This is a genomic window from Martelella sp. FLE1502 (assembly GCF_053484255.1).
Genome location: NZ_JBAKFQ010000001.1, coordinates 57295 through 114198, shown reverse-complemented (window position 1 = coordinate 114198; position 56904 = coordinate 57295). Strand labels below are relative to the sequence as shown.

Below are 56904 nucleotides of genomic sequence, written 5' to 3'. Positions count from 1 at the left end.
GGGGACCGGGCGTTCGATAGCCTCGAGGATTTCGCGCGGCGGATCGATCCGAAACTCGTCAACCGCAGGGTGCTCGAAAGCCTGATCTGCGCGGGCGCCTTTGATTGCTTCGGCAAGGATCGCGCCGCACTTCTGGCCGGGCTCGATCGCATCATCGGCCTGGCGCAGCGCAGCCAGGATGACAAGACCAGCGGTCAGGCGGACATTTTCGGCAGCGCCGGTGACCTGCCGCAGATCACGCTGCCGGATTATACCCCGATGCCGGATTCGGAGCGGCTGATGCGGGAATTCCAGATGCTGGGTTTTTACCAGACCGCGCATCCGCTTGACGCCTATGCCGATATATTGTCGCGCATGCGGGTCCAGAGCTTCGCCGACTTCTCGCTTTCGGTGAAGAATGGCGCCGGCCGCGGACGCCTGGCCGGCACGGTGGTGGCCAAGCAGGAGCGCAAGACCCGCACGGGCAACCGTATGGGCATCATCACGCTTTCCGATGCGACCGGCCAGTTCGAGGCGGTGCTGTTCTCCGAGATGCTTTATCAATACCGCGACCTTCTGGAACCGGGAACCTCCGTTGTCATCACCGTGGCGGCCGATGTCCGTCCCGAAGGGATCGGCATGCGGATACAGACGGTCCAGTCGCTGGAGGAAGAGGCGGTGCGCCAGCAAAGCGCGATGCGCGTCTATCTGCGTGATGATTCGCCTCTGGCGTCGCTTTCCAGGCATCTGAACACCAGCGGAGACGGAATCGTGTCCTTCGTGGTCATCCAGAACGAGGGGCTGCGCGAGGTGGAGGTCGAGCTTCCGGGCAAGTACAGGCTCTCCCCGGAAGTGGCGTCAGCCATGCGCGCGGTGTCGGGTGTGGTCGACGTCGAGCTCGTTTAGCCTCGTCGGAGCAGAGAGTAGGTCCGATTCGCTTTTGCGGCGGTGGAATGCAGGTCTCCGCTTCGTTCTTTTGCGGATATTGTGCGGGTTTTCACGTTGAGCTGGTGGGATATGCGCCGTCTTTATTGCGTTCGTACCGCCGTGGCTGGATGGAATCGCCCCGTTGGTGCTTGTTTTCTTTACCTTTTGTAAAGATTTGGCCGCCCCACAGCCCCAACTTGTTGCGTATCGGCAACAGCAAGCCGGTAAGGAAGCCTCGGCGGCGGCTATGCGGGCGATTGATGATTGCGATCGGACGGCGGTCTTGTATGTTCACACTCAGAAGCGAGGGTCTAGACAGCCCGATCTTCTTGAAACCCGGAATGGGGCAGGGAACGCTCAGGCGAAAAACCCATTCCGCTTTAAAACCTTTTGGAGGTCATTATGAACGTGAAGAGCCTTCTTCTCGGCTCCGCTGCAGCAGTCGCAGCAGCTTCCGGCGCCCAGGCGGCCGACCCGGTTGTGGTCATCGAGCCTGTAGCTGCCAACTATGTAGAAATCTGCGACGCCTTTGGTGCCGGCTACTTCTACATCCCGGGCACCGACACCTGCCTCGATATCGGCGGTTACGTCCGTTTCCAGATTGACGCTTCGCGTGGCGGCAATGTTGCTGATGCGTGGGACGTATTTACGCGCGGTCACATCGACATTTCCTCGAAGACCGAAACCGAGCTCGGCGTTCTTTCCGGCTTCATCTCGCTGAACGCCGACTACTACTCCGATAACGCCTCCACCGACGTTTATCTCGACGAGACCTACCTCTCGCTCGGTGGTTTCCAGGCTGGTTACTTCAACAGCTACTGGGATCAGGGCCTGCTCGGCGAAATCGACGATCTGAACGGCCAGACCAAGTTCAACTCGGTCCGTTACGTTTACACCGGCGAAGGCTTCGTGGGCGGCATCTCGCTCGACTTCCTCGAGCCCGATATGATCGGCCTGATGAATTCGGGTAACAACGTTCCGCATCTCGGCGTTTCGGGCCGTATCGGCTTCCAGGCCGGCGGCGTCGGCGCAAAGCTCGATGTCGGTTACGACACCTACAACGAAGAAGCCGCTTTCCGCGCCATGACTTCGCTGGCGCTCGGCCCGGGCGCTCTTGACCTCGGCGCTATCTACGCCACCGGTTGGAACGCTTATGCCGTGACCTACGGCGGCAACGACTTCCAGGACTTCTCGCTCGCTACCCCGACGGCCGTCCCTGGCGTTTACGCCGAATGGGCTCTGGCTGCTGGCTACAAGCTGAACGTATCCGACAACTTTGCGATGACGCCTGCTGTTCAGTGGACCTCGGCTAACATTCCGGGCGCTGACAATGAGGACTTCTGGTCCGCTGGTGTACTCTTCGACTACACCATCGTCGAAGGCCTGAGCGCAAAGCTGAACGTTCGTTACACCGACCTGCCTTCGCAGTACTACCAAGACGATCAGTACTGGGCCGGTTGGTTCCGTCTGCAGCGCGACTTCTAAGAAGACGCCTCCACAGATCAGGAAAGGCCCGGCCGTTTGGTCGGGCTTTTTCGTTTTGCGGCGCGGCTCAGTTTGCGATATTTCAAACGATCAGGCGCGTGCGATGCGTGCGATACGCATGGGTGCCTGAGCGGAGCGGGACTGTTGAAGTACGCGAAAGTTGATCCGGCCATGGCGCGCCGGTTTTCAGACTGGCTGTCCGTCTCTCGAAGAGACAACGCAGCGCTTGATTTAGGATCGGTTGGTGCGGACGGCGGGGGTCGAACCCGCATGACCATCCGGTCGAGGGATTTTAAGTCCCTTGCGTCTACCAGTTTCGCCACGCCCGCAGCAGGTTTTCCCGAACAAGGGAATGGCTCGACTTCCGCCTGGTGGCGTCGGAGAGGCGGCATCGACCTTTCCGGAAACGCCTTGGCGACGTTGAGCCGCAACCTGTGTCCGCTTCCCCAAACTCGGCGAAGCGGTGAGCGATGTGTAGTATGGCAAAGAGACTTCCGCAATAGAGCAAGGCGATTGTGCCGATGGTTCCACACGGGTTCGGGTGATGAAAGAACGAGTTCTGTTGAATGCGCGGTCGCGGCGCTTGGTCGAGAGCGGATGCACGACGAGGCGTTTGAGGCGAGAGCGGAGGCTTGACTGTATATCAGCATGTTAACGCTTTCCAATGAATCCGGTGACTGTGGCTGTTGTGTCACAGCAATTGTTTCAGTTCTCTCGTACAAACGATCTCGGCGTTAGCGTCTATTTCCCGCCACAAACACGCGGCATGTGAAAGGGAACAGAGCGCGCAGCAGTCCGCCGGACGTGTGATCGCGGTTTTATCCGACAAGATCTTTGCGCCCTCGACAACGTGGTGAAATCGTTTGATGATGAAGGCAATTCTGAGACAGACAGGCGTGTATGTGGTGGCGGCGGGCTTGTTCGTCATGGCCGGCGCGCCGGTATCGGCCTTTGATATCTCCAACGACATACCCAAGGATTCCGGGCGTTTCGATCTGTTCCGCTTCGGCTTCAAGGCCTACAAGAACGGCGACAAGCAAAAGGCGGTCGAAGCCTATCGCTATGCTGCCGAAAAGGGCCATACCGGCTCGCGCTGGGCGCTGGCGAACATGTATGCGTTCGGCGATGGCGTGCCGGAGAACGACTATGAGGCCTTCAAGGCCTATGCCGAGATCGTCAACCACGATGTCGAGCCCGGCTCGCCCGATACCGGATTTTATGTCAATGCGCTTCTCGCGCTTGCCGGCTATTACAAGTCCGGCATTCCGGATACGCCGGTGGAGAAGGACCTGGCGCAGGCACGCCAGCTTTATTTTCAGGCCGCTTCGGTCTTCGGCAATCCCGAGGCGCAGTTCCAACTCGCCCAGATGATCCTGAATGGCGAGGGCGGCGCGAAGAATGTGCGCCTCGCCAAGAAATGGCTGAACCTTGCCAGAAAGAACGGCAATATCAGTGCGATGGCCGTTTTCGGCGACCTGATTTTCAACGAAGGCCAGCCGGTGCTCGGTCTCGCCTATCTCACCATGGCGGCCGATCGTTGCCAGATCGGCGATTGCAGCTGGATTCGTGATCTGCAGGAAAAGTGCTTTTCCGTGGTGGACGAGAATGACCGCCGCGGCGCTATCGCGCTCGCGCACAATATGAGCACCGGTTCGCCCTGACGCGACCACGTCTGGATGTGCAGCGCAGCCTGCATCCAGGCCTCAAAGTTTCTAGGCCCAGGCGCAATCAAACTGGCAGATCACCGGCACATGGTCGGATGGTTTTTCCCAGCTTCGGACAGACTTGTCTATCGAGGTGGCCACCAGCCTGTCTGCGGCCTCGGCCGAGAGCAGCATATGGTCGATGCGGATGCCGTTGTTCTTCGGCCAGGCTCCGGCCTGATAATCCCAGAACGTATACTGACCGCCGGCCTCGTCGGCGCCGGCGACGGCATCGTAGAGCCCCAGACCGACCAGTTCTGAAAAGGCCTCTCTGGTCTGCGGCAGGAACAGGGCGTCGCCCGCCCACACGGCGGGGTCGTAGCAGTCGCAGGGGCGGGGAATGACATTGTAGTCGCCCGCCAGCACCAGCGGTTCTTCAAGGTCGAGCCGCTTTTGGGCAAGCGTTTTCAAACGCTCCATCCATGCAAGCTTGTAGGGATATTTCGGCGTGTCGACGGGGTTGCCGTTCGGCAGATAGATGGAGGCGACGCGGATCACCCCGCCCTTCACGCTGAAGACCCCCTCGATATAGCGCGACTGATCATCATCATGACCATCGGAAAAGCCGCGCTGGACGTCTTCCGGCGCTTTCTTCGACAGAAGTGCGACGCCGTTGAAGCCTTTCTGGCCGTGAGTCTCCACGTGATAGCCGAGGTCCTGAAAGGGGGCGGTCGGGAAATTTTCATCGACGGACTTGATCTCCTGCAGGCAGACAATGTCGGGCGATGCCATTTCCAGCCACCGGACCAGGTTTTCCTGCCGCGCCTTGATGCCGTTGATGTTCCAGGTGGCTATCTTCATGTCAAAATCCGTGTCCGCGACCGCATTGGGGAAACCGTTTCGCCCGTGCCAGGCTTTTGGAAAAGCCATTGTTCGCGACGCTTGTGTCGCGGCATCCGGGTCGCGCGATCATGCCGGATCAAGCACGGGCAAGGAAGCCCCCGACCGGCGATAATCAACATGTCTTTAGCCGGGCGATAGCCTGTTGGGCCAACGGCAGGTCGGCGGGAGGCGTCGTCGCCGGCCGCGCCTGCCTTGCGATTTGCCACAGAAATGAGCAGTTCGCGTTCCCGTTGCATGAATTCGCGCCTGATGCGCCGGGTCCGCACGCCCTTCCGCTTCAGCTGTCCCTCGCCGTCGCCGGATGCGAAACGTGTAATGGGTCGCATTTTCACTTCTTGCGCGCATGAAACATTGTGTGACACATTTGTGGCACGGATGTTGCTTGGGACATTCGTGTAAGTGCGAGCGATAACAAGCGGCAAGGGCCGCGGGGGATGAATTAATGTCCGATCAACATCACATCATATACAAACTCAACGACGTGCCTTCGCCGGGCGCCTCGTTTCTGGCTGCCATCCAGCACATTCTGGCCAGCATCATCGGCATCGTCACGCCGACGCTCATCATCGGCGGCGCTCTGGGGCTCGGCGTTCACATGCCGTATCTTCTGGCCATGTCGATGTTCGTTTCGGGCGTCGCGACCTTCATTCAGTGCCGGCGCATAGGGCCGGTCGGGTCCGGCCTTCTCAGCGTTCAGGGCACCAGCTTCGCCTTTCTCGGGGTCATTCTGGCAGCCGGTTTCGCGGTCAAGGGCAGGGGCGGCACGCCGGAGGATATTCTGGCGATGATTTTCGGGCTCTGCCTCGTCGGTTGCGTGGTCGAGATCGTGCTCAGTCAGTTCATCTCCCGGATGGGCCGCGTGGTCACGCCGACGGTGACCGGTATCGTCATTACCGTGATCGGTCTCAGCCTTGTGAAATCGGGCTTCACGGATTTCGCCGGCGGCGCTGGCGCCGGTGAAGCGCTTGGCGCGCCGGTCAATATCTTCCTCGGCCTGCTCGTTGTTGCGGTCATCATCTTCTTCTCGTTTTCCAAACAGCCCATGGTCAGGATCGCCGCGATCATGCTGGGCCTTGTGGTCGGCTTCATCGTCTCGATCTTCTTCGGCATGGTGAATTTTTCGCAGCTCGGCACGCAGCCCGTGTTCGCCGTTCCCGTGCCGCTGAAGTTCGGCCTGGATTTCGATCTCGGCCTGTTCATCCCGATCGCTTTCGTCTACCTGATCACCGCGATCGAGACGACCGGCGACCTGACGGCCAATTCGGTTATTTCCGGCGAGCCGGTTCAGGGCGATGTCTATCTGAACCGCATCAAGGGCGGCGTGCTTGCAGACGGCATCAACTCCGGCCTAGCGGCGCTGTTCTGCACCTTCCCGAACACGACCTTCAGCCAGAATAACGGCGTTATCCAGATGACCGGCGTGGCCAGCCGCCATGTCGGCTTCTATATTGCGGGCATCCTCGTGGTGCTCGGCTTCTTCCCGATCATTGGCGGCGCGTTTCTACTGGTGCCGAAGCCCGTTCTTGGCGGGGCCACGGTGGTGCTGTTCGGATCGATCGCCGTCGCCGGCATCCGGATCCTGGCCTCCGAGCCGATCGACCATCGCAAGGTCTATATCATGGCGGTCTCTTTCGGCCTCGGGCTTGGCGTCACCCTGGTGCCCCAGTCGATGCAGCAGATGCCGGATATCATCCAGAAGGTGTTCGCCACGCCGATCACCCTGTCTGGCATTTCGGCGATCCTGCTCTCGCTGGTCATTCCGGAGCGGGCGGGCAAGACGATCGATGCCTGAAGCTGAATGAGCGTCGCCTTTGCGGCTCTCGATTTTTCTGGCGCCCCGGACGTATCGTCCGGGGCGCTCTTGTTTGTTCGTCACGCGGACTTGGGTGGCGGTCGCACCTCGCCTTGAGGCGCGTATCGACCGACAAATGTTACTCGGAGAGAGAGGCCGGAGACTTTGAACCGTAAAACGAAGAACACCCCGGCGCAGGGATTGCCGAGGTGTTCCTGGAGGTCATCGCGAACGCGGCTGCCATGGAGACCAAAGACGGTAGACGGCCGTCTAAACCAATCCACGATGAATATGGTCACGTTCTGCTGAACGCTATAAGACAAATCTAATGAATTACGCCCCTTTAGTCAATCAGATGATTAAAATAAGTTTGCCGCACCAACTTCACAGTTATTGGTCGCGTTCAGCCCGCCTTTTTGAGGGGAAGTCCTCAACGACATCTGCTCGTTAAACGAGTGATCACGGGGCGTTATCGGTGACGGTGTCTGCTAATATGAGTTCCGTTTAATATAAGTGTATAATAAATTTCTAAAGTTTTTACATCTCTTACTATCTGTTGAAAGAGAGTAATTTATATCATTTGCCTTAAAAATACATGTAATATTGAAAAAACAAAAAACCGGGGTATCTTGTCTAAATACTCTCATAGGTAGAGAGTTGGCGAGTAAGCTCTTTTTAGGGGGAACGGCACCATGGCCGACAATCATAAGCCGCTTTTTTACAAAACGCCGCAGGTCCTGCGGTTTGAGGACCACAAGGATCTTGCTCTGGACAAGAAGCAGGATTTTTCCTTCGCGGCCGGAGCCAATGCGATACCGCTTGCGCCGAGCGAGTTTCTGCCGGCGGTGAGGCATTATCCGATTGTGTTCGTGCGGGGCGGCGACAGCCTATCCGCGGTAGCGGTGACGGGTCTGAAGCAGAGCCAGAACCTGTTCGTGGATGAGAGCGGGCAATGGCGCGCCAACACCTATATTCCAGCTTATGTGCGGCGCTATCCGTTCATTCTCATCCAGTCGGAAGACAGGACGCAGACGGTGCTCGGGTTTGATGCCGATAGCAAGCGCATCCAGCCGGCGGGCAAACTGAAGGATGCGCAGCCGTTATTCGCTGAAGACGGCACGGCAGGCGATGGCGCCCGTCCGATGATGGAGTTCTGCAATGCCTATCATCAGCAGAGCCTGCAGGGAGAAGAGTTCGTCAAGGCGCTTGAGGCGGAAAACCTGCTTGAAGACAAGCACGTGGACATGACCTTCCCCGACAAGAGCCGCTATCGCCTGGATGGCCTGTTGACGGTCAATGCCGAGCGGTTCCGGGCTCTCCCGGCCAAGACGATCGAGGAGTGGCACAAGAAGGCATTCCTCGACGCGGTCGTGCTCCACCTCGCGTCCGCCCAAAACTGGCAAAACCTGTTGGAGCTACAGGAAAAAACTTCAAGCCCCAAGGCGGCGTGACCGGGTGAGTAACCACCAACAAAGGAGCAAATGACAATGAAACGACGTCTCAGCAATCGCACTGCACAATTTATGGTTGTATTTCTCGCCTCGACCGGGGCTGCTCTTGCCGCCGATGATGATGTCATGCCGAGTTCCACAACCGTAGCTTATGGGGACTGGACACAGAACTGCATGCTGATTCAGATGCAGAAGGAAGGTGAACCCCAGCCTGGCGCCCCGCAGCGGGTCTGCGAGGTTCGTCAGGTGCTTAATGCCCAGCAGGAGGGCGGGGAAGTGCAGCGTCTGATGACGGTCGCCGTCGGCAAGCTGCCTGAAAGCGACACGGATCGGCTCGTGATTCAGACGCCGGTGAACGTGGCCCTTCGCTCTGGCGTGACGATGCGCCTGGGAGAAGCGGCCGCGCAGCCGACCAAGGGTGGAGCCGTCAGCACCGTTGAAACCGAGGGCAGCGAGCAGATCCTTCTGACATACATGACCTGCAACCAGGTCTGCATCGCCGAGAAGGAACTGTCGGAAGCGCAGATGGAGATGATCAAGACGGCGCAGGCCGCGAGCGTCACATTCGATATGACGAGCGGTCAGGAACTGAGCGTGCCCTTGTCGATGAAGGGGTTCAGATCGGCGATTTCCGCCGCCGCGCCTGTCAACTGAGAGCCGCGCGCTGCTCATCGCAAAGAAAAGACCGCTTCGGACATCCGAAGCGGTCGATCTGTTTATGGCGAACTGAAACGTTCCGTTTCGCGGGCCGCGCGGCGCGGTTACGGAAAATCTTCGCTCAGATCGAGAAACTGGTGCCGCAGCCGCAGCTTGCGACCGCGTTGGGGTTCTGGATCTGGAAGGACTGGCCGAGAAGGTTGTCGACGAAGTCAATTTCGGAGCCGGCCATATAGACCAGCGAAATCTCGTCGATCAGCACTTTTGCATCGCCGCGGGTGATCACCACGTCATCGGCTTCCGCGTCTTCGGCGAGATCGAACTTGTAGGAGAAACCGGAGCAGCCGCCGCCTTCCACGGCAACGCGCAGGGCCTTCTTGCCGTCCTCGGCTGCGATGATCGCGGCGATCCTCTTGGCCGCCGCCTCTGAAAGCGTGACAGTCTTGGTGTCCATTGTCAGTCTCCTGAGCCCGGCGGGCGGGCTGAAATCGGTGTTTTGGCGCAAGGAATGATCCACGCCTTCCAATGGCCTTTGATCTTAGTTAAGAACGGCGATGACAGCCGTCAACGGTCTATCTGCAACCGGGTGGCCGGCAGGACGCAAGCAGGAACACTTCCCGCGACAGGAATAAGCATGACAATCGACAAATCGGCATTGGGTTTCGGCGATGTGGCGCTCGCGCCCTATGCCTGCAATCCGTGGGAAAGCCGCGGCCGGCTCTATCCCGAGCCCGACAGCCTGACGCGCTCGCCGTTTCAGCGCGACCGCGATCGGATCATCCATACCACCGCCTTCCGCCGGCTGAAGCACAAGACCCAGGTCTTCATCGCCAATGACGGCGATCATTACCGAACCCGCCTGACCCACACGATCGAGGTGGCGCAGGTCGCCCGTTCGCTTGCCCGCGCGCTCCGTCTGGACGAGGATCTTGCCGAGGGCGTGGCGCTGGTGCATGATTTCGGCCATACGCCGTTCGGCCATACCGGCGAGGATGCGCTGCACGAGAAGATGGCGGCCTATGGCGGCTTCGACCATAATGCGCAATCGCTCAGGATCGTGACCAAGCTGGAGCGCCGCTATGCCGAATTCGACGGCATCAACCTGACCTGGGAGGCGCTTGAGGGGCTCGTCAAGCACAATGGTCCCCTGCAGGATGCCGAAGGGAAGGGCATTGATGGACCCGTTCCGCAGCCGATCCTCGATTATTGCGCCCGCCATGATCTATGGCTTTCGACCCATGCCAGCATGGAGGCGCAGGTGGCCGCGATCGCCGATGATATCGCCTACAACACGCATGATATCGATGACGGGCTGCGTTCGGGCTATCTGAGCTACGACATGCTGGAGGAGGTGCCGTTTCTGGCCGGCCTTATGTATGAGGTGCGCGATCGCTATCCCGGGCTGGAATCGAGCCGGTTCACCAACGAGATCATGCGCCGCCAGATCACCGCCATGGTCGAAGACGTGATCGGCGTTGCCCAGGAGAACCTGCGCACGGTCGCGCCGCAATCGGCCGATGAGGTGCGCCGCGCCGGCATGACGCTGGCCACCTTCTCGCCGGCGATGGCGGAAATCGACCGGCAGATCAAGAAGCTGCTGTTCCATCATATCTACCGCAATCCGGACATCATGGTGATCCGCAAGGGCGCGGCTCAGATCGTGACCGATCTTTTCGATGCCTATATAGCCGACCCGAAGCTGATGGGCGCGCATTCATGGAGCGAGGGCATCGAGCGGCTGGAGGACGCGCAGCTTGCCCGCCATGTGGCTGACTATCTCGCCGGCATGACCGATACCTATGCCTACAACACGCACCGCCAGTTGTTTGACCATACCCCTGATTTACGGTAGGAGCCCGGCAAACTGCGCCCTTTTGCGCCGGCCGCGCGGCGGCGGATGGAAATAGACATGAACCTTTTTACCGATTTCGAACAGAGACTGAACGAACAGCTGCTGACGATTGCCGAAATCGCCGAAAAGCGCGACACGCTGGATTTCACCCGCATCGTGGTGGAGCCGCCGCGCGACCCGAGCCATGGCGATATTGCCGTCAACGCCGCGCTGGTGCTGTCCAAACCGCTTCAGACCAAGCCGCGCGACCTTGCCGAAAAGATCGTTGCCGCGCTTGAGACCGATGAGGATATCGCCGAGCTTTCGATCGCCGGTCCGGGCTTCATCAATATCCGGTTTTCCGCGCGATACTGGCAGCGCGTGCTGCTCGCGCTGGTCCGCGAGGGCGAGGATTTCGGCCGCAGCGAAATCGGCAAGGGCCGCAAGATCAACGTCGAATATGTCTCCGCCAACCCGACGGGGCCGATGCATGTCGGCCATTGCCGCGGCGCGGTGGTGGGCGATACGCTTGCCAATATCCTGGATTACGCCGGCTTTGCGGTGACCAAGGAATATTACATCAACGATGCCGGCGCGCAGGTCGACGTGCTCGCCCGCTCCGCCTTCCTGCGCTATCGCGAGGCGCTGGGCGAGACGATCGGCGACATTCCCGAGGGGCTCTATCCGGGCGATTATCTCGTGCCGGTCGGCGAAGCGCTGAAGGCGGAATTCGGTCCATCGCTGCACAATCTGCCGGAAGACCAGTGGATGCCGATCGTCAAGGAAAAGGCGATCGACGCCATGATGGAGATGATCCGCGCCGATCTCGCCGCGCTTAACGTCACCCACGAGGTGTTCTTCTCCGAGCGTCAGCTTCATGCCGACGATGCCGCGGCGATCCGGTCCGCGATCAACGATCTCACCTTCAAGGGCCATGTCTACAAGGGCACGCTGCCGCCGCCGAAGGGGCAGATGCCGGAGGACTGGGAGGACCGCGAGCAGACGCTGTTCCGCTCCACCGAGGTGGGCGACGATATCGACCGGCCGCTGATCAAATCGGACGGCAGCTACACCTATTTCGCCGCCGACGTCGCCTATTTCCGCGACAAGTACGAGCGCGGCTTCGACGAGATGGTCTATATTCTGGGCGCTGACCACGGCGGCTATGTGAAGCGTCTGGAGGCGCTCGCCAAGGCGGTGTCCGGCGGCAAGACCAAGCTGACGGTACTGCTCTGCCAGATGGTCAAGCTCATGCGCGATGGCCAGGAGCTCAAGATGTCCAAACGCTCCGGCAATTTCGTGACGCTGCGCGAGGTCGTCGACGAGGTTGGCCGGGATTCCGTGCGGTTCATGATGCTTTACCGCAAGAGCAGCGAGCCGCTCGATTTCGACTTCGTCAAGGTTACCGAGCAATCGAAAGACAATCCGGTATTCTATGTCCAGTATGCGCATGCGCGCTGCATGTCCGTCCTGCGGCAGGCCCAGGAGAACTTGCCCGGACTGGAAATTTCACAAAAAACACTGGAAGATGCGGTAAAGCAGGCGACTTATGAGCCGGAAGAACTTAGAGTTGTGGCCAAGCTTGCGGAATATCCGCGGGTAGTCGAATCGGCGGCGACAATGCGAGAGCCGCATCGGCTGGCGTTTTATCTCTATGATCTGGCGTCGCAATTCCATTCCCACTGGAATAAAGGGAAGGAAAAGCAGGAGTTACGCTTTATTAATGAGAGTGACAGACAATCAACGATTGCGAAGCTCGGACTCGTATCTTCTGTCGCTGCCGTATTGCGTTCCGGACTGGCTCTCACGGGAACCGACGCGCCGCAGGAAATGCGTTAGGTCCACCTGCACTCTCCCGTCGGCCTTTTAGGCCGATGGCAGCCTCGGTGGTTTGAAAATGGCAGACAAGAACAAGCCGGGTAACGGCAATAATGGCGGTTTTGACGAGGACGATCCCTTTGCCGAACTGGCGAGGCTGATTGGCACGTCCGACAATGAGCCGCCGCGCCGACAGGAAGGTCCGTACCCGCCGGAAACGGCGGATGACCTGACGGACGAGCTTCTGCGCGAGTTCGAGAGCTTTTCCGCTCCGCCCGAACGGTCCGACCCGTCGTCGCGCCACGCGGCGGAGCCGTCCTTCGCGCCGGAAGAGGAGGACCGTTACGGCGAGCCCCAGCCCTTCGAGCCCGACGAGCAGCCGGCTTCGATCTGGGACAGCATGCCGGCCGAACCCGCGCCTGCGGAAGAGCAGCCGGATGATTTCGGAAGCTTCGAATTGCGCGGTTCGCTTGGCGGATACCAGCCGGAAGAACCCCGCCAGACCGATGTGACGCCCCCCGCCGAGGAACCGGTCGCGCCCCCGCCGCCATATCAGTCGGGACCGAGCTACGCGCCGACGGCGGAATACGAGCCGGAGCCGCCGCACCAACCGGAACCGGAATACCAGACGGAACCCGCATACGAGCCCGAGCCGCGGCAGCCGGCGGCGCATGAGGATCAGGAGCTCGATCTCGATCTCGACGAAATCGCGCTTGAGCTTTCGGAGCTCGAACTGGCCGATGATGGCCCGGGACCGCTGGACGAGGTGGCGGCTGGCGACGACGATCGCGACGGGGACTTCGATCCGGCCGCGCTGATTTCGACTGAAGAGCCGCCCGCGCCGGTCGATGAGCTCGACCTGCCGCCGATGGGCGACGACGAGGTCGTGCCGGCCCGCGCCTCCGCCGAGCCTTACGAATTCGACCTCGACGAGGAGCTTGCCGATGTGCTGGCGAGCCAGCCGGCTCTGGTCGATCCGCTGCAGGAGCCGCCCGCCCAGCCGGACCTGCCCGAGGAGGTTGACTATTACGCCGCCGCTCACAGCGAAGCCTATGACGAACCCCTCAGGCAGGCCGTTCCGCCGCAGGCCGGCTACAACGATGCTGCCGAGGGCTTTGAAGCTGCGGTCGATGACGACTATTACGACTTTGATGATCGCGAGCGCCGTCCGGGCCTGCTGCCTGCGACCTTCCTCGGAGCAGGGCGCGTCGCCCTGATCGGCATCGCCGCGATTGCGCTGGCCGTGCTGTTCGTGTTCGCGGGCATGCGCTATTTCGCTGGCGATGGCGGCGGCGAGCCGGTGGTCATCACGGCCGACAATTCAAGCGTCAAGGAAGCGCCGGAGGATCCAGGCGGCGAGGTCGTTCCCAATCAGGACAACGCCGTCTTCAACGATGTGTCCGGAACGCTGGCCGAAGCGCCGCGTCAGGGCAGTCTGATCGCCTCCGATCAGGAGCCGACCGATGTTGAAAGCGTCGCGCCCAATCCGCTGGCCGGCAGTGCTGCGAGCGGCACAGCTAATACCGGCGGTCTCGAGCCGCGCAAGGTCAGAACCATGATCGTCAGGCCCGACGGCACGCTGGTCGAGCGCGATGTGGCCGAGGCCAGTTCTTCGCCCTCGACCGGGGTCAGAAAGATCGAGACGCAGACCGCGCTTCCCGATGAGAACGGTCAGCTTGTCACTTCCGTGCCTCAGGACAGCACGAATGCCGGCGACGAGACCGCTTCGTCCTCGCTGACACCCCCGTCATCGCAGGCGACGACCGCCTCGCAAACGGCCGGAGCAACGGACGAAACGGGCGCGGAAACGCCGGCCGCCACCGCGCCGTCCACCGTGGCAGAAGCTGCCGCCGAGGGTGCAGTCGAAGCGACCGAAGAGCCGGTCGCCACGGAAGAGCCCGTGCAGGATTTCGGCATCGCCAATGTGCCGCTGCCGACGCGGCGGCCTCCGGGCGGCGCGCCCGCGCGCGTTGCCGCCGCCAGCCCGGCCCCCGCCGCTTCGACGACCACCACAACGCCTGCCGCCGCCGCGCCGCAGCCAAGCGCGCAAGCAAGTTCGGCCTATGCCATGCAGATCGCGTCGCTGCCGTCTCAGCAGGAAGCGGAGCAGGCTTACCGGCGGCTCAGCGCACAGCATCCGGCGGTGCTCGGGCGTCGACCGGCGGAGATCGTTCCCGCGACGATTGCCGGCAAGGGCACTTATTATCGCGTGCGCATCGGGGCTTCCAGCCTTTCGGAAGCGCTATCGCTGTGCGAGCAGTACAAGGCGGAAGGCGGAAGCTGCTTCGTTCCACGCTGATCTTTGGCCGCGTGGGCGCGGGATTGGTGTTTTTGCAGTGCAGGACCACACAAAATTGTGCATGAATGTCGGGGCTTATTCTTGCTTTGGTCCCGATCCCATATGATTCGCCCATGACAGACGCTGCGAAAGCCATGATTCTCGGTTGCGCCGGCGCCCGCCTCAGCGCCGAGGAGAAAGCATTCTTCCGCGCGGAGCAGCCGTGGGGCTTCATCCTGTTCGGCCGCAATGTCGAGACGATGGAGCAGGTGAGGGCGCTGACGGCGGAGCTGCGCGCGGCTGTCGGCCGAAACGCCCCAGTTCTTATCGATCAGGAAGGCGGAACCGTCCGTCGCCTGCGGCCGCCGCTGGTGCGCGATTATCCCGCCGCGTCGGTGATCGGAAAGCGCTATGCCGGCGCTCCCGATGAAGCGAAGGAGGCGGCCTATGCCTGCGGGCGGCTGATCGCCGCCGATCTGCTGTCGGTTGGCGTCGATGTCGATTGCGCCCCGGTGCTCGACATGCCCCCGGAACCCGATACCGGGTTCATCGCCAATCGCGCCTTCGGCTCGGACCCGGAACAGGTGCGGGTTCTGGCCCAGGCCATGGCCGACGGGCTGAAGGCCGGCGGCGTGCTGCCGGTGATCAAGCACATGCCGGGCCACGGGCGCGGCCTTGCCGATTCCCACATCGGCCTTCCGGTGGTCAAAGAGCCGCTGGCACTGCTTGCCGAACGCGATTTCCGGCCGTTTCGCGAACTCACCGGCATCCTGATGGCGATGACCTGTCACGTGCTGTTCGATGCGGTCGATGCCGAGAACCCGGCCTCCACCTCGGCGAAGGTGGTCGAGCAGGTGATGCGCGGCTCGATCGGTTTCGACGGGCTGATCATCTCCGACGATATTTCCATGAATGCGCTTGCCGGCGATATCGGCGAGCGCGCCCGCGCGGTCGCGGCCGCCGGCATTGACATCATTCTTCACTGCAACGGCAATATGGATGAGATGCGGGCCGTTGCTGACGCCGCCCCGGCGCTTGCCGGCGCAGCCCTGATCCGCGGCGAACGGGCGCTGGCGGGCCGCCCCGCGGCCGATGACGCCGATCTCGATGCGCTCTCCCGCAGGCTCGACGACCTTCTTCAGGCGGGGAGCTGACCATGCAGGAAAGCTTCTTCCCCGAAAGCGAAAACGCCACCGTCGAGGTACGCGCGGCGGGCGAGGCGGTGCTGGTGATCGATGTCGGCGGTTTCGAGGGGCCGCTCGACCTGCTGCTGCATCTGGCGCGCACGCAGAAGGTGGATCTGGCGCGAATCTCGGTTCTGGCGCTTGCCGAGCAATATCTCGCCTTCATCGAAAGCGCGCGCCGCATCCGCATCGAGCTTGCCGCCGATTATCTCGTCATGGCCGCCTGGCTCGCCTATCTGAAATCGCGACTGCTAATCCCCAAAAGGCCGAGCGACGAGGAGCCTTCGGGCGAGGATATGGCCGCCACGCTCGCCTTCCGCCTCAAGCGGCTGGAGGCGATGCGCGATGCCGCGAGCCAGCTCATCAACCGCAACCGCCTCGATCGCGACGTCTTCCGCAGGGGCGCGCCGGAGCACATCCCCGATGAAACCGGCTCCCGCTACATGGCGTCGCTTTACGAGCTTCTGGACGCCTATGCCAATATGCGCCAGCGCGAGGCGATCAGCGAGGTGACGATCGCAAAGCGCCATGTCTGGTCGCTTACTGACGCGCGCGAGCTGTTGCAGGGCCTGATCGGCGAGATCGGCGAATGGACGGCGCTCGATCGCTATCTGCTGCGCTACCTCACCCGGCCGGAGGATCTGCGCACCGCGATCGCCAGCACCTTCGCCGCATCGCTGGAGCTGGCGCGCGAGGGCCGGCTTGATCTGAGACAGGACGAAGCCTTCGCGCCGCTGATGATGCGTCGCGGCAGAGGCAGGAGCGAGCCCTTCACCGGCGAGGCCGCCGAATGAGCGAGCCCGAGGACAACGAAGAATCGTTGAGCCCGGAACGCATGCTGGAGGCAGAGCGCATTGCCGAGGCGCTGGTTTTCGCCTCCGCCGAGCCGGTGAGCGAGGCCTATATCGCCGAGCGCATTCCCGAGGGCGTGGATGTCGCGGAGCTGATGACGGCGCTTGCCGAGCAATATCGCAATCGCGGCGTCAATCTGGTGCGCGTCGAGGACCACTGGGCGTTCCGCACCGCCGCCGACCTTTCCTTCGTTATCCACCGCGGCGAGCGCGAGGCGCGCAAGCTCACCCGCGCGGCACTCGAAGTGCTGTCGATCATTGCCTATCACCAGCCGGTGACCCGCGCCGAGATCGAGGAAATCCGCGGCGTCCAGACCTCCAAGGGCACGTTGGACGTGCTGATGGAGGCGGGCTGGGTGCGGTTTCGCGGGCGCAGGCGCACGCCCGGCCGTCCGGTCACCATGGGCACCACCCGCAGCTTTCTCGATCACTTCGGCCTTGAGGAAATCCGCGATCTGCCGGGCCTTGAGGAACTGCGCGGCGCCGGCCTGCTGTCTGGCCGGATCCCGCCCGGCTTCCAGATCCCGCTGCCGCTCAATGACGACGAAGACCTCACCGATGACGAGGAGCCGCTGGATGCCGCGGACCTTGAGGATCTGGGGCTTTTGACACCGGGCGGTAAACATGATGAATAAGCTCTAGAAAAAGCCCTCGCGCCGATGTATGGCGAGGCAAAACGTTCTGGAGCGGCGATGAATTTTGCCCGGCGTCCTGTAGCCGAGAGCGGTCTGACCGCGCGGCTCGGTTTCGAAGATATCCGCCACGGCTATGGCCAGGGCGACGTCGTCAAGGGCGTGTCGCTGTCGGCCGCGCCCGGCGAGGTCCTGTGCCTGCTGGGGCCTTCGGGATCGGGAAAGAGCACGCTTCTGCGCATTGCCGCTGGCCTTGAGCAGCCGCATCACGGTCGATTGCTGATCGATGGCGTCGAGGTGACAGGGCCCTCGACTTTCCTGCCGCCGGAGCAACGCGGCATCGGATTGATGTTTCAGGATTTCGCGCTGTTTCCGCATATGACGGTCGCCGACAATGTCGCCTTCGGCCTGCAGCGCCTGCCGAAAGCCTCCCGCCAGGCCGCCGTCGGCGAGGCGCTGGCGCGCGTCGGGCTTGCCGGCTACCGCGACAAATATCCGCATATGCTGTCGGGCGGCGAGCAGCAGCGGGTGGCGCTTGCGCGCGCCGTCGCCCCGCGCCCTTCCGTGCTGTTGATGGACGAGCCGTTTTCCGGCCTCGATTCGAGGCTGAAGGATCAGGTGCGGGCCGAAACGCTCGGCGTTTTGCGCGAGACCGGCGCGACCGTCATGATCGTCACCCATGACCCCGGCGAGGCAATGGGCGTGGCCGACAGGATCGCCTTGCTAAAGGACGGATATCTGGTGCAGACGGGCACGCCGCGCGCGCTGTTTTCCCGGCCCGAGAGCCTGTTCGCCGCCTCTTTCTTCTCTGAAATCAATCGCTTCGATGGAAAAGTTGAAGCGGGAAGGGTCGAGACCCCGTTTGGCAATCGTCCGCTGGCCGTCGCCATGGCCAATGGTCCTGTCACGATCGCGATCCGCCCCGGCGATATCCGGCTGAGTGCGGAGGCGACGCTTTCCGGCCAGCCGGCAGAGGTGCTCGAACGCCGCTTTCTCGGGACCGAGGAACTGTTCCGGCTGAGGATCGAGAGCACGCCGTATGTTCTCGATGCCAGCGTTTCCGCCGGCGCGATCGGCGAGGGCGCGGAACGGGTTTTTGTCGAAGTCGACGATCAGACTATTTTGGTATTTGAAAATCGCGAGCAAACGCCTTACACCAGAGACACCTAAGTAACAGGAGATTTGGTTATGGGTAATCTCGGTATCTGGCAGCTGCTCATCATTCTGGCGATTGTCGTGCTGCTTTTCGGCCGCGGCAAGATTCCCGAACTCATGGGCGATGTCGCCAAGGGCATCAAGAGCTTTAAGAAGGGCATTTCGGACGACGACGAAAAGCCGGCGGACAAGGACAAGACCGTCGAGCACACTGTTGAGCACAGGGCAGACGAGACCAAGCAGGGCTGATGCCGGGCAGCCGGCAACGGCTGGCCGCAGGAGAATGTGAATGCTTGACATTGGCTGGACCGAGCTCTTGGTCGTGGCGATCGTGCTGGTCGTTGTCGTCGGGCCCCGCGAACTTCCGCATGTGCTGAGAACCTTCGGCAAGACCATGACGAAGTTCCGGCGCATGGCGTCCGATTTCCGCTCCCAGATGGACGATGCGCTGAAAGAGGCGGATATGGAAGACGTCTCGACGGCGATCCGGGACGTCAGAAAAATCAATCCCGCCAATCAGTTGCGCGACGCGATCAATCCTTTGCGACAGACCGCGCGGGATATCGACAACGATCTCAAAAAATCGACCGCGCTGGACAACAAGCCGAAACCCAAAGCCGATGGGCCGGAGTTGAAGAAGGCGTCCTATCCCACGCCCGGCACAAACCCCGATGTCTCCTCCGTCAACGCGTTCGACAAGGCGGCGGCGAAGAAGGATGAGCCGACGCTGGTCTCGAAGCCCCGGGACGAAAAGCTCATCAGCCACAGGCCCGGCTTCAAGGCTGCACCCAGGCCGGTCAAATCGAAATCGTCCGGTGGACGCAGGAGCGGGCGATGAGCGCGAACAATGATATCGACGACAAGCCGCAGCCGCTTGTCGAGCACCTGATCGAGCTCAGGAAGCGCCTTGTCTGGTCGCTGGTGGCCTTCTTCCTTGGCTTCCTGCTCTGTTTCGCCTTCGCCAAGGATCTCTTCAACATTCTGGTGCTGCCCTATAAATGGGCGGTGATGTGGTCCGGACACGATCCGGAGAAGATGCAGCTCATCTATACCGCGCCGCAGGAATTCTTCTTCACCCAGATCAAGATCTCACTGTTCGGCGGCCTGCTGCTGGCCTTTCCGGTGATCGCCTTCCAGGTCTACAGTTTCGTTGCCCCCGGTCTTTACAGGAACGAACGTTCGGCCTTTCTGCCGTTTCTTGTCGCATCTCCGATCCTGTTCATCATCGGCGGCGCCATCGTCTATTTCTTCCTGATCCCGGTGGTCATGCTGTTCTTCCTCGGCATGCAGCAATCCGCGGGAGAGGGGGAGGTGGCGATTTCGCTGCTGCCGAAGGTGTCGGAATATCTGAGCCTGATCATGTCGCTGGTGCTGGCCTTCGGCCTGGTGTTCCAGTTGCCGGTGGTCACCACGCTGATGGCGCGCGTCGGGCTTGTCTCGTCGGAATGGCTTGGCAAGCAGCGCAAATTCGCGATCGTGATCGCCTTCATCATCGCCGCCGTGCTGACCCCGCCCGATCCGCTTTCGCAGCTCGGTCTCGCGCTTCCGACCGTGCTTCTCTACGAGGTCGCGATCTATGCGGCGCGGATCGTGGAGCGCAAGCGCGTCGAAGCGGCAGAGGAAGAGAGCGCCTCGGAAGAGGACGAGGCTTAGTCCTTGCGCTTTCGATATGAGTTGGGCACAAGAGGGCCGCCGGGAAATCGACCGGCGCCCCTTTTATTTTTCTGGAAGCTTCATCATGCTCGATATCAAATGGATTCGCGAAAACCCGGAGGCGCTCGACAAGGCGCTGGCCGCGCGCGGCGCCAGGCCGCTTGCCGCAGAAATCGTCGATCTGGATGAGAAGCGCCGCTCCGTGGTGCAACGCCTCCAGGAAATGCAGTCCCGCCGCAACGCCGCGTCGAAGGAGATCGGCATCGCGATGGGCAAGAAAGATACGGAGCTTGCCGAAAAGCTGAAGGCCGAGGTCTCGGAAATCAAGACCGCGATGCCGACGCTGGAGGCCGAGGAGCGCGAGGCCACGGCGGCGCTCGACGATCTTCTCGCCGGCATCCCCAATGTGCCGCTCGACGATGTGCCGGTCGGCGACGACGAGGAGGCCAATGTCGAAGTCCGCCGCTGGGGCGAAAAGCCCGGCTGGAACCACGCCGCCAAGGAGCATTTCGAAATTGGCGAGGCGCTCGGCGGCATGGATTTCGAGCGGGCGGCGAAGCTGTCGGGCTCGCGCTTCACGGTGCTCACCGGCGCGTTCGCAAGGCTGGAGCGCGCGCTCGGCCAGTTCATGATCGACATGCACACCAGCGAGCACGGCTACCTCGAGGTCAGCCCGCCGCTTCTGGTGCGCGACGAGGCGCTGTTCGGAACCGGCCAGTTGCCGAAATTTTCCGAGGATCTGTTCAAGGCCTCGGAGGATCGCTGGATGATCCCGACGGCGGAAGTGCCGCTTACCAATCTGGTGGCGGGCGAGATCCTGCCGGCTGAGGAATTGCCGCTGCGCTATTCGGCGCTCACCTACTGCTTCCGTTCCGAGGCGGGCTCGGCCGGCCGCGACACCCGCGGCATGCTGCGCCAGCATCAGTTCCTGAAATGCGAGATGGTCTCGATCACCGATGCCGACAGTTCGCTTGATGAGCTGGAGCGCATGACATCGGCGGCCGAGGACGTGCTGAAGAAGCTCGGCCTGCATTACCGCGTCATGGCGCTTTCGACTGGCGATATGGGCTTTTCCGCGCGCAAGACCTATGACATCGAGGTCTGGCTGCCGGGGCAGGATACCTATCGCGAAATCTCGTCCTGCTCGGTCTGCGGCGATTTCCAGGCGCGGCGCATGAATGCGCGCTATCGCGGCAAGGAGGAGAAGCAGACCCGCTTCGTGCACACGCTGAACGGCTCCGGCGTGGCCGTTGGCCGCGCGCTGATCGCCGTCGTCGAGAATTACCTGAACGAGGACGGTTCCGTCACGGTTCCGGAGGCACTGGTGCCTTATATGGGCGGCATGACCCGCATAGAGAAGGCGAAGTGAGAGCGACATGCGCATTCTGCTGACCAATGACGATGGCATTCACGGCCCCGGCCTTGCCGTGCTGCAATCCCTTGCCGCCCAGCTTTCCGACGACGTCTGGACCGTGGCGCCGGAAACCGACCAGAGCGGCCTTGCCCATTCGCTGACGCTCTCGGAGCCCTTGCGGCTGCGCCAGATGGGCGAGAAGGAATATGCGCTGCGCGGCACGCCGACCGATTGCGTGATCATGGCCGTGCGCGAGGTGCTGCCCGAGCCGCCGGACCTGATCCTCTCCGGCATCAATTCCGGCGCCAATATGGCCGACGACGTCACCTATTCCGGCACGATCGCCGCGGCGATTGAGGGCACGATGCAGGGCGTCCGCTCGATCGCGCTCAGCCAGACCGGCAATTACGATGATGGACGGCGCTATTTCCCCTGGGAGGTGGCCGAACGCCACGCCCCGGAGTTGATCGACAAGCTGCTGACGCTCGACCTGCCCGACGGCACCTTCCTGAACGTCAATTTCCCGTGCTGCGCGCCCGAGGAAGTCAAGGGCGTGCGGGTGACCGCGCAGGGCAAGCTCGAGTCGGGTCTCTCGGTCGACAGGCGCACCGATGGCCGCGGGCTGCCGTATTACTGGCTGACCTTCCGCGAGCGCCTCAGCGCCTTTGCCGATGACAGCGACCTGCAGGCGATCGGCGAGAATTATCTCTCGGTCACGCCGCTGAAGCTCGACTTGACCGACCATGCGGTTCGCGACAGGATCAAGGCTGCGCTCGGTTGATGTGAAGAGGGATGGCGGTGGCGACGAAGCTTCAGGAACGGGAAGGGTTTGCGGCGCTTGTCATGCGCCTTCGCGCCGGAGGCGTCACCAATCTTGACCTGCTGTCGGCGGTCGAGGCCACGCCGCGCTCGCTGTTCACGCCCTCGCATCTTTCGCCCTATGCCTATAGCGGCCGTTCGGTGCCGATCGAATGCGGGGCGTTCATGGAAAGCGCCGATCTCGCTATCCGCCTGATCGATATCCTCAAGGTCAAGCCCGGTCAGCGCGTGCTCGAGGTCGGTACGGGCTCGGGCTATACCGCCGCGATCATGGGCCGCATCGCCGAGCGGGTGCTGACGGTGGAGCGCTACCGCACGCTCGCCGATCTCGCGCGTCGGCGTCTTGCCGAACTTTCGCTGCAACGCGTCGTCGTGCGCCAGGCCGATGGCCGTGAGGGCATGAGCGGCGAGGGCACATTCGACCGTATCCTCTATACTGTCGCGCTGCCTGAAATTCCCCGCGCCCGCGTGGAGCAGCTTGTCTCCAACGGCGTCATCATGGCGCCGCTGATCCGGGAAGGCGCGCGGCCGCTGATGGTGCGCATGACGCGAATCGGCAGCCGGTTCGAACGTGAGGACCTGTTCGAGGTGCCGTATCTTGCCGCCGAGCGCGGCCTCTCAAAGGCCCTTTAGCGCCTCATTCTCAGGCTGACCGGCGTTTTCGTCCCTCAATTTCGCGCTTCGCTGCCGGCTTTAACCGTGCGGTAACTCTGATGTGGTTAAAACCGGTGCAGTAAAGAGTTCAAGCGTACAGGGTCGGTTCATGCGTATTTCTGGGCTGCCGGAAGTCGGCAAAGCAACACAAGGCGTACTGCTCGTTTCGTCGCTGGCCATATTGGCCGCCGGGTGCAGTTCTGAAACCTCGCGCCTCAGCAATGGGCCGGACACGATGACCACCGGCTCGGTCGTTCCGCAATATCAGCAGCTTGTGCCCCCAGCCAATGTCGGTGGCGGCGGCGGGTATCAGAGCCTGCCATCGGCCTCGTCCGGCCAGGCCGTCTACAGCAACCAGCCGATCAATACCGCGACCACCGCCGGTTCGGGCGCGCGCATGGCGACCACGCCGGTGACGGTGCAGAGCAACACGCTGCCGCCGCCGGCAGCGCCAACGCAGACAGCGGCGCTCGCCCAGCCGGCCAATCCCGCGCCGCAGCCGGCCGCCGTAGGCGCGCCGAGCACGCTTCCCTCAAGCACGCAGGATGTGGCGACGCGTCGCGTGATGATGCGCTCGGACGAATCGCTTTCCGCCTTCGCCAGCCGCAATGGCGTCAGCGAGCAGGAAATCCTCCGGCTGAACGGCCTTACCAGCGCCTCTCAGGTGCGCCCCGGCCAGGTTCTCGTTGTCCCAGTGGGTTCCACGCAGCCCTCGGTTGCCAAGTCGGCAAGCCAGACCCAGGGCCTACCACCGGCCGCGCCGACGCAGCTCCCCTCCGATACGCCCGACCAGCGCGTCGCGGTTCTGCCGGGAACGGCGGGCGTGCGCGAGCGCCAGAGCGTGGAGGCGACCAGCACGGCCTCCGCCGCCCGCAATGGCGAGAGCGGCGATGGCAACAGCTACACCGTCAAGAGCGGCGACAGCCTCTACACGATCGCGAAATCCTATGGCGTCACGGTCGATTCGCTGAAGGCGGCAAACGGCCTGTCGTCGGCCAATATCCGCATCGGCCAGAAGCTCGTCATTCCGAGCAAGGGCGCGCCGGCCCAGACGACCGCGCCGGTGCAAACGGCTGCCGCCGCGCCGACCACCCCGGTCAACAAGACCGCTCAGACCGCCGACAGCCCCAAGCCTTATCAGCCGCCGGCTGCCGAGACGACGGCCGTCGTGGAAGAGGTTGCCGTTCGTTCCGATGCGGGCGAGGAGGTGCCGGAAGGCACCGGCATCGCCACCTATCGCTGGCCCGTCAAGGGCGCGGTGGTTGTCGGGTTCGGCCAGCCATATGGCGACGATATTTCCGAGGGCATCGACATTTCGGTTCCCCAGGGCACGCCGATCAAGGCCGCCGAAAACGGCGTCGTGGTCTATGCCGATGACGGGCTCTCCGATTATGGCAACGCCATCCTGATCCGCCACGACGACGGGCGGGTGACGGTCTATGGCTATGCGGAAGAACTGAAGGTCAAGCGCGGCGACAGCGTCCAGCGCGGCCAGACCATCGCCACCTCCGGCATGAGCGGCAAGGCGCAGCGCCCCATGGTTCACTTCGAGGTCCGCGACAACACCACCGCCGTCGACCCGATGCCGTTCCTGAACGGCTGAGAAGCCGACATTGAAATGCGAGGCAGCTGCAGGGCACTGAACGACGCCGTCAAACTGCTGACAAAGCCGAGGCTTTGACCATCGTATGTCGTCGGCCCCTCGTCTTGGGTCATGCTCGGACTTGAACCGAGCATCCAGGTGATTTAAGTCACTGAATTTGCGAAGACTTATGGCAAGCCCCTTCCGGGCGGCCTGGATCCTCGGGTCAAGCCCGAGGATGACCCGGAATATGGGGCAGTGTTTGTCAGAAAACTGGCGGCGCCGAGGGGCGCTGTTTTGCTTGTCCGGGCAATTTGCCGGCCAATCAGGTTCGCTGTTTCGCTGACGCCGCCTCGCGATGGTGGGCAGCGCTGCTGTGCTATTGTACCATGCTTCATCAGCGGGCTTGCGCAAACCGCGCAGGCAATATAAAGACATCTTTATATCTTGATGAAAGTCGGGCGATGGCGAAATTCGATTTGGAGACCATGGTGGAGGTGCTGAAGGCGGTGGGCGAGCCCACGCGGCTGAGGCTGATCGCGCTGCTTTCGGCGGGCGACCTCACGGTTTCCGATCTTACCGATATTCTCGGCCAGTCGCAGCCGCGCATTTCGCGCCACCTGAAGCTGCTTTCCGAAGCCGGCCTGATCGATCGGTATCAGGAGGGGGCGTGGGCCTATTTCCGGCTTCGCGACGAAGGTCCGCCCGCGCGTCTCGTGCGCCAGATTCTCGCCCATGCATCGCTGGAGGATTCGGCGCTGGAGCGCGACATGGCCCGCCTTGCGGCGGTCAAGCAGGCGCGGGCGGAAAAGGCCGAGGCCTATTTCGCCCAGCATGCCGGCGAGTGGGACCAGATGCGCCGCCTTCACATTTCCGAGGCCGAGGTGGAAGAATGCCTCGTGGGCCTGATCGACAATAAGCCCGTTCAGAACATGCTCGATCTCGGCACAGGCACAGGGCGCATGCTGCTATTGCTGAAGGATGTCTATCGCCGCGCCGTCGGCATCGATTCCAGTCGCGACATGCTGGCCGTTGCCCGCGCCAATCTCGATGCCGAGGGCCTGACCCGCGCCGTTGTCCGGCTCGGCGATATCCTGAACCTGCCGCTTGAAAGCGAGGATTTTGATCTGGTGATCATCCACCAGGTGCTGCATTTCCTTGAAAACCCGGACGAAGCGATCGCGGAGGCCGCGCGCGTGATGCGGCCGGGCGGGCGGCTGGCGGTCATCGATTTCGCGCCGCATGACCTGGAATATCTGCGCGCCGACCATGCGCATCTGCGTCTCGGCTTTTCCCACCAGGCGATGGAAGACTGGATGCAGGCAGCCGGGCTGGATGTGGAAAAGGTGATTGATCTTCCCTTCGCGGCTGCAAGCGAGCCTTCCCTGACGGTGACGGTGTGGCTTGCGCGCGATCCCCGTCTGCTGGTGGCCGGCGGCAATGAAAAGACTTTTGCGAGGAGTGTCTGAGGCAATGACCGATGGAACCGGCGCGCTGACGCGGCCGATCGAGTATTCGTTCGAATTTTTTCCGCCCAAAAGCGAGGACGCCGCCGCAGGTTGGTGGCGGGCGGTTCAGGCGCTCTCTGCCTATGATCCCGCCTTCGTCTCCGTCACCTATGGCGCCGGCGCATCCAGCCAGGCCCCGACCTTCGACGCCGTCAAGCGCCTGATCGATGAGACAGATCTGGTCACCGCCTCGCACCTGACGGTGGTCAAGGCCACCAGCGGCGAGGTCGATGATGTGATCCGCCGGTTCCGCGATGCCGGCGTGAAACGCTTCGTCGCCCTGCGCGGCGATGCGCCGGATGGCGTCGGCGCTGCCTACCGCCCGCATCCCGGCGGCTACGCCAATGCTGCCGCGCTGGTGGCCGGGCTGAAGGCGATCGACGATTTCGATATCTCGGTTTCCGCCTATCCGGAAAAACATCCCGAAAGCACCGATCGCGCCGCCGATATCGCCATGCTGAAGGCCAAGGCCGACAACGGGGCCGACCGCGCCCTGACCCAGTTCTTCTTCGACAATGACGTGTTCGAGGACTACCTGAACGACGTCCGCAGGGCCGGCATAACCCTTCCGGTTCTGCCCGGCATCATGCCGGTGCAAAACCTCAACCAGCTCAAGCGCTTCGCCGCGATGTGCGGGGCGAGCATCCCGGATTTCCTCGAAAAGCGGCTGGGAACCCTGGTGGACGATCCCGCGGCCCATTTCGAGGTGGCCGCCGATATCGCCGCCGAGCAGGTGCTCGATCTGCAAAGGCGCGGTATTTCCGAGTTCCATTTCTACACGATGAACCGCTCCAAGCTGCTGATCGCGGTATTCAAACGCCTCGGCATCGAGCCTTCCGAAAAAGCGGGGACAGGTTTTGTTCGGGAGGCGGTGGGACGTGCAGGCTGAATGTTCGCCGGCTCGGCCTATATAATCCTGTCTTCTTCATTAGTAATTTTGAATATTTATGTGTAATAAAAGAGATTTCTAAATAAAAGTGCTGTTTATGCAGGAAGTTTACTATCCTGTTTGTTTCTGTATTCTGGTTTCCGCGAAACATTGTCGTGGTGCAGATAATGAATACAGGCGTTGGCCATCTGGGGAAACCTGTCGATACGAACCTGCTCAGCCAGCTCTGGCCGCGTTACCTCGCGGCCTATAATGCCGGGCAGTATGATGCGGCTCTGGGGATCGCAACGCAGGCGCTGTCGATCCAGCCGGAAAATCCGGCGGTCCTGTCAAACATCGCCGTCTGCCATCTCCGGCTCGATCATCTGGACGAGGCCATCGATTTTGCAAAACGGTCACTTGCGGTTACCCCGGACAATTTCATCGCCTTTGATGCGCTTTCCCATGCCTATGGCGAAAAGGGCGATTACGATGCTGTGCGACAGTGGGGGCTGAAGGCGTTGGAGCTCAGGGACCGGGCCTTCACCCGGGAGCCAGAGGTCGATTGCACCGGCGCGCCCCTGCCGCCGCCGCCTTCCAATGAGACGCGCGCGCGCAACTTGATCGCCTTCAGTCTTTTCGGCAACCGGGCGCGCTATTGCGAGACGGCGGTGCTCAATGCGAAAGCGCAGGCAAAGGTCTACCCGCACTGGACATGCCTGTTTTACGTCAACGAAACCGTGCCGCCGGAGATAGTCGAACGGCTCAAAGGGGAGGGCGCGGAAATCCACGTCGTTGATGGCTCATTGCGCGCGTGGCCGGGAACGATGTGGCGGTTTGCTGCCGCCGATATTCCAGGCATACATCGCGTGTTGTTTCGCGATGCCGACTCGTTGATTTCACAGCGCGAACGGGTTTTCGTCAATGAATGGGTCGCAAGCGGAAAGCAATTTCACCACATTCGCGACTGGCATACCCATACCGAGCTTTTGCATGCCGGTCTGTGGGGCGTGACGGCCGGGGCCTTACCCCCCCTTGCTCCCATGGTCGCGCATTATCTTCAGAAACCTTTGGCCTCGGCCCATTTCGCCGATCAGTATTTTCTACGCGAACATGTCTGGCCCTATGCCCGAAAGAGCCTTTTGAACCATGATTCTCTGTTCGGCTTCATGGGTGGCCAGCCCCATCGTGACGGGCGCGCCGCAGGAGATGCTCATATCGGTGCCAACGTGGCCAATGGTGGCTTCATTCAACCGATACCCGTCGAGGTACCCGACGGCACCAAAATTGTATGGGAATTACAGGAACGCATCAAGGCGCCGCCGGGCGCGCCGGATGCGCGCCGGGTCTGTCGATACGCCAGCGTGGCAAAAGACGGCAAGGTCATCGACTATCTGCCGCAGCCCTATCTGAAGCGCCTCGGCAAGGATATGCGCGTCGTGCTGCTGCCGCCGCCGGGTTGGGCAGGCGGGTAGCGGCTGTCAGTCAGTCCGCCATGCCGGCTTCGTATTTCGCCGACAGCGCGAGCCATTCCTCCTCGACCTTGGAAAGCTCCGCCGCCGCGTTGGCGCGCGCCTGGATCATTACCTTCGCCTTTTCGGGCGACTGGGTATAGAGCTTGGGATTGGCGAGATCGGCGTCGAGCTTGGCGATGATCGCCTCGATCTTCGCCGTCTTCTTCTCGGCCAGATCGATCTGCTTCTTCAGCGGCGCGAGCGAAGCGCGCCGGTCGGCAGCGCTCCGGCGCTGCTCGGCTTTCGAGCGGGTATCCTCCACCGGCGCCTTTGTCGCCTTCGGCTTGCCTCCGGAGATGATCAGCTCGCGGTAGTCCTCAAGGTCGCCTTCATAATTCTTCACCGTGCCGTCATGGACCAGCCACAGCCGGTCGACGGTGGCCTCGATCAGGTGACGGTCATGCGAGATCAGGATCACCGCGCCGGGGTAGTCGTTCAGCGCCTGGATCAGCGCGTTGCGGCTGTCGATGTCGAGGTGGTTGGTCGGCTCGTCGAGGATCAGCAGGTTGGGCGCGTGGAAGGCGGCAAGGCCCATCAGCAACCGCGCCTTCTCGCCGCCGGAAAGATCGAGGGCGGGGGTGTCCATCTTTTCCGTCGCAAGCCCCATCTGGGCCACGCGCGCGCGCACCTTCGGCTCGGGGGCGGTCGGCATCAGCTTGCGCACATGGGCGATCGCGCTTTCTTCCGGCACGAGGTCATCGATCTGGTGCTGGGCGAAGAAGCCGGTCAGGAGACCGGGCGCAAGCTTCAGCGTGCCGCTTTCCGGCTTCAGCCGGCCGGAGATGAATTTCGCGAAGGTCGACTTGCCGTTGCCGTTGGCGCCAAGCAGCGCGATTCGGTCGTCATTGTCGAGGCGCAGGTTGAGCCCGGTGAGGATCGGCTTGCCCGGCGCATAGCCAACCGCGCCGTCCTCGATCGCGACGATCGGGGAGGCGGGTATCTTTTCCGGCGCGGGGAAGGAGAATCCCTGGACGTGATCCTCGATCACGGCGGAAACCGTGCCCATCCGCTCCAGCGCCTTGACCCGGCTTTGCGCCTGGCGGGCCTTGGAGGCCTTGGCCTTGAACCGGTCGATGAAGCTTTGCAGATGCTTGCGCTGGGCCTCGTTCTTGGCATGCGCCTTCATCTGCAACTCGTCCTGCGCGGCCTTCTGGCGGGCGAACTGGTCGTAGGAGCCGCGATAGAAGGTCAGCTTCTTCTGGTCGAGATGGACGATGGCGTTGGCCGCGGTGTTCAGCAGATCGCGGTCATGCGAGATGATGATCACGCTGTAGGGATAGCGGCGGATATAGTCTTCAAGCCAGAGCGTGCCCTCGAGATCGAGATAGTTGGTCGGCTCGTCGAGCAGCAGCAGGTCGGGCTCGGAAAACAGCACCGCCGCCAACGCCACGCGCATGCGCCATCCGCCGGAAAACGACGAGGCGGGGCGCTTCTGGGCGGCCTCGTCGAAGCCGAGGCCGGAGAGAATGCTGGCCGCGCGCGCTTCGGCCGAATGGGCGTCGATATCGGCAAGCCGTGTGTGGATTTCGGCGATACGGTCGGGATCGGCGGCCGTCTCTGCCTCGGCAAGCAGGGCGGCGCGCTCCTTGTCGGCGGCGAGCACGATATCGATCAGCGGATCTTCCGTGCCGGGCGCCTCCTGCGCCACCTGGCCGATGCGCGCGCGCTTGGGCAGCGACACCGTGCCGGTTTCGGGCGCAAGCGCGCCGGTCAACACGCGAAACAGCGTCGACTTGCCGGCGCCATTGCGCCCCACAAGCCCGGCCTTCATCCCGTCGGGGATGGAAACGGAGGCGTTTTCGATGAGCAGGCGTCCGGCGACGCGGACGGTAAGGTCGGATATCGAGATCATGCCAGCGGTTTTGTCTGAAACAAGTCCGCTTGGCAAGCGCTGCTTCAGGCCTCGTCGAGCGCGCGCCCTTCCGGGGTGCGCAGGAAATAGATCATGTCCAGCGCCAGCGACGGCCGGCCCAGCGCGGTCAGCATCATATGCACCTGGCCGCGGTGGTGGGTCTGGTGATTGAAGAAATGCGCGAGCGTGGTGCCGAGCCGGTCGGTATAGGTCTTGGGCGGGTTGCCGCGCTGATAGGAAAATGTTCCTTCCACGCTTTCAAGCCCGTCGATGAAGCCGATGATATTCTCGTCCATCGCCGCGCGCGCCGCCCTTAACGCGCTGAAATCATCGAACAGGATGGTGTCGAGCAGAACCGGGCCGGTGTCCTTGCCCGCAAACCGCGTCATCCACACACCGTCGGCATAGAGCACATGGTTGAGCGTTGCATGCACGGAGGGAAAGAACGCGCCGAGATCGCGTCGGTATTCCTCGTCCGAAAGCCTGGCCACAATGTCATAAATCTGGCGGTTGGCCCAGGCATTGTAAGCGGCGAACCTGCGGTAGTGCTGCAACATCTCTTTCTCCGTTCTTTTGCGCGAGAATAACGCGGCCTTCGTCGCAAACCAGCGCCAAATTTTGATGGGTGACAGAAACAAGTTTCATGAGTCATCATCGATAAACTTGCTAGGCTTGCTCCCAGGACGGAAGGAACTCATCCATGGCTCGTATTCTCTACACTCTTTGCGGCGCGGATCCGGACATCCGCTTTTCCCCCCATTGCTGGAAAATTATCCTGGCCCTCAGACACAAGGGGCTCGACTTTGAGGAAAAGCCCGTCGGCTTCACCGAGATCGCGAAGCTGGAGAACGGGTTTTCGAAAACCGTGCCGATCCTGAGGGACGGCGACAAGCTGATTGCCGACAGTTTCGCGATTGCGCTTTATCTGGAACAGACCTATCCGGACGCGCCGTCGCTGTTCAAGGGCGAGGGCGGGGCCGGCATGGCGCGGTTCGTCGAGGCCTATGCACAAACAACGCTGCATCCCGCCATCACCCGGATCGCGGTCAAGAATATTCATGACATGCTGGGACCAGTCGACCAGGCCTATTTCCGCGAAAGCCGGGAGGTCCGTCTGGGAGCCACGCTGGAAGAGGTCGCAACCGGGCGCGAGGCGGAAATCGCCACTTTCGCCGACAAGCTGAAGCCGCTGAGGGTGATGCTGAAGAACCAACCCTTCATCGGCGGCAGCGAGCCGCTATTTGCCGATTACATCGTCTTCGGCGCGCTGCAATGGGCCTTCCTCACCGGCAATCCGGGGCTTCTCGATCCCAACGACCCGGTGATGAACTGGTTCGAGCGCTGCCAGGGCTTCACCCAAACGTCATAATCGACGCCTGAACAAATTCGTCGTGTCCGCCTGCTTCCATTCTGGCCGAAACCGCTTTATACACCGGCCAAATTTCATGAACGCAAAGGACGACGACATGGCGATTGAACGCACTTTTTCGATGATCAAGCCGGATGCCACCAAGCGCAACCTGACCGGCGCGATCACCAAGGTTTTTGAGGAAAACGGCCTCCGCGTCGTCGCCTCCAAGCGGGTATGGATGGCAAAGCGCGAGGCGGAAGCCTTCTACGCCGAGCACAAGGAGCGTCCGTTCTTCGGTGAGCTCGTCGAGTTCATGTGCTCGGGTCCGACCATCGTTCAGGTTCTGGAAGGCGAAAACGCCGTGCTGAAGAACCGCGAGATCATGGGTGCGACCAACCCGGAAAAGGCCGATGAGGGCACGATCCGCAAGACCTTCGCGCTGTCCATGGGCGAGAATTCGGTTCACGGCTCGGATGCGCCGGAAACCGCCAAGCGCGAAATCGCCTTCTGGTTCTCCGAAACCGAAATCGTCGGCTGATTTACCGGCCGAACCGACTTTCAGAACCCGCGGCTTGCCCGCGGGTTTTTTGTTGACAAACGTATCCCACATTCCGGGTCATCCTCGGGCTTGACCCGAGGATCCAGGCCGCCCGGGAGGCGCGCGTTATAAATCTTTGCAAATTCAGTGTCTTACCGCCTGGATGCTCGGATCAAGTCCGAGCATGACACAAGAACGAAGGGGCGATGACACATGATGGTCAAAGCCTGTTGCTTTGTCAGCAGTCTGACCCGCGGCTCAGCGCGGGCTTTTCTTGTCAGCCCTTGCGTGCGGCCAGGCGTTCGGCGGCGCGTTCGCTGGCGGAACGGCGGCTGGACTGGAACATGTGGAGCCGCGCCCTGACGGCGTCGACGATCTCCGGCGGCGCGGTTTTCGGCGTGCCGCAGCGATAGGGCGGCTCGGGATCGTACTCCATCTGCAGCTGGATCTGCTGGGCGGTGGCCCGGTCGGTCATGTCCTCCACCACGCGCAGGGCGAAATCGATGCCGGAGGTGACGCCGGCGCCGGTGATGCGGTTGCGATCCACCACCACGCGCTCATGCACCGGCTTGGCGCCGAACAGAGCGAGCTGCTCGACCGAGGTCCAGTGCGAGGTGGCGCGGTAGCCCTCCAGCAGGCCCGCCGCGCCCAGCACCAGCGAACCGGTGCAAACCGAGGTCACCAGCCGGCAGCCCGGCGCGATCCGCCGCAGGAAGTTCAGCGTCTCGTCGTCATCCATCAGCGCGATCTGGCCGGGGCCGCCGGGGACGCAGACGATATCGAGGCTCTGGCACTGGCCGAAGGTGGTGTTGGGCAGAACGCGCAGGCCGCGGTCGACAATCACCGGATCTAGGTTCTTCCAGAGGAACTTGATGTTGGTGCCCGGCATGCGATTGAGAACGTCGGCGGGGCCGAACAGATCCAGCTGGGTCAGGCCTGGATACATGATCAAGCCGACATCTATGGAAGCGGCATTGGCGGGCATGGCGGTCCTCGTCGCGCAGTAAATCGATTGAAAGAGTTGTCCCGCAGGATAGAGCGATTTACAATTCGGGCAAGCCCTGCAATCGCGCTTCTACAGCAAGATCGTGACCGTTTTATTGCCAGCGGTCGCGGGCATGGTCGTCCTGTTCGCGGGCGCTGACCCATTCGCCGGAGCCGCCATCCTTGAGATGTTCCTTCTTCCAGAACGGCGCGTCGGTCTTCAGGAAATCCATGACGAAGGATGCGCCGTCGAAGGCGGCCTGGCGGTGGCTGGCGGCGGCAATCACAACCACGATCGGATCGCCGGGCAGCATGCGACCGAACCGGTGGATCACCGTCAGGCCCAGCAGGCCGAAGCGGTCGATCGCCTGAGCGCCGATCCGGGCAATCTCCTCCTCGGCCATGCCGGGATAATGCTCGAGCTCCAGCGCCTCAAGCCTGCCGCCCTCATCGCGGCAGTGGCCGGTGAAGCTCACCGTTGCTCCGATGTCGGCGCGGCCTCTTGCGATATCGTCAATTTCGAAAGCAATATCAAAGGCTTCAGCCTGTATCCTGATCTTCGGTGTGATCTGCATTGCCTTACCCGCCTGTCATCGGGGGAAACAATGCGATCTCGCGCGCGCCGGCAATCGGGGCGTCATGCTCGGCATGGAACTTGTCGAGCGCGACCCGGATCACCTCCGGTTCGGCAAGGGCTGCTGCATAATTGTCGCCGCGCGCCTGCAGGAAGGCGAGAAGGCCGGCGACGTCCGTCACCTCGGCCGGAATATCCACTTCCTCCTCGCCGGTCCCGATCCGCTCGCGCACCCATGCGAAATAGACGAGCCTGGTCATCGCTCCGCCTCCACGACATGTTTCAGCCCGGCGCGGAAATAGTCGTAGCCGGTATACATCGTCAACGCGGCCGCGACCCAGAGCAGCACGATGCCGAGATGGGTGGTGTAGGGGAGCACCTTGTCGCCGGCGGGACCCGCCAGCAGCAGGCCGATCGCCACCATCTGGAAGGTGGTCTTCCACTTGGCGATGCGGGTGACCGGAACCGAGACCTTGAGGCCGGCCAGATATTCGCGCAGGCCCGAGACCAGCACCTCGCGGCACAGGATGATGATCGCCGCCCACAGCGACCAGCCGGCAATGGTGCGCTCGACATCGGCGGCCAGCAGCAGCAGGCAGGTCGAGACCAGCAGCTTGTCGGCGATCGGGTCCAGCATGCGTCCGATATTGGAGGTCTGGTTCCAGGCGCGCGCCAGATAGCCGTCGAAGAAATCGGTGATCGAGGCGATCAGGAAGATCGTGAGCGCCGCCCAGCGGGCGAAATCCGAGCTTGAAAGCTTTCCTTCCAGGAAAAAGCAGAGCACGATCAGCGGAACCGCCAGAATGCGCCCATAGGTCAGGAGGTTGGGTAGGTTGTAAGCTTTCGATGCCATCGCGTCATTCCGTGTGCTCGGGCGGGCCGGTCGCGCCCCGCCGCAAGATGCTTCCAATGCAACCCCGCGGTCAATGCAGCGCGGCATTAAACCTGTGACAGGTTTTCAGAATCTCCGAAAGCCGGCCGTCATTTGCCGCCGCCTTCGTGAAAATGGTCGTAGATCAGCCGCGCCATCGCCTCCGAAATCCCGTCGACGCCGGCAAGGTCCGACAACCCCGCGCGCGAAACCGCCTTGGCCGAGCCGAAATGCTGCAGCAGCGCGCGCTTGCGCGACGGCCCGATTCCCGCGATTTCGTCGAGCGGGTTCCTGACCATCTCCTTCTTCCGCCGCGCCCGGTGGGAGCCGATCGCGAAGCGATGGGCCTCGTCGCGCAGGCGCTGGATGAAGTAAAGCACCGGGTCGCGCGGCGGCAGCGAGAAATCGGGCCGGCCCGTCACGAAGAAGCGCTCGCGGCCGGCCTCGCGGTCGGCGCCCTTGGCGACGCCGATGGCGGTGACCGCCTCGGTGATGCCGAGATCTTCGAGGATCTTGCGCACCGCCGACATCTGCCCCTGTCCGCCGTCGATCAGGATCACGTCCGGCCAGGCGGGGAAGGGGGCTTCTCCGTCGCCCTCCGGCGCAGCACTGCGGTCGGGAATGCCGTGCTCCTTGATCAGCCTTGCGAACCGGCGGGTCATGACCTCGTGCATCATGCCGAAATCGTCGCCGGGGGTGATCTCGGTCGATTTGATGTTGAACTTGCGATACTGCGCCTTCACGAAACCATCGGGACCGGCGACGATCATGCCGCCGACAGCATTGGTGCCCATGATATGGGAGTTGTCGTAGACCTCGATCCGGCGCGGCGGATGGGGCAAGCCGAAGGTTTCGGCGAAGCCTTCCAGCAGGCGGGATTGCGTCGCGGTCTCGGCAAGCTTGCGGCCATGGGCCTCGCGGGCATTGGCAAGGCCGTGCTCGACCGCCTCGCGCTTTTCACCGCGCTTCGGCACGGTGATCTGCACCTTGCGCTCGGCGCGCTCCGAAAGCGCCAGTTCCAGCAGCGCCTGCTCCTCGATCTCCTCCGACAAGAATATGTTCCTCGGGATCGGCTTGTCGTCATAGAACTGCGCCAGGAAGGCGTTCAGGATTTCCGCGCCGGTCAGCGATGGATCGGCCTTCGGGAAATAGGCGCGATTGCCCCAGTTCTGGCCGGTGCGGTAGAAAAACACCTGAATGCAGCAGAGCCCGCCCTCATTGTGGATCGCGAACACATCCGCCTCCTCGATCCCGGCCGGGTTGACGCCCTGGTGGCCGAGCACATGGGAAAGCGCGGACAGCCGGTCGCGATAGATCGCCGCGCGTTCGAAATCGAGGTTTTCGGAGGCCGCATTCATCGCATCGGCGAGTTCGGCGTGAACCTGTTTGCTCTTGCCCGATAGAAAGGCGCGGGCCTCGTCGACAAGCTCGGCATAGCCCTCTTTCGATATCTCGCCGGTGCAGGGCGCGGCGCAGCGCTTGATCTGGTAAAGCAGGCAGGGGCGCGTGCGGCTTTCATAGACGCTGTCGGTGCAGGACCGGATCAGGAAGGCCCGCTGCATGGCATTGATGGTGCGCCCGACGGCGCCGGCCGACGCGAAGGGGCCGTAATAATCGCCCTTGCGGGCGCGCGCGCCGCGATGCTTGAACAAGGCGGGGGCCTCGTGGTCTCCGGTGATCAGGATATAGGGAAATGACTTGTCGTCGCGTAGCAGAACATTAAAGCGCGGCCGCAACCGTTTGATAAGATTGGCTTCCAGCAGTAGCGCTTCGGTTTCCGTCCTTGTGGTGACGAATTCCATATGCGCGGTCTGGGCGATCATGCGGGTGATGCGGTTGGAGTGGCCGCGGCCTTGCGCGTAATTGGTGACGCGTTTTTTGAGCGAGCGCGCCTTGCCGACATAGAGCACGTCGCCATTGGCGTTGAACATGCGGTAGACGCCGGGCGCATTCGGCAGGCGCTTGACGAATTCGGCGATCAGCTCAGCGCCCTTCAGCGCGTGCTCTTCGCTCGCCGCGTCATTCCACTGGATCGCGTCGGGCGAGGGCACCGCGACCTCCGGCAGGCCGTCGTCGTCATCTTTTTCGTCGTAGACAATGCCGCCGTCAGGCGCGTTGCGTGTCATTCATTGATACCCGTTACGTCCGGTGTTTCCCAGGCCAGGTGCTGCCCGCCATCAAGCGCGATCATCTGGCCGGTGATCGAGGGCGTTTCGTAGAGATAGCGAATCGTCGCCGCGAACTCCGACAGCGCCGGTCCTCGCCTTAAGATAAGCGTTCCGATCTGGCTTTCAAAATCCTCGTCGTTCTGGCGAATGTTTTTCAGCGTCGGGCCGGGGCCGATGGCGTTGACCCGGATGTTCGGCGCGAAGGCCTGCGCCATGGTCTGCGTCGCGGTCCAGAGCGTGCTCTTGGACAGCGTGTAGCTGAAGAAGCGCGGCGTGAGCGCCCAGACCCGCTGGTCGATCATGTTGACGATCAGGCCGTCTTCCGTCTGATTTGCGAAATGCTCCGCCAGGATCAGCGGCGCCTTCACATGGATCGCGAAATGGCGATCGAACCGGTCGGTGTCAAAATGCGCGGCCGCGTCGTCGTCGAACAGCGAGGCGTTGTTGACCAGAATATCGACCGGCCCCATCGCATCATTCACGGCCTCGACCAGCCCGCCCGTCTGGTCGCCGTCGAGAAGGTCAGCCTTGAAAACCCGCGCGTCAATTCCGGTCTCACGCAGCGATTGCGCGAGCGATTCCGCCTCTGCGACGCTCCGATTGGCATGGATTGCCACATTGAAGCCGTAATTGGCCATGCCCTCGGCGATGGCGCGGCCAAGTCTTTTCGCGCCGCCGGTGACAAGAACGGTTCTGGAGCGCGGGTTTTGCTGCATATGTCGATCCTTTGGACGGCGTTGCGAAGCTTATATCGTCTTGTCGCAGCAACAACCAAGTGGAAGTTGGCGCGCTTACGGCGCGGGGCGGAAGCGGCGACCACGCAACGATATGGCGGATTTGAATATAAATAATGTATTAACTCTGATTTTCTCAGTTTATTTTTGTATAAATTCATTATTAACGATATATATGAGGTGTTCAGCGGAAGCATTGATAACATAATTAATCGCGCCTATCTCATTTCTTAAGTGCTTTACGCGCAGATACGATAGCGAAGCACAAAAAGGAGAGACAAGATGCGGAATTTCAAAACGACGACCGCCGTCGCGATGGCGGTACTGGTAGGCGCTGGCGCGGCACAGGCCGCAGACGCCATCGTCTCCACGCCTTATGAGCCGAGCCCGGTAAACTACGCGCCGCCGGCCAAGATTTCGAACTGGAGCGGCTTCTATCTCGGCGGCGCCGCCAACTGGGACTGGGGCACGTTCGACGAGGGCGACTTCAAGGCCGATGGCTGGGGCGGCACGCTGTTCGGCGGCTACAACATGCAGAATGGCAACATCGTCTACGGCGTCGAAGCCGACCTCGCCACCTCGAACCAGAGCGAAGTCGTGTTCCCGAGCGTGAAGATGGAACAGGGCGTCAACGGCTCGCTGCGCGGCCGCGTTGGTTACGCCATGGATCCGGTTCTGCTTTACGGCACCGCCGGTCTCGCCGGTTCCAAGCTGGTCGCCAAGCAGGCCGGCGACAAGGACACGCAGATGGGCTGGGGCTGGACGGCCGGTGCCGGTGCGGAAGCCATGCTGACGGACAATATCTCCGCTCGCCTGGAATACCGCTACACCGATTACGGCAACCAGGATTTCAAGCTGAACGGCGCGACCTATGAACGCGGCTTTCAGGAAAACACCGTCAAGGTCGGTCTCGGCGTTCACTTCTGAGAACCCGACTACGCCTGATGCAGGGGGGGCTCGCCGCAAGGCGGGCCTTTTTTCGTTCGGGCGGAAAATGCGGCGGGCTACGCCTGCGGGCGCAGACGGCCGTAATCGGGAAAGCGCTCCTCGAATGCCGCCGGCCAGTTGACGAGGCGCACGCGGTGCTCTTCCCACTGGCCGGGAAAACGCAGCATCAGATAGCCGAGCAGGCTCGCCAGCGCGAAATGGCCGGCATTGAGCCGCTTGCCGAATTTCGGCGGATGGGCATCCAGATGATCCAGCCCGCGGCGCACCTTGTCCCACTGGCGGTCGACCCAGGGCTGGTGCCAGGCCTCCGGCGAGCGAAACCGCGTCTCGTAGATCACCAGAATGGCGGCGTCGCAGATGCCGTCGCAAAGCGCCTCGGTGCGTTCCACCGCCGCGCGCTTTTCCGGGCTGCGCGGATAGATGCGGGCATCCTCGCCGGCAATCGCGTTCAGATAATGCATGATGGTGCGGCTGTCGTAGAAGGTCTCGCCCTCGTCGGTGACCAGCGTCGGGATCTTGCCGAGCGGGTTGGCGACCAGGAGGTCCTCCGGATTGTCCTGCGTTGCCGTCGGCACGAGTTCGAGCGCTATGCCCAGATGGTGGGCCGCCATCACCACCTTGGTGGAGAAGGGCGAGGCGGGGGCGTAAAACAGTTTCATCGGCCGTCTTCTTTCTCGAGGGCGGTTTCGCCCGCGATCCAGAAGCTCTTGGCGCGGGCGAAACGGTCCTGCGCCAGGCAGGTCTTCAGATAGGGTAGCAGAATATCGAGTTCGCCCGCCAGCGTATAGGGCGGATTGACGATAACGAGGCCCGAGCCCGCAAGCCCCTCGGCGTCGCGCTCGCTTTTGACGACAAGCTCCGCGCAGAGGATTTTCGGGATCGCCAGTTGCTTCAGTTTCTGATGGAAGGCGGCGACCGGGGCGCCGTTCTTGATCGGATACCAGAGCAGATAGGTGCCGGTGGCGAATCGGCGGTGGGCCTTCGCCAGACCGTCGGCGAGACGATCGAACTCGCCCGGTTCCTCGAAGGGCGGATCGACCAGCACGATGCCGCGCCGCTCCTTGGGCGGCAGATGGCCGGCTAGCGAAAGCCAGCCGTCGAGATGGGTCGCGCGCACCTGATAATCGCCGTCGAAGGCCGCATGCAGCGTCTCGAAATCGACCGGGTGCAGCTCCATCAGCGACAGTCGGTCCTGCTTGCGAAGCAGCATGCGGGCAAGCCGCGGCGACCCAGGATAGGATTTTATTCCGCCGTTCGGCCCCACAGTCGGGTTGAGCGCGCGCACGCAATCGAGATAGGGGGCGAGCAGGGGCGCGACACTGTCGGGCAGGTCGGCGTCAATCAGCCGGCCGATGCCCTCCCGCCACTCGCCGGTCCTTTCCGCTTCCCCGCTCGAAAGATCGTACTGGCCGATGCCCGCATGGGTGTCGAGAACCCGGAAGGCGGCCTCCTTGCGCTCGAAATAGCCGATGACATTGGCGAGCACGGCGTGCTTCAGGACGTCGGCGAAATTTCCGGCGTGGTAGATATGGCGGTAATTCATCGCGTCCTCGCATTGCCTTTGGCCGGGATGGTATTAAGAGTCTCGCCATCGCTTTACAAGCGGCTCTCCGCCCGCCTGCTTTCAACAAGGATTTCCCCATGACCACGGATCGCGCCCGAATCCTCCAGAAAAACGTGCTGTTCGAAGGCTGGAGCCGGATCGTCGAGTATGTTTTCCATTACCGCGACAGCCAGGGGCGCGAGAGCGACCGGTCCTGGGAGGTCTGCGAGCGGCCGGAGGCAGCCTCCGTTCTGGTCTATGACCGCGATCTCGGCAGGTTCGTGCTGGTGCGCCAGTTCCGCGTTCCGGTCTTCGCGCTGGGCAACCGCGACGGCTTTCTGCTCGAGGCCGCCGCCGGTCTGGTCGATGACGGCGAGACGCCGCGCGCGGCCGCGATCCGCGAGGCCCGGGAAGAGACCGGCTACGCGGTGGACGAGCTTATCCCCATCAGCGCCATGATCTCCGCGCCGGGGATACTGACCGAGGTGGTCCATTGTTTCGCGGCAATCGCCGACAGCGGCATGCGGGTTGAAGATGGCGGCGGTCTCGCCGATGAACACGAAGACATCGAGATCGTCAGGCTCACGCTCGATGAAGCAATGGCAATGGTCACCTCCGGCGAGATCAGCGACGCCAAGACGATCATCATGCTGCAATGGGCGGCGATGAACCGTCAGGTTTTCGGGCTGTGAGAGAAGGGCGGGTGCGCTAATCCTTCTCATAGACCATCAGCGCGCGCGGCACCTGCAGCGCGTCGAAGCCGATGGCGACAAGCATGCCGTGCTCTTGAAGAAGCCCGTCGACCACGTCGATATCGCCGGCCCCGAGCACGAGGGCCGTCGGGCTGATCGGCGTCGCCGCGAGCCGTTCCACGATCGCATCGCGCCTGCCCCAGTTCCCCATGACTTGTGGGGTTGCGTCAAGCCATTCGCGCATTCTGCGGACCAGGTCGACGGTATCGCGCACCACGGGCGGGCGAGGATAGAGAATCGCCAGAGGCGTGGCGGTGAAATTGCCGGACGGTTCCTCGGCATAAAATCGTACGGAAACAATATCGGCGGAAGCCGCTATCGGCGCCAGCGCCTCATTATCGAAGGCTTCGACAACCATCGGCTCGAGGCGGCGGATGGTCTTGGTGGGGCTGCCCCATAACGCCGCCTGGCGCTCCGCCGACAATTCGCCGGCATAGTCGAGCATGCCGGCGGCTTCGCTCGTGCCGTCAAGGTCGGCATGGTCGGCATCGGGATAGAGGGAGAAAGCGCCTTCTTGCGGCAGGTAATACCGGGCGAAGCGCGTCGTCGCGAAATGCCCGAGCAGTTCGCCTACCGTCTCCTTTTCCGTTTCCGTCGCATCGCTCCAGACATATCGCGTCAGAAACCGGAAGCCGCGATCCTGGTCGATGATCCAGCGGTGCTGGCCGTCGGGTGTGTCGGGCATCGGCCGGGAGAGACCGGCAATGGCCGAGGCGAAGATGCGGTCGGTATAGCGCAACGGCATGTCGGGGTGGATATTGTTGCCATCGGAATCGACGAACATCTTGATAATCTTGCCGCTGTCACCGATATCGCCGCCGCCGATCATTTCGCCGGTGCTTCTGTCGCGCGGCCCCCAAAGGCCGGTCTTAGGGTTCTGATTGTCATAGAACCACTGATAGAATGCGTGTTTCCACTCATCGGAGAAACCATAGATGCCGAGCCGTTCATCCTGTTCGATGAGATCCTGAAGCTCGATCGCGCTGACGAAGGCCGGCTTGATCTTTCGTCCGATCCAGCCGACGCGGGACACGTCATCGAGCATGGCCGTCAGCCGGTCGGGCGTGCCGATCTCGTCGAGAAACGCCAAAGGGTATTCTAGCGAAAACGGCTCGCCGGCCTCCAGGGACAGCGTCTCGATCAGGTTGATCATATTCGCCGTGACGCCGATATAGGCAACCACCGGATCGCTGCCGTTCGGATAGAAGGCGCCGGTCTCGGGATTTTGAAGGTTGCGGTAGAAATCCAGCTTCTCATCCGGACTGGTGAAGGCAGGTATTTTGACAAGTCCTTCTCTGGACGTCATCACATGATGAATCTCGTTCAGGCGTGAAATACCCGCAAGATACTGCCCGGTATCGAGATAGTAGGAAACGCTCAGCAATTCGAACTCGAAGGGCGAAAGGTAATATCCTTCTTCCTTCAGTTCCTCATTAGCCGCGAAGATCGCCTTGACCTGGTTGATCTCAAGGCCGACCAGCGCGGCAACCGATACGATTGCCAGCGCAACAAGCGACAGGACCGCCACAAGCATTCTCTTGCTGCCAGACATATGTCACTCCATGAACGCGTTGCCGGAGGACGGCTATCTTCCGACCGCACATTGTTCATGGTTGAAGGACGATGTCTTTGATGTCGCGCAAATGGCCTCAGTCGGAAAACTGCTCCGCCAGAATCCGTTCCGACCATGAGCGGTTCGGGTCGGAGAGCACCTTGGCGCGGGCGTCGGGGTCCTGTTCGATGCGGACATGGAGCACGTGCTTGACCTCGGTGTGGTCGGCGAAGGCGTTGACCAGGCGCTTTTCAGGTTCCAGTGCCACGATATCGACGACGGCGGTGTTGGGCAGCAATGCGCCGCGCCAGCGCCGGGGGCGGAAGGCGCTGACCGGGGTGATCGCCAGAAGCGGGGCTTCCAGCGGGATGATCGGGCCGTGGACGGAGAGGTTGTAAGCGGTCGATCCGGCGGGTGTGGCGACCAGAATGCCGTCGCAGGCGAGCTCCGGCAGGCGCACCCTGCCATCAACGCTGACCTGCAGCTTGGCGGCCTGGTGTGACTGGCGCAGCATCGAGACCTCGTTGATCGCCAGCGCGATCGACGAGGTTCCGTCGGCGTTGCGCGTCGTCATGCGCAGCGGCCGCAGCTCGTTGATGTCGGCGATCGCCAGACGGCCCAGCAGATCGACGGTCGAGTATTCATTCATCAGGAAGCCGACGGAGCCGCGGTTCATGCCGTAGACCGGGGTTTCGGAGTTCATGTATTCGTGCAGCGTCTGCAGCATGAAGCCATCGCCGCCGAGCGCCACGATGTAATCCGCTTCTTCCGGCGCAACATTGCCATAAAGCTGTGTCAGTTCGGCTAAAGCCACCTCGGCATCTTCGGTTCCGGAAGACAGAAAGCACAGGGCGGGTGTGGTCTTGGGCATATCGCTTTTCCGTTCGGGTTTGGCGCGGGGGCCAGATCACCCGAGCGGGCCGCGATTTGCAAGCCCCTCGCGCCGCCGATCTTTCCGGCTGCGCCAAAATAGCGGCGAAATAGATGATTTTTTCGTTTTACAGCAGGACCAAATCTGATAGTTGGCATGCCCAATGCCCTTGTAGCTCAGTTGGTAGAGCATCTGATTTGTAATCAGAGGGTCGCGGGTTCGAATCCTGCCGGGGGCACCAAGCCGCTTTCAGGGTGACCGCCAGGGCGTCGAAATCGACACGTCCGGCAGGGAGACGCCCTGGCGCCATTTTGCCCAAGCCCGGAAAAGCTTGTCAAAATGCCGAGGATATTGCAAGAAGTCGCGCCCGGCCATGACGCCGCGTTTGCGCATGTAACCCAACGGCTTTCAAGCCGATATGAAATGAAGGTATGGATATGCAGGTAACCGAAACGCTCGCCGAAGGGCTGAAGCGCGAAATCAAGATCACAGTTCCTGCGGATGATCTGAAGGCGCGCATGAACGAACGCCTGGCGGACGCCAAGGACAAGGTCCGCATCAACGGCTTCCGTCCGGGCAAGGTGCCGATGTCGCACCTCAAGAAGCTCTACGGCAAGTCGGTCATGGCGGAAATCGTCAACGAGACGCTGCAGGAAAAGCCGCAGGCTGTCATCGCCGAGCGCGGCGAGCGCGCCGCCGGCCAGCCGAAGATCGACATGACCGAGGATGAGGGCGAGGCCAACAAGGTTCTGAACGGCGAAATCGATTTCGAATTCACCGTATCCTACGAAATCCTGCCGAAGTTCGAACTGCAGCCGACCGACGGTCTGAAGGTCGAGCGTCCGGTCGTCGACATCTCCGATGAGGAAGTCGAGGAGCAGGTCAAGGCCGTTGCCGAAAACGCCCGCGAATACGAGACCAAGAAGGGCAAGGCCGCCAATGGCGACCGCGTCACCATCGACTATGTCGGCAAGATCGACGGCGAAGCCTTCGAAGGCGGCGCCGACACCGATTCGCAGCTCGTGCTCGGTTCCAACCGCTTCATCCCCGGCTTCGAAGAGCAGCTCGTCGGCGTCAAGGCCGAGGATGAAAAGCAGGTCAAGGTCACTTTCCCGGAAGACTATCCGGCCGAACATCTCGCTGGCAAGGAAGCCGTGTTCGATGTGACGGTCAAGGAAGTCGCTTCCGCCGGCGAACTCGAAATCAACGACGCGCTGGCCGAAAAGCTGGGTCTGGAATCGGCCGATCGCCTGCGCGAACTCGTGCGCGAGCAGATCGTTGGCCAGTACAACCAGTTCACCCGCCAAAAGGTCAAGCGTCAGATCCTCGACCAGCTCGACGAACAGTATTCCTTCGAGGCCCCGCAGTCGCTCGTCGATGCCGAGTTCGAAAACATCTGGCGTCAGGTCCAGGCCGATCTGGAGCGTTCGGGCAAGACCTTCGAGGATGAGGACACCACGGAAGAGGAAGCGCGCGGCGAATACCGCAAGCTCGCAGAACGTCGCGTTCGTCTCGGTCTCGTGCTTTCCGAAATCGGCGAGAAGGCCGGCGTTCAGGTTTCCGATGAGGAAATGCAGCGCGCGCTTTACGACCAGATGCGCCAGTATCCCGGCCAGGAGCAGGAAATCCTGAAGTTCTTCCGCGAAACGCCCGGCGCCCAGGCGTCGCTGCGCGCGCCGATCTTCGAGGAAAAGGTGGTCGACCACCTGCTCGAAGGCATCGACGTCAAGGATGTCACGGTCTCCAAGGAAGAGCTGCTGGCGGACGATGACGACGAGGTAGCAGCGGCGACCAAGAAGGCTGAAAAGAAGCCCGCCGCCAAGAAGAAGGCTGCGCCGAAGAAGGCCGCTGCCAAGGCCGAAGATGATGCGGCTTCCGAAGAAGCTGAAAAGCCAGCCGCCAAGAAGGCGCCGGCCAAGAAGGCCGCTCCGAAGAAGGCTGCTGCTGCCAAGGCCGATGCCGACGGCGACGAGAAGCCCGCGCCGAAGAAAAAGGCTCCGGCCAAGAAGGCTGTACCGAAGAAGGCCGACGACAGCGCCGAATAAGCCTGCGGCTTTGTGGATTTCAAGCCCGCCCGGTTCGCCCGGGCGGGCTTTTTTGTTGGCAATGCCCGCCCATTCTCCCTCGTCATCCTCGGGCTTGACCCGAGGATCTAAGCGCGTATCAGCACGACCAGCGTTTCGGGCGAAAATCTATTTAAATACACGCTATTCCCAAACGCCAACTCCGCTCGTGTGGAAAGGTGGTTAGATCCTCGGCACAGGGCCGAGGATGACGTCCGTAAAGGGGATAGGCTTGTCAGTAGCCTGCTTCGTCGGTTCACCCGTGCGTATTTGCGGCTGCCGATTTCCAAATTTCTCGACTTTCAGCCTTCCGCAAGCCGGTCGAGCGCGAACCGTCCGACGGTCAGCGGGATGTCGGCCCGGGCGTCTCCATCCCGCAGGAACCAGATGGCGGAGAGGCCGCACCAGGCGATGATCCAGCGCAGCAGGCGTGTCCGGTCGAGATCGGCGGTGGCAGCAATCATGGCCAGACGGCTCTCGAAGCGGTTCTGATCGCGCGCGATGAAGGCGTCCGGTACGTCGATATCCGGATTGCAGAAGATATTGGCGAAGTCGAAGGCGCGCTCGCCGTAAAGGCCCTTGGGATCGATGGCGAGAAAGCCGCGTTCGCCGAAATCCAGAATATTGCCGTGGTGCAGGTCACCGTGAAGCGGGCGGAGATCTAGCGGGTCGTCCAGCAGGCGGCGCGCCTCGGCCGCCGCCCGGTCGAGGAACGGGTGTTCGCCGGGCGACGCCTCAAGCAGCGCCCGGAAATAGCGGTCGAGCGGCGTCAGCGCCGGCAATGGGGCAGGGCGGTCGGCATGCAGCCGCGTGGCGGTGGCGCATATCTGGCGGCAGGCGCGATCATCCTCGCCGCCAAGCGACAGCGGGGTCAGCGCGACCGCTCCCGTCGCCCGTTCCATCAATATCGCATCGTCGGCTTCGGCGAGGACGCGGACGGCGCCATCGCCGTCCCACCATTTGAGCAGGGCGGCACCGATGGCTTCCTCTGGATCGGTGAACCGCTTCAGCATCGCCGGCTGGCCGTCGCGAAGCACCGGCAGCAATGCGCCGGTCGCCGTCACGATCGGCGCGCCGTCAGGGGTCAGTCGCCATTTGGCCAGCAGCGGGTCGAACACGCCCTATTCCTGCTCGGCGGCTTCCAGCATCGCGATCCTGTTGGAGGCGTCGAGGCCGGCGATCTTGTAGGCTTCGGCGAGCGTCGGATAGTTGAATGTGTTCTCGACGAAATATTCGACCGTGCCCTTCAGGTTCAGAACCGCCTGGCCGATATGGATCAGCTCGGTCGCGCCCTCGCCGACGATATGGACGCCGAGCAGGCGATGGGTCTTCAGCGAGAAGATCATCTTCAGCAGCCCGTTCTGGATGCCCATGATGTGGCCGCGCGAGGTCTCGCGGAAGAAGGCGATGCCGCATTCATAGGCGATGCCGCGTTCCTGGATTTCCTCCTCGGTCATGCCGCAGGTCGACATTTCCGGCACGGCATAGATGCCGTAGGGGAAGAATTGCGGCGGCTCCTCGGCTTCCGCGCCGACAGCGTGGCGGGCGGCGATCCGGCCCTGTTCCATCGAGGTCGAGGCGAGTGCGGGAAAGCCGATCACATCGCCGGCGGCGTAGATATGCGGCACATCGGTCTGGAAGGTGATCGGATCGACCTTGATGCGGCCGCGACGATCGGCCTCCAGCCCCACGGACTGCAGGTTCAGCGTGTCGGTCGCGCCCTGGCGGCCGGCGGCAAACAGCACTGATTCGGCCATAAGAACCCGGCCGTTGGAAAGCGTGACACGGGCCTTGCCGTCGGCAATCTTCTCGACCTTGTCGGCGCCCGCGCCGAACAGCAGCTTGACGTTGCGGTCGCGCAGCTGGGCCGCGAAATTGTCGCGGATCTCGCGGTCGATGAAATCCAGCATGCTGTCGCGCGGCTCGACCACGATCACCTGGGTGTCGAGCGCCGAGAAGATCGTTGCATATTCGATGCCGATCACGCCGGCGCCGACGACGATCATCGAGCGCGGGATTGCCTTGATGTTCAGCAACTCGTCGCTGTCCATCACCGTCTGGCCATCAAAGGGCACGTTCGGCGGGCGATAGGGCCGCGTGCCGACCGAGATCAGCACCGCCTCGGCATGCACCCGCTGGATCTCGCCGCTGTCCTTCTCGATCTCGATCGTATGGGGATCGACGAAATGGGCGAAGCCGCGCACCTGCTCAACGCGGTTGCGCTCGAACTGCCATTCCAGAACGTCGATCTCGTAATCCAGCGTCTTGATCAGGCGGGCGCGCAGGTCATCGGCGGTGATCTTCTGCTTGACCCGGTAGGAGCGGCCGTAGAAGCCGCGCTCGCGCCAGCCGGTGAGGTTCAGCACGGTTTCGCGCATCGTCTTGGAGGGGATGGTGCCGGTGTGGACGGAGACGCCGCCCACCTGAGAGCCCTTGTCGATGACGAGCGCGGTCTTGCCGAGTTTGGCGGCCTGCACCGCGGCGCGCCGGCCGGCCGGACCGCTGCCGATGACGACCAGATCGTAAGAATTCATAAAATCACCCCGATTTGGTTATTCAAATTCAAAGACATGTGCCGGAAGGCACAATCATATCGTTCTGCCGCATGTCCGCCGTCGCCGGATGATACCGCCTGACATGCGAAATGCTCTACGTGAGATGGTTCCCGCGCCGCAACAGCGCGGAGTTCGCGGCGCAATATGGTCCCGCTCCGTGATGTTTTCATTACATACAGCCACAAGCTGCATGCCGAGTCCATGGCCTCAGATCAGCTTTAACCCCTTGAAGCTGACATATCCATCCTTGCCGATGATGATGTGGTCATGCACCGTAATGCCGAGCGGCTTGGCGCTGTTGATGATCATATGGGTCATGTCGATATCCGCGCGCGAAGGGGTCGGGTCGCCGGACGGATGATTGTGGACAAGAATGATCGCCGTTGCCGACAGTTCCAGCGCCCGCTTGATCACCTCGCGCGGATAGACCGGCGTATGGTCGATCGTGCCGATGCCCTGGATCTCGTCGGCGATCAGCTTGTTGCGCTTGTCGAGGAACAGGATGCGGAACTGCTCGCGGGCCTCGTGCGCCATGGCCGCGTTGCAATAGTCGATCACCGACGACCAGGAACCGAGGATCGGGCGGTCCTTCAGCGAGCTCTTCAGGCTGCGCTGGGCAAGCGCCGACATCAGCTTCAGATCGAAGGCGACCGACTCGCCGATGCCCGGGACCTCCTGCAGCAGTTCCGCCGGCGCGCCGAACACACCGCCCAGCGAGCCGAACCGTTCGATCAGCGCCTTGGCGATCGGCTTGGTGTCGCGGCGCGGGATCAGGCGGAACAGCAGCAGTTCGAGGATTTCGTAATCGGCAAGCGCATTCGCCCCGCTCTCCCTGAAACGGGCGCGCAGCCGGTCGCGATGGCCGTGGACATGGCTTGGCGTCTTGTCACGGATATCGCCGCCCCTAAACGGGCGTTCGGGCGGCTGGTCGGCGAAGAACGTCCGCTCGTCGGGTCCGTCTTCTTCAAGGCCGGCTGGTTTGCCTTTGGCGGGCGGTTTCTTCATGCGGCTCCTGGAGCGATAGCAGGCAAGATCGGTTCCAATCCTGAAACGGACTAAAGCGCGGGCGTCAGACCCGGTCGGTCGAAGCCGCCGGGCGACAGCGTGAACACCTCGCAGCCATCGCTGGTGACGCCGACGGTGTGCTCGTACTGGGCCGAAAGCGAGCGGTCGCGGGTCACCGCGGTCCAGCCGTCGTTCAGCACCTTCACATGCGGCTTGCCGAGGTTGAGCATCGGCTCGATGGTGAAGATCATGCCTTCCTTCAGCTCCGGTCCCTCGTTCTTGCGGCCGTAATGCAGAATGTTGGGCGCGTCATGAAACAGCCGGCCGACGCCGTGGCCGCAGAAATCGCGCACCACCGAGCAGCGCTCGCTTTCGGCATAGGTCTGGATCGCCTCGCCGATCGCGCCGGTGCGCGCGCCGGGCTTCACGGCGGCGATGCCGCGCAGCAGCGATTCGTAGGTCACTTCCAGCAACCGTTCGGCCGCCCGCTTCAACTGCCCCACCGGATACATCCGGCTCGAGTCTCCATGCCAGCCGTCGAGGATATAGGTAACGTCGACATTGATGATGTCGCCCTCGCGCAGCGGCTTGGCGTTGGGCATGCCATGGCAGACGACATGGTTGATCGAGGTGCAGCTTGCATATTTGTAGCCGCGATAGCCGAGCGTTGCCGGCACCACGCCGTGGTCGAGGCCGTACTGCAGCACGTGGCGGTCGATCTCCTCGGTGGTGACGCCCGGCTTGATCAGATCGGCGAGGCTGTCGAGACAGCCGGCGGTGATGCGGCAGACCTGGCGCATCTTTTCGAAAGCCGCTTCGTCATAAAGGCGGATTGTACCGTCATTCTTCAGCGGCGCTGTTGCCGCATCGGCGTAATTTACCATGGTCATCCTCCGCACCGCCCTGGCGTGTGCGCTTACATGTTATCAACCAATACTGTACCATCTGGCGTGATGCTGTCACGGGATACATTGCATTTTATCGCATAGGCCTCGACGCCGGCGCGACGGGCGCATTTGAAGGCCTCGGCATAGACCGGGTCAAGATCGGCGGCGATGGCGAAGCGTTCGCAATCCCCGCGCTGGATCAGGTAGACCATCGCCGCCCGTCTTCCAGCCGCGACCATATCCGCAAGCTCGGCCAGATGCCGGGTTCCGCGCGCCGTCGGCGTATCGGGAAATTCCGCAAGGCCGGGCGTGCGGATGAAATGGACATTCTTGACCTCGATGTAAAGGTCGGGCCGATCCTCGGCCGACAGCAACATGTCGATGCGGCTCTGGCGGCCATATTTCTGCTCGCGCCGGATCACGGGATAATCGGCAAAATCGGCCACCAACCCCATCCGGATCGCCTCTTCGGCAAGCCGGTTCGGCAGACCGGTATTGACGCCGACCACGGTGCCATCGGCCTCGATCAGCTCGAAACGGTGGGGATATTTGCGCTTGCCGTCATCATTGCGCGACAGCCAGATGCGCGAGCCGGGCGTATTGAGCCCGAGCATCGACCCGGTATTGGGGCAGGAACCGGTGATCGTCTCGCCGGTTTCCTCCAGAACGGCATCGAACAGGAAGCGCTTGTAGCGCCGGATCAGCGTTGCCGGTATCAAGGGAGGATCGAACTGCATGGCCATGCGTTTTAGCCTTTCAAACGGCGCTGGCAAGTGGCTGCCGCCAACATGGAGTGAAGCTGATGGAATGGATAACGGGCGGATGCCTTTGCGGCAGGGTGCGGATTGCGGTCTCGGGAGAGCCATATCGGGTGGGCGTGTGCCATTGCCTCGATTGCCGCAAGCATCACGGCGCGCCGTTTCAGGCGGCCGCGATCTTCCCCGAAACCGCCGTCAGCATTGCGGGCGAAGCGAGCTGCTTCGAAGACAGGTATTTCTGCCCGACCTGCGGTTCGCCGGTCTATGCGGTGAGCGGCGATGAAATCGAGATCAATCTCGGCACGTTCGATCAGCCCAACCGTTTCAAGCCGACCTATGAATTATGGACAATCCGCCGCGAATCCTGGCTTCCGCCTCTGCCGGTCGCCCACCGCTACGAGCGCGACCGGGAAGGCGAGGGGCGAACGGAAGACTGACCTGCTTGCGCGAGGCCTCCAAACCGGGCAGATTTGCCGGGGACTGATTTGCGCCGCCGCGGCGCCTGGAGAGATGCAATGAAATTCGGCCGGATGATCTTGAGTGTAACCCTTGTGGCGGCGGCCTCGCTTCTTGCCGCCTGCTCCACCACCTGCGGCGAACCGGATGTCTGCGATACCGGAACGGCGGCCTATCCCCAATTTACCGATGAGGAGGTCGCGACCATGACGACCAAGCTCGACGGACTGGCCGGCATTCCCGCTGCACAGTAAAGCTTCCAAAAGCCTCCGTTCTTGCCTTCCTCTGTGGCAAGGATGAAACAGAGTATTAGGATTTCTGCCGCAAAATCGACGCAAGTGCAGTTGATTGTTGCGTCGGGCCGGTTTTTCCTGCTCTCGTTTCGACGATCCTTCGAAAGGTGAGGATCGTTCAACCCAGTGTTCCAAGAGGAAGAAGATGGAAGAGTTCCACAAGGTCAGGCGACTGCCGCCATACGTTTTCGAACAGGTCAACCGTTTGAAAGCGAGCGCGCGAGCGGCGGGCGCCGATATCATCGACCTTGGCATGGGCAATCCCGATCTTCCGACCCCGCAATCCGTGGTCGACAAGCTCTGCGAGGTCGTGCGCGATCCGCGCACCCACCGCTATTCCTCGTCCAAGGGCATTCCGGGTCTGCGCCGCGCCCAGGCCGGCTACTACGCCCGCCGTTTCGGCGTCAAGCTGAACCCGGAGACGGAAATCGTCGCCACGCTCGGCTCCAAGGAAGGCTTCGCCAACATGGCGCAGGCGATCACCGCGCCGGGCGACATGATCCTTTGCCCGAACCCGACCTATCCGATCCACGCCTTCGGCTTCCTGATGGCCGGCGGCGTGATCCGCTCGATCCCGGTCGAGCCGGACGACAGCTTCTTCGGACCTGTTGAACGCGCGGTGAAGCACTCGATCCCCAAGCCGATCGCGCTGGTGCTCAATTACCCGTCGAACCCGACCGCGCAGGTGGCAAGCCTTGATTTCTACCGCGAGGTCGTCGCCTTCGCGAAGAAGCACGAGCTCATCGTGCTCTCCGATCTCGCCTATTCGGAAATCTATTTCGATGGCGCACCGCCGCCCTCCGTTTTGCAGGTCCCGGGCGCCAAGGATGTGGCTGTCGAGTTTACATCGATGTCCAAGACCTATTCCATGCCCGGCTGGCGCATGGGTTTTGCTGTTGGCAATGAACGGCTGATCTCGGCGCTGGCGCGGGTGAAGTCCTACCTCGATTACGGCGCCTTCACCCCGATCCAGGTGGCTGCGACCCATGCGCTCAACGGCGACGGCTCGGATATCGAGGAAGTCCGCTCGATTTACCACAAGCGCCGCGACGTCATGGTAGAAAGCTTCGCCAAGGCCGGCTGGCAGGTGACCCCGCCGGCGGCGACCATGTTCGCCTGGGCCAAGATCCCCGAGCCGTTTGCCGACATGGGCTCGCTCGAATTCTCCAAGCTGCTGGTGGAAAAGGCCGACGTCGCCGTGGCCCCCGGCATTGGCTTCGGCGAACAGGGTGATGATCATGTGCGAATCGCGCTGGTGGAAAACGAGCACCGGATCCGTCAGGCCGCGCGCAACCTCAAGCGCTTCTTCGCCACCACCGAGGTCGCGCCCGACAACATCGTGTCGCTGAAGGCGCATCGATAGTGTAGCGGAAAGGTACACCCCTTTCTCGCGGTTCGATCAGGAAGGCGAAGGCCTTCCTGATCGTCCAATGTTCATGCCAGGTTCATCACCAGTACCGCATTCCTCTAACGAAATTCAGTTTATCTCCTGGGATAAAATCCCTTTTAAATCAGATGTGATAGCGCTATCATGGATAACGAGAACAATCTTGCGGGAACGGTTCATGTTGGAGATTTGCTTGGCTGGCAGGCGAAACCGCCCCTCGCGGCAGGGCCTCAAGCGGAGGAAGCGCGAATGTGTGAAACCTTTGGCCGGGTAAAGAAGACGATCATTGCCGTCATCGGTTCAGCGGAGCGCGATGTCGTCGAAATGGCTACGCTGGACGATCTGGGCATTAACTCGATCGATATCCTCGAATTGGGAATGGCTCTCGAGGACGAGTTCGCTGTGGTGATTATGGATGAAGATCTTTTCTCCAGCGCCACCGTTGGTGATCTCGTCACAACGATTCACAAATCGCAGGCACACTGTTCGCAACGCCCGGACCCGGCGGAAGTTTTCATCCGCAGCGAAGGTGAAGCGGGAGCGTGAATGTTTCCGCCCAAGACCGGCCCTGTGCTGGCTCTCCCAAATTTCCCGGCTCGGAATGTTTCATTTGCCGTCGAAACGATCTAAATGAAGCGCGGACGCTTGCGTCCGAACGTGAAATTCGGGTCAGTAGGAATACCCCATGGCAGATGCCCTGAAAATCGGCGTCGCCGGTCTTGGAACCGTCGGCGCTTCGCTTGTGCGCATCATCAGCGAGCGACATGAAAACCTCGCCACCGCCTGCGGCCGCGCCATTATGGTGACGGCGGTATCGGCGCGCGACCGCACCAAGGATCGCGGCATCGATGTCACCTCCGCCACATGGTACGACGATCCGGCGGCGATGGCGCGCGAGGGCGATATCGACGTGCTGGTCGAACTGATCGGCGGCGCGAACGGGGCGGCGAAGGATGCGGTGAATGCAGCGCTGGAGCGCGGCATTCATGTCGTGACCGCCAACAAGGCGCTTCTTGCCGAAGACGGCGTGGCGCTCGCCGCACTCGCCGAGGAAAAGGGCGTGTTGCTGAATTTCGAGGCGGCCGTCGCCGGCGGCATTCCGGTGATCAAGGCGGTGCGCGAATCGCTCACCGGCAACACCATGACCCGCGTTTACGGCATCATGAACGGCACCTGCAATTACATCCTGACGCGGATGGAGAAGGAGGGGCTGTCCTTCGAGGACTGCCTCAAGGAAGCCCAGCGGCTCGGCTATGCCGAGGCCGATCCTTCCTTCGACATCAACGGCAATGACACCGCCCACAAACTCGCGATCCTGACCTCGCTTGCCTTTGGCTGCGAGATTTCCTGCGACGATATCTATCTCGAGGGCATCTCGAACATCACCCAGGACGATATCCGCGCGGCGGCCGAACTCGGCTATCGCATCAAGCTCCTGGGCGTTGCCCAGCGCACCGGCGGCGGCATCGAGCAGCGCGTGCACCCCACCATGGTGCCGCATGATACCGTCATCGCCCAGGTCGACGGCGTCACCAATGCGGTGGCGATCGAATCCGACATTCTCGGCGACCTGCTGATGGTCGGCCCGGGGGCAGGCGGCGACGCCACGGCGTCTGCCGTGCTTGGCGATATCGCCGACATCGCCAAATCGCGACCCGGCGCGCAGACGGTGCCGGCGCTCGGCCGGCCCGCGAGGTCTCTGGAGCCCTACAAGCGGGCGCGGATGCGCAGCCATGAGGGCGGCTATTTCATCCGCATGCGGGTCGCCGACCGGATCGGCGTGATCGCGGCGATTGCCCGGCGCATGGCCGACAACCAGATCTCGCTCGAATCGATCGTCCAGCATTCGGCCAATGGCGAGCGCGACGCGCCGACCAAGACCATCATCATGGTGACCCACGCGACCACCGAGCTTTCGATCCGCAACGCGGTGAAGGCGATGGAGAGCGATGGCTATATCGTCGGCAAGCCGCAGGTCATCCGCATCGAAAAGCCCTGAGCGGTCTCTGGCGTTCGGGCGGCGCGCCCGTCACTTTCGGGCCGCCCACAATCGGGCGATGACATTGCCGCACACTTGGCGCTATGAAAGGCGGGACTTCAAAGCGGAGCCGAGGCCTGATGACTGACCATGCTGCCCAGCGAAAGCCGAGCCCAAGGGCATTCCTGGGCGTGGAGTGCTCCGCGCGCCAATTACGCTGGGTGCCGCGTCTGGGCCCGGCCGGTGAAAACCGGGCGTTGGCCATGGCGCAGAATCATGGCCTTTCCGAATTGATCGCCCGGGTTCTCGCCGGCCGCGATGTGCCGGTTGACGATGCGCCCGCCTTTCTCGATCCGACCTTGCGCTCGCTGATGCCGGATCCGTTCAGCCTGACCGATTGCGAGGCCGCTGTCGCCCGGCTCCTCGATGCCGTCAAGCGGTCCGAGAAGGTCGCGATCTTCGGCGATTACGACGTCGACGGGGCCTGCTCCTCGGCGCTCATGTACCGCTTTCTCACCATGCTCGGCCTTGAGGTCGAGATCTACATCCCCGACCGCATCTTCGAAGGCTACGGGCCCAACCCGCAGGCGATCGAAAGCCTGATCCGGGACGGCGCGAAACTGATCGTGACCGTCGACTGCGGCTCCACAAGCCACGAATCGCTCGCCGCCGCGAAGGCGCGGGGCGTGGATGTGGTGGTGATCGACCATCACCAGGTCGGCGTCGACCTGCCGGAATGCGCCGCCCTGGTTAACCCCAACCGCGAGGACGATCTTTCCGGGCAGGGGCACCTCTGCGCCGCCGGCGTTGTGTTTCTGGTGCTGGTCGCCGCTCACCGCGCGCTGCGCCAGGCCGGCGATATGCGTGCCGGCCGCATCGATCTCCTCTCCTGGCTCGATCTGGTGGCGCTGGCGACGGTGTGCGATGTGGTGCCGCTGAAGGGCCTGAACCGCGCCTATGTGGTCAAGGGCCTGATCATTGCCCGCTCGCTCGCCAATCCCGGCCTTGCCGCGCTGTTCAAGCGGGCGGGCCTCGCCGGCCCGGTCACGCCCTATCATCTCGGCTTCCTGATCGGCCCGCGCATCAATGCCGGCGGGCGGATCGGCGATGCGGCGCTCGGCAGCAGGCTTCTGACGGTCGATGACACGGAAGAGGCAGAGGCGATTGCCGAACGCCTCGACCAGCTCAACCGCGAGCGGCAGGCGATCGAGGCGGCGATGCTGCAGGAGGCCGAGGCCGATGCGATCGCCGAATTCGGCGATGGCAGCGGTGCGGGCGTGATCGTCACCGCGCGGCAGGGCTGGCATCCCGGCATTGTTGGCCTGCTGGCCTCCAGGCTGAAGGATCGATTCGGCCGGCCGGCCTTCGCCATCGCTTTCGATGCTAACGGCCGTGGCACCGGCTCCGGCCGGTCGATCTCGGGTTTCGATCTCGGACGGATGGTGCGGCTGGCGGTGGAGCAGGGGCTGCTGGTCAAGGGCGGCGGGCACGCCATGGCCGCGGGCCTGACGGTGACGCGGGAAAAGCTTTCAGCGCTCCGGGCCTTCTTCGAGGACCACGCCCGCGACGCAGTCGAGGCGCTGGCCGCCGACGCCGTGCTGAAGATCGACGGCGCGCTCAGCGCCTCGGGCGCAACGCTCGACCTGATCGACCGGCTGGAGGCGGCGGGCCCCTATGGCTCCGGCCATCCGCAGCCGATCTTCGCGCTGCCGCAGCACCGTGTGCGCGACGCGCGCGTGATCGGCGCCGGCGGTCATGTGAAGGTGCGGCTTGAAAGCGCCGAGGGCACGGCGCTGGACGGCATCGCCTTCCGCGCTGCCGACAAGCCTCTGGGCGAGCTTCTGCTTGGCAGCCGCGGGCGCAGCCTGCATGTCGCGGGAACGCTTGCCGGCGATCACTGGCAGGGCCAGCGCCGGGTGCAGCTGCGAATCATTGACGCGGCCGTTACATCATAAAATGAAATGCGGGGAATTCTTTCGGCCGGGAAACCGAAGGTTTTGAAATGGCACGCCCTAGGGGAATCGAACCCCTCTTTCCAGAATGAAAATCTGGCGTCCTAACCGATAGACGAAGGGCGCACATTTCAAAAACGGCGGTCACCGCAAAGTCGGAACCGCCGCCGCAGCAAACATCATTCCCGGAGATTTATCTCCGAATTCATCCCGCAAAGGTCGGTGACCCGTAGCAAAGGATGGCACGCCCTAGGGGAATCGAACCCCTCTTTCCAGAATGAAAATCTGGCGTCC

General features: G+C 62.3%; 53 protein-coding genes and 4 tRNA genes (2 of these 57 cut by a window edge). 35 read left to right on the top strand and 22 right to left on the bottom strand.

Annotated elements, in window-relative coordinates; genetic code table 11:
- A protein-coding gene (gene dnaE / locus V6767_RS00535; RefSeq protein WP_448471629.1) for a DNA polymerase III subunit alpha crosses the window boundary here: on the top strand, positions 1 to 885 show its 3' portion. The gene continues 2583 nt to the left of window position 1, outside the view; the window shows 885 of its 3468 coding nt (coding positions 2584-3468); its start codon lies off the left edge, out of view; its stop codon occupies positions 883 to 885.
- A 423-nt stretch (positions 886 to 1308) separates the two neighbouring features.
- Positions 1309 to 2391, top strand: coding sequence for a porin (locus V6767_RS00530; RefSeq protein WP_448471628.1), 1083 nt, complete (start codon positions 1309 to 1311; stop codon positions 2389 to 2391).
- Between the two features lie 242 nt (positions 2392 to 2633).
- Here the strand turns inward: V6767_RS00530 and V6767_RS00525 are convergent.
- A tRNA-Leu gene (locus V6767_RS00525) sits at positions 2634 to 2720 on the bottom strand.
- A 597-nt stretch (positions 2721 to 3317) separates the two neighbouring features.
- Between V6767_RS00525 and V6767_RS00520 the strand changes: the two genes are divergently transcribed.
- Positions 3318 to 4052, top strand: coding sequence for a tetratricopeptide repeat protein (locus V6767_RS00520; protein WP_448471849.1), 735 nt, complete (start codon positions 3318 to 3320; stop codon positions 4050 to 4052).
- Positions 4053 to 4103: 51 nt separating this feature from the next.
- Here the strand turns inward: V6767_RS00520 and xth are convergent, their stop codons facing one another.
- Positions 4104 to 4895 carry an exodeoxyribonuclease III gene (xth, locus tag V6767_RS00515; protein ID WP_448471627.1) on the bottom strand — a complete coding sequence of 264 codons (792 nt, stop codon included), beginning with the start codon at positions 4893 to 4895 and terminating at the stop codon, positions 4104 to 4106.
- Between the two features lie 484 nt (positions 4896 to 5379).
- On the opposite strand from xth, the gene V6767_RS00510 reads away from it, so the two are divergent.
- The 3 genes from V6767_RS00510 (at position 5380) to V6767_RS00500 (ending at position 8834) form a co-directional block, all read left to right on the top strand.
- A complete protein-coding gene (locus V6767_RS00510; protein ID WP_448471626.1) occupies positions 5380 to 6729 on the top strand; it encodes a uracil-xanthine permease family protein in 1350 nt (449 codons plus the stop codon).
- A gap of 692 nt (positions 6730 to 7421) precedes the next feature.
- Entirely contained in the window at positions 7422 to 8180 is a 759-nt protein-coding gene (locus V6767_RS00505; RefSeq protein WP_448471625.1) for a SapC family protein, read from the top strand.
- Between the two features lie 36 nt (positions 8181 to 8216).
- A complete protein-coding gene (locus V6767_RS00500; protein WP_448471624.1) occupies positions 8217 to 8834 on the top strand; it encodes an invasion associated locus B family protein in 618 nt (205 codons plus the stop codon).
- 124 nt (positions 8835 to 8958) lie between these two features.
- On the opposite strand, the gene erpA is transcribed toward V6767_RS00500, so the two are convergent.
- Positions 8959 to 9291 carry an iron-sulfur cluster insertion protein ErpA gene (gene erpA / locus V6767_RS00495; protein ID WP_230718284.1) on the bottom strand — a complete coding sequence of 111 codons (333 nt, stop codon included), beginning with the start codon at positions 9289 to 9291 and terminating at the stop codon, positions 8959 to 8961.
- Between the two features lie 180 nt (positions 9292 to 9471).
- On the opposite strand from erpA, the gene V6767_RS00490 reads away from it, so the two are divergent.
- The 17 genes from V6767_RS00490 to V6767_RS00410 all read left to right on the top strand — a co-directional run bounded on the left by V6767_RS00490 (position 9472) and on the right by V6767_RS00410 (position 28499).
- The gene (locus V6767_RS00490) at positions 9472 to 10689 is read left to right on the top strand and encodes a deoxyguanosinetriphosphate triphosphohydrolase (RefSeq protein WP_448471623.1); all 1218 of its coding nucleotides are present in this window, start codon (positions 9472 to 9474) and stop codon (positions 10687 to 10689) included.
- A 57-nt stretch (positions 10690 to 10746) separates the two neighbouring features.
- Positions 10747 to 12507, top strand: coding sequence for an arginine--tRNA ligase (argS, locus tag V6767_RS00485; protein ID WP_448471622.1), 1761 nt, complete (start codon positions 10747 to 10749; stop codon positions 12505 to 12507).
- A gap of 58 nt (positions 12508 to 12565) precedes the next feature.
- Positions 12566 to 14785: an SPOR domain-containing protein gene (locus V6767_RS00480; protein ID WP_448471621.1), complete on the top strand. Its 2220-nt coding sequence runs from the start codon at positions 12566 to 12568 to the stop codon at positions 14783 to 14785.
- 113 nt (positions 14786 to 14898) lie between these two features.
- The gene (gene nagZ / locus V6767_RS00475; RefSeq protein WP_448471620.1) at positions 14899 to 15918 is read left to right on the top strand and encodes a beta-N-acetylhexosaminidase; all 1020 of its coding nucleotides are present in this window, start codon (positions 14899 to 14901) and stop codon (positions 15916 to 15918) included.
- 2 nt (positions 15919 to 15920) lie between these two features.
- Positions 15921 to 16742, top strand: a complete 822-nt coding sequence (locus V6767_RS00470; RefSeq protein ID WP_448471619.1) for a segregation and condensation protein A — start codon at positions 15921 to 15923, stop codon at positions 16740 to 16742.
- Positions 16739 to 17434: an SMC-Scp complex subunit ScpB gene (gene scpB, locus V6767_RS00465; RefSeq protein WP_448471618.1), complete on the top strand. Its 696-nt coding sequence runs from the start codon at positions 16739 to 16741 to the stop codon at positions 17432 to 17434. Before V6767_RS00470 ends, scpB begins: the two co-directional genes overlap by 4 nt.
- A gap of 57 nt (positions 17435 to 17491) precedes the next feature.
- Entirely contained in the window at positions 17492 to 18601 is a 1110-nt protein-coding gene (locus V6767_RS00460; RefSeq protein WP_448471617.1) for an ABC transporter ATP-binding protein, read from the top strand.
- 18 nt (positions 18602 to 18619) lie between these two features.
- Entirely contained in the window at positions 18620 to 18835 is a 216-nt protein-coding gene (locus V6767_RS00455; protein ID WP_448428578.1) for a twin-arginine translocase TatA/TatE family subunit, read from the top strand.
- Positions 18836 to 18875: 40 nt separating this feature from the next.
- On the top strand, positions 18876 to 19424 hold the full coding sequence (gene tatB, locus V6767_RS00450; RefSeq protein WP_448471616.1) for a Sec-independent protein translocase protein TatB: 549 nt from the start codon (positions 18876 to 18878) through the stop codon (positions 19422 to 19424).
- On the top strand, positions 19421 to 20239 hold the full coding sequence (gene tatC, locus V6767_RS00445) for a twin-arginine translocase subunit TatC (protein ID WP_448465639.1): 819 nt from the start codon (positions 19421 to 19423) through the stop codon (positions 20237 to 20239). The genes tatB and tatC overlap by 4 nt, the downstream gene beginning before the upstream one ends.
- Before the next feature lie 85 nt (positions 20240 to 20324).
- A complete protein-coding gene (gene serS, locus V6767_RS00440) occupies positions 20325 to 21608 on the top strand; it encodes a serine--tRNA ligase (RefSeq protein WP_448471615.1) in 1284 nt (427 codons plus the stop codon).
- A gap of 7 nt (positions 21609 to 21615) precedes the next feature.
- Complete coding sequence (surE, locus tag V6767_RS00435) at positions 21616 to 22374, top strand: 5'/3'-nucleotidase SurE (RefSeq protein WP_448471614.1); 759 nt, start codon at positions 21616 to 21618, stop codon at positions 22372 to 22374.
- A 17-nt stretch (positions 22375 to 22391) separates the two neighbouring features.
- Positions 22392 to 23045 (top strand): protein-L-isoaspartate(D-aspartate) O-methyltransferase, encoded by a 654-nt coding sequence (locus V6767_RS00430; RefSeq protein WP_448428588.1) that lies wholly within the window; start codon positions 22392 to 22394, stop codon positions 23043 to 23045.
- Between the two features lie 130 nt (positions 23046 to 23175).
- Entirely contained in the window at positions 23176 to 24669 is a 1494-nt protein-coding gene (locus V6767_RS00425; protein WP_448471613.1) for a LysM peptidoglycan-binding domain-containing protein, read from the top strand.
- A gap of 443 nt (positions 24670 to 25112) precedes the next feature.
- Entirely contained in the window at positions 25113 to 26117 is a 1005-nt protein-coding gene (locus V6767_RS00420) for an ArsR/SmtB family transcription factor (RefSeq protein WP_448471612.1), read from the top strand.
- Between the two features lie 4 nt (positions 26118 to 26121).
- Positions 26122 to 27045 (top strand): methylenetetrahydrofolate reductase [NAD(P)H], encoded by a 924-nt coding sequence (gene metF / locus V6767_RS00415; protein WP_448471611.1) that lies wholly within the window; start codon positions 26122 to 26124, stop codon positions 27043 to 27045.
- A 167-nt stretch (positions 27046 to 27212) separates the two neighbouring features.
- Entirely contained in the window at positions 27213 to 28499 is a 1287-nt protein-coding gene (locus tag V6767_RS00410; protein WP_448471610.1) for a tetratricopeptide repeat protein, read from the top strand.
- A 10-nt stretch (positions 28500 to 28509) separates the two neighbouring features.
- Here the strand turns inward: V6767_RS00410 and V6767_RS00405 are convergent, their stop codons facing one another.
- Entirely contained in the window at positions 28510 to 30390 is a 1881-nt protein-coding gene (locus V6767_RS00405; protein WP_448471609.1) for an ABC-F family ATP-binding cassette domain-containing protein, read from the bottom strand.
- Positions 30391 to 30434: 44 nt separating this feature from the next.
- A complete protein-coding gene (locus V6767_RS00400) occupies positions 30435 to 30947 on the bottom strand; it encodes a DinB family protein (RefSeq protein WP_448471608.1) in 513 nt (170 codons plus the stop codon).
- Between the two features lie 143 nt (positions 30948 to 31090).
- Here V6767_RS00400 and V6767_RS00395 point away from each other — a divergent pair, with 143 nt between their 5' ends.
- A complete protein-coding gene (locus V6767_RS00395) occupies positions 31091 to 31759 on the top strand; it encodes a glutathione S-transferase family protein (protein ID WP_448471607.1) in 669 nt (222 codons plus the stop codon).
- A gap of 97 nt (positions 31760 to 31856) precedes the next feature.
- Positions 31857 to 32279 carry a nucleoside-diphosphate kinase gene (gene ndk / locus V6767_RS00390; RefSeq protein WP_448428602.1) on the top strand — a complete coding sequence of 141 codons (423 nt, stop codon included), beginning with the start codon at positions 31857 to 31859 and terminating at the stop codon, positions 32277 to 32279.
- A 277-nt stretch (positions 32280 to 32556) separates the two neighbouring features.
- Here ndk and V6767_RS00385 read toward each other — a convergent pair whose 3' ends face one another.
- The 6 genes from V6767_RS00385 to V6767_RS00360 all read right to left on the bottom strand — a co-directional run bounded on the left by V6767_RS00385 (position 32557) and on the right by V6767_RS00360 (position 37592).
- A complete protein-coding gene (locus tag V6767_RS00385; protein ID WP_292058409.1) occupies positions 32557 to 33264 on the bottom strand; it encodes a DJ-1/PfpI family protein in 708 nt (235 codons plus the stop codon).
- Positions 33265 to 33376: 112 nt separating this feature from the next.
- Positions 33377 to 33838 (bottom strand): molybdenum cofactor biosynthesis protein MoaE, encoded by a 462-nt coding sequence (locus V6767_RS00380; protein WP_448471606.1) that lies wholly within the window; start codon positions 33836 to 33838, stop codon positions 33377 to 33379.
- Between the two features lie 4 nt (positions 33839 to 33842).
- Positions 33843 to 34097, bottom strand: coding sequence for a molybdopterin converting factor subunit 1 (moaD, locus tag V6767_RS00375; protein WP_448471605.1), 255 nt, complete (start codon positions 34095 to 34097; stop codon positions 33843 to 33845).
- Positions 34094 to 34690 carry a CDP-diacylglycerol--glycerol-3-phosphate 3-phosphatidyltransferase gene (pgsA, locus tag V6767_RS00370; protein WP_448471604.1) on the bottom strand — a complete coding sequence of 199 codons (597 nt, stop codon included), beginning with the start codon at positions 34688 to 34690 and terminating at the stop codon, positions 34094 to 34096. The genes moaD and pgsA overlap by 4 nt, the downstream gene beginning before the upstream one ends.
- Positions 34691 to 34818: 128 nt before the next feature.
- Positions 34819 to 36834 carry an excinuclease ABC subunit UvrC gene (uvrC, locus tag V6767_RS00365; RefSeq protein ID WP_448471603.1) on the bottom strand — a complete coding sequence of 672 codons (2016 nt, stop codon included), beginning with the start codon at positions 36832 to 36834 and terminating at the stop codon, positions 34819 to 34821.
- Complete coding sequence (locus V6767_RS00360; protein WP_448471602.1) at positions 36831 to 37592, bottom strand: SDR family oxidoreductase; 762 nt, start codon at positions 37590 to 37592, stop codon at positions 36831 to 36833. The genes uvrC and V6767_RS00360 overlap by 4 nt, the downstream gene beginning before the upstream one ends.
- Positions 37593 to 37892: 300 nt before the next feature.
- Between V6767_RS00360 and V6767_RS00355 the strand changes: the two genes are divergently transcribed.
- Positions 37893 to 38537 carry an outer membrane protein gene (locus tag V6767_RS00355; protein ID WP_448471601.1) on the top strand — a complete coding sequence of 215 codons (645 nt, stop codon included), beginning with the start codon at positions 37893 to 37895 and terminating at the stop codon, positions 38535 to 38537.
- 77 nt (positions 38538 to 38614) lie between these two features.
- Here the strand turns inward: V6767_RS00355 and V6767_RS00350 are convergent, their stop codons facing one another.
- Positions 38615 to 39217, bottom strand: a complete 603-nt coding sequence (locus V6767_RS00350; protein ID WP_448471600.1) for a glutathione S-transferase family protein — start codon at positions 39215 to 39217, stop codon at positions 38615 to 38617.
- Positions 39214 to 40101, bottom strand: a complete 888-nt coding sequence (locus tag V6767_RS00345) for a 23S rRNA (adenine(2030)-N(6))-methyltransferase RlmJ (RefSeq protein ID WP_448471599.1) — start codon at positions 40099 to 40101, stop codon at positions 39214 to 39216. Before V6767_RS00345 ends, V6767_RS00350 begins: the two co-directional genes overlap by 4 nt.
- Before the next feature lie 98 nt (positions 40102 to 40199).
- Here V6767_RS00345 and V6767_RS00340 point away from each other — a divergent pair, with 98 nt between their 5' ends.
- A complete protein-coding gene (locus V6767_RS00340) occupies positions 40200 to 40793 on the top strand; it encodes an NUDIX domain-containing protein (protein ID WP_448471598.1) in 594 nt (197 codons plus the stop codon).
- A 16-nt stretch (positions 40794 to 40809) separates the two neighbouring features.
- Here V6767_RS00340 and V6767_RS00335 read toward each other — a convergent pair whose 3' ends face one another.
- Positions 40810 to 42405 (bottom strand): hypothetical protein, encoded by a 1596-nt coding sequence (locus tag V6767_RS00335; protein ID WP_448471597.1) that lies wholly within the window; start codon positions 42403 to 42405, stop codon positions 40810 to 40812.
- A 97-nt stretch (positions 42406 to 42502) separates the two neighbouring features.
- Complete coding sequence (locus tag V6767_RS00330) at positions 42503 to 43276, bottom strand: NAD kinase (protein WP_448471596.1); 774 nt, start codon at positions 43274 to 43276, stop codon at positions 42503 to 42505.
- A 165-nt stretch (positions 43277 to 43441) separates the two neighbouring features.
- Between V6767_RS00330 and V6767_RS00325 the strand changes: the two genes are divergently transcribed.
- Positions 43442 to 43517, top strand: a tRNA-Thr gene (locus V6767_RS00325).
- A gap of 196 nt (positions 43518 to 43713) precedes the next feature.
- Positions 43714 to 45321 (top strand): trigger factor, encoded by a 1608-nt coding sequence (gene tig, locus V6767_RS00320; RefSeq protein ID WP_448471848.1) that lies wholly within the window; start codon positions 43714 to 43716, stop codon positions 45319 to 45321.
- A gap of 320 nt (positions 45322 to 45641) precedes the next feature.
- Here tig and V6767_RS00315 read toward each other — a convergent pair whose 3' ends face one another.
- The 5 genes from V6767_RS00315 to sfsA all read right to left on the bottom strand — a co-directional run bounded on the left by V6767_RS00315 (position 45642) and on the right by sfsA (position 50523).
- Positions 45642 to 46457 carry an aminoglycoside phosphotransferase family protein gene (locus V6767_RS00315; protein WP_448471595.1) on the bottom strand — a complete coding sequence of 272 codons (816 nt, stop codon included), beginning with the start codon at positions 46455 to 46457 and terminating at the stop codon, positions 45642 to 45644.
- 3 nt (positions 46458 to 46460) lie between these two features.
- Positions 46461 to 47873, bottom strand: coding sequence for a Si-specific NAD(P)(+) transhydrogenase (gene sthA, locus V6767_RS00310; protein WP_448471594.1), 1413 nt, complete (start codon positions 47871 to 47873; stop codon positions 46461 to 46463).
- 228 nt (positions 47874 to 48101) lie between these two features.
- Positions 48102 to 48899, bottom strand: a complete 798-nt coding sequence (gene radC / locus V6767_RS00305) for a RadC family protein (RefSeq protein ID WP_448471593.1) — start codon at positions 48897 to 48899, stop codon at positions 48102 to 48104.
- Positions 48900 to 48949: 50 nt separating this feature from the next.
- Positions 48950 to 49783 carry a type I methionyl aminopeptidase gene (map, locus tag V6767_RS00300; protein ID WP_448471592.1) on the bottom strand — a complete coding sequence of 278 codons (834 nt, stop codon included), beginning with the start codon at positions 49781 to 49783 and terminating at the stop codon, positions 48950 to 48952.
- A gap of 32 nt (positions 49784 to 49815) precedes the next feature.
- Positions 49816 to 50523, bottom strand: a complete 708-nt coding sequence (gene sfsA / locus V6767_RS00295) for a DNA/RNA nuclease SfsA (RefSeq protein ID WP_448471847.1) — start codon at positions 50521 to 50523, stop codon at positions 49816 to 49818.
- A 65-nt stretch (positions 50524 to 50588) separates the two neighbouring features.
- On the opposite strand from sfsA, the gene V6767_RS00290 reads away from it, so the two are divergent.
- The 6 genes from V6767_RS00290 (at position 50589) to recJ (ending at position 56613) form a co-directional block, all read left to right on the top strand.
- Positions 50589 to 50981, top strand: coding sequence for a GFA family protein (locus tag V6767_RS00290; protein WP_448471591.1), 393 nt, complete (start codon positions 50589 to 50591; stop codon positions 50979 to 50981).
- Between the two features lie 78 nt (positions 50982 to 51059).
- The gene (locus V6767_RS00285; protein ID WP_448468022.1) at positions 51060 to 51254 is read left to right on the top strand and encodes a hypothetical protein; all 195 of its coding nucleotides are present in this window, start codon (positions 51060 to 51062) and stop codon (positions 51252 to 51254) included.
- Positions 51255 to 51438: 184 nt separating this feature from the next.
- Positions 51439 to 52656 (top strand): LL-diaminopimelate aminotransferase, encoded by a 1218-nt coding sequence (locus tag V6767_RS00280; RefSeq protein WP_448471590.1) that lies wholly within the window; start codon positions 51439 to 51441, stop codon positions 52654 to 52656.
- Positions 52657 to 52824: 168 nt separating this feature from the next.
- On the top strand, positions 52825 to 53226 hold the full coding sequence (locus V6767_RS00275; RefSeq protein WP_448471589.1) for an acyl carrier protein: 402 nt from the start codon (positions 52825 to 52827) through the stop codon (positions 53224 to 53226).
- Positions 53227 to 53365: 139 nt separating this feature from the next.
- Positions 53366 to 54679: a homoserine dehydrogenase gene (locus V6767_RS00270; protein WP_448471588.1), complete on the top strand. Its 1314-nt coding sequence runs from the start codon at positions 53366 to 53368 to the stop codon at positions 54677 to 54679.
- Between the two features lie 119 nt (positions 54680 to 54798).
- Positions 54799 to 56613, top strand: a complete 1815-nt coding sequence (gene recJ / locus V6767_RS00265; RefSeq protein ID WP_448471587.1) for a single-stranded-DNA-specific exonuclease RecJ — start codon at positions 54799 to 54801, stop codon at positions 56611 to 56613.
- Between the two features lie 48 nt (positions 56614 to 56661).
- Here the strand turns inward: recJ and V6767_RS00260 are convergent.
- Positions 56662 to 56736 (bottom strand) — tRNA-Glu (locus tag V6767_RS00260).
- Between the two features lie 114 nt (positions 56737 to 56850).
- Positions 56851 to 56904 (bottom strand) — tRNA-Glu (locus tag V6767_RS00255); it runs 121 nt beyond the window's last position.

Coding starts and splice junctions, on each gene's coding strand:
- V6767_RS00530 (WP_448471628.1), top strand. CDS start 1,309: ATGAACGTGAAGAGCCTTCTTCTCGGCTCCGCTGCAGCAGTCGCAGCA.
- V6767_RS00520 (WP_448471849.1), top strand. CDS start 3,318: ATGGCCGGCGCGCCGGTATCGGCCTTTGATATCTCCAACGACATACCC.
- xth (WP_448471627.1), bottom strand. CDS start 4,895: ATGAAGATAGCCACCTGGAACATCAACGGCATCAAGGCGCGGCAGGAA.
- V6767_RS00510 (WP_448471626.1), top strand. CDS start 5,380: ATGTCCGATCAACATCACATCATATACAAACTCAACGACGTGCCTTCG.
- V6767_RS00505 (WP_448471625.1), top strand. CDS start 7,422: ATGGCCGACAATCATAAGCCGCTTTTTTACAAAACGCCGCAGGTCCTG.
- V6767_RS00500 (WP_448471624.1), top strand. CDS start 8,217: ATGAAACGACGTCTCAGCAATCGCACTGCACAATTTATGGTTGTATTT.
- erpA (WP_230718284.1), bottom strand. CDS start 9,291: ATGGACACCAAGACTGTCACGCTTTCAGAGGCGGCGGCCAAGAGGATC.
- V6767_RS00490 (WP_448471623.1), top strand. CDS start 9,472: ATGACAATCGACAAATCGGCATTGGGTTTCGGCGATGTGGCGCTCGCG.
- argS (WP_448471622.1), top strand. CDS start 10,747: ATGAACCTTTTTACCGATTTCGAACAGAGACTGAACGAACAGCTGCTG.
- V6767_RS00480 (WP_448471621.1), top strand. CDS start 12,566: ATGGCAGACAAGAACAAGCCGGGTAACGGCAATAATGGCGGTTTTGAC.
- nagZ (WP_448471620.1), top strand. CDS start 14,899: ATGACAGACGCTGCGAAAGCCATGATTCTCGGTTGCGCCGGCGCCCGC.
- V6767_RS00470 (WP_448471619.1), top strand. CDS start 15,921: ATGCAGGAAAGCTTCTTCCCCGAAAGCGAAAACGCCACCGTCGAGGTA.
- scpB (WP_448471618.1), top strand. CDS start 16,739: ATGAGCGAGCCCGAGGACAACGAAGAATCGTTGAGCCCGGAACGCATG.
- V6767_RS00460 (WP_448471617.1), top strand. CDS start 17,492: ATGAATTTTGCCCGGCGTCCTGTAGCCGAGAGCGGTCTGACCGCGCGG.
- V6767_RS00455 (WP_448428578.1), top strand. CDS start 18,620: ATGGGTAATCTCGGTATCTGGCAGCTGCTCATCATTCTGGCGATTGTC.
- tatB (WP_448471616.1), top strand. CDS start 18,876: ATGCTTGACATTGGCTGGACCGAGCTCTTGGTCGTGGCGATCGTGCTG.
- tatC (WP_448465639.1), top strand. CDS start 19,421: ATGAGCGCGAACAATGATATCGACGACAAGCCGCAGCCGCTTGTCGAG.
- serS (WP_448471615.1), top strand. CDS start 20,325: ATGCTCGATATCAAATGGATTCGCGAAAACCCGGAGGCGCTCGACAAG.
- surE (WP_448471614.1), top strand. CDS start 21,616: ATGCGCATTCTGCTGACCAATGACGATGGCATTCACGGCCCCGGCCTT.
- V6767_RS00425 (WP_448471613.1), top strand. CDS start 23,176: ATGCGTATTTCTGGGCTGCCGGAAGTCGGCAAAGCAACACAAGGCGTA.
- V6767_RS00420 (WP_448471612.1), top strand. CDS start 25,113: ATGGCGAAATTCGATTTGGAGACCATGGTGGAGGTGCTGAAGGCGGTG.
- metF (WP_448471611.1), top strand. CDS start 26,122: ATGACCGATGGAACCGGCGCGCTGACGCGGCCGATCGAGTATTCGTTC.
- V6767_RS00410 (WP_448471610.1), top strand. CDS start 27,213: ATGAATACAGGCGTTGGCCATCTGGGGAAACCTGTCGATACGAACCTG.
- V6767_RS00405 (WP_448471609.1), bottom strand. CDS start 30,390: ATGATCTCGATATCCGACCTTACCGTCCGCGTCGCCGGACGCCTGCTC.
- V6767_RS00400 (WP_448471608.1), bottom strand. CDS start 30,947: ATGTTGCAGCACTACCGCAGGTTCGCCGCTTACAATGCCTGGGCCAAC.
- V6767_RS00395 (WP_448471607.1), top strand. CDS start 31,091: ATGGCTCGTATTCTCTACACTCTTTGCGGCGCGGATCCGGACATCCGC.
- ndk (WP_448428602.1), top strand. CDS start 31,857: ATGGCGATTGAACGCACTTTTTCGATGATCAAGCCGGATGCCACCAAG.
- V6767_RS00385 (WP_292058409.1), bottom strand. CDS start 33,264: ATGCCCGCCAATGCCGCTTCCATAGATGTCGGCTTGATCATGTATCCA.
- V6767_RS00380 (WP_448471606.1), bottom strand. CDS start 33,838: ATGCAGATCACACCGAAGATCAGGATACAGGCTGAAGCCTTTGATATT.
- moaD (WP_448471605.1), bottom strand. CDS start 34,097: ATGACCAGGCTCGTCTATTTCGCATGGGTGCGCGAGCGGATCGGGACC.
- pgsA (WP_448471604.1), bottom strand. CDS start 34,690: ATGGCATCGAAAGCTTACAACCTACCCAACCTCCTGACCTATGGGCGC.
- uvrC (WP_448471603.1), bottom strand. CDS start 36,834: ATGACACGCAACGCGCCTGACGGCGGCATTGTCTACGACGAAAAAGAT.
- V6767_RS00360 (WP_448471602.1), bottom strand. CDS start 37,592: ATGCAGCAAAACCCGCGCTCCAGAACCGTTCTTGTCACCGGCGGCGCG.
- V6767_RS00355 (WP_448471601.1), top strand. CDS start 37,893: ATGCGGAATTTCAAAACGACGACCGCCGTCGCGATGGCGGTACTGGTA.
- V6767_RS00350 (WP_448471600.1), bottom strand. CDS start 39,217: ATGAAACTGTTTTACGCCCCCGCCTCGCCCTTCTCCACCAAGGTGGTG.
- V6767_RS00345 (WP_448471599.1), bottom strand. CDS start 40,101: ATGAATTACCGCCATATCTACCACGCCGGAAATTTCGCCGACGTCCTG.
- V6767_RS00340 (WP_448471598.1), top strand. CDS start 40,200: ATGACCACGGATCGCGCCCGAATCCTCCAGAAAAACGTGCTGTTCGAA.
- V6767_RS00335 (WP_448471597.1), bottom strand. CDS start 42,405: ATGTCTGGCAGCAAGAGAATGCTTGTGGCGGTCCTGTCGCTTGTTGCG.
- V6767_RS00330 (WP_448471596.1), bottom strand. CDS start 43,276: ATGCCCAAGACCACACCCGCCCTGTGCTTTCTGTCTTCCGGAACCGAA.
- tig (WP_448471848.1), top strand. CDS start 43,714: ATGCAGGTAACCGAAACGCTCGCCGAAGGGCTGAAGCGCGAAATCAAG.
- sthA (WP_448471594.1), bottom strand. CDS start 47,873: ATGAATTCTTACGATCTGGTCGTCATCGGCAGCGGTCCGGCCGGCCGG.
- radC (WP_448471593.1), bottom strand. CDS start 48,899: ATGAAGAAACCGCCCGCCAAAGGCAAACCAGCCGGCCTTGAAGAAGAC.
- map (WP_448471592.1), bottom strand. CDS start 49,783: ATGGTAAATTACGCCGATGCGGCAACAGCGCCGCTGAAGAATGACGGT.
- sfsA (WP_448471847.1), bottom strand. CDS start 50,523: ATGCAGTTCGATCCTCCCTTGATACCGGCAACGCTGATCCGGCGCTAC.
- V6767_RS00290 (WP_448471591.1), top strand. CDS start 50,589: ATGGAATGGATAACGGGCGGATGCCTTTGCGGCAGGGTGCGGATTGCG.
- V6767_RS00285 (WP_448468022.1), top strand. CDS start 51,060: ATGAAATTCGGCCGGATGATCTTGAGTGTAACCCTTGTGGCGGCGGCC.
- V6767_RS00280 (WP_448471590.1), top strand. CDS start 51,439: ATGGAAGAGTTCCACAAGGTCAGGCGACTGCCGCCATACGTTTTCGAA.
- V6767_RS00275 (WP_448471589.1), top strand. CDS start 52,825: ATGGATAACGAGAACAATCTTGCGGGAACGGTTCATGTTGGAGATTTG.
- V6767_RS00270 (WP_448471588.1), top strand. CDS start 53,366: ATGGCAGATGCCCTGAAAATCGGCGTCGCCGGTCTTGGAACCGTCGGC.
- recJ (WP_448471587.1), top strand. CDS start 54,799: ATGACTGACCATGCTGCCCAGCGAAAGCCGAGCCCAAGGGCATTCCTG.